The organism is Kitasatospora sp. NPDC088264, from assembly GCF_040685715.1.
Lineage (GTDB): Bacteria > Actinomycetota > Actinomycetes > Streptomycetales > Streptomycetaceae > Kitasatospora.
Genome location: NZ_JBFBIR010000046.1, coordinates 1 through 57,671, shown reverse-complemented (window position 1 = coordinate 57,671; position 57,671 = coordinate 1). Strand labels below are relative to the sequence as shown.

Below are 57,671 nucleotides of genomic sequence, written 5' to 3'. Positions count from 1 at the left end.
ACCCGCAGGCCCCCGAGGTGACGCTGGACGACAAGCCGGCACCGGTGACGGCGAACGCACGGGCGTTCCGGGTGCTGGTGCGCAACGAGTTGTTCCGCCGGGTCGAGCTGTGCGCGCTGGAGCACTACGAGGAGCTCGCCGAGCTGGACGGCTCGTACGGCTGGGACGCGGACCGCTGGGCGGACGCCATGGACGGGTACTGGGAGGAGTACGACGACCTCGGCACCGGCCCGAACGCGCGCGGCCCCAAGATGCTGATCATCGAGGAGGAGGACTCCGCCTGGAAGGTCCGGCAGATCTTCGACGACCCGGAGGGCGACCACGACTGGGGCATCAGCGCCGAGGTCGACCTGTACGGCTCGGACGAGGAGGGCCGGGCGGTGCTGCGGGTCACCGCGGTGGACCGGCTGGGCGGCTGACGGACCGTCAACCCCGGCTTCGAAGTCGCCGGCCCCCGGAGCGGGGGGGGGCCGGCGAGGCGTCACATCCAGACGAACGGCGCGCCCGCCGCGTAGGAGAGCGCGCGGGTCGCCTCCTCCAGGGTCTGCTCGGCGCTGGGCGCCGGGCCCGACGATGTCGCGGCCGGGGTGGACGGGGCGCCGGGGCCGGGCGTGCGGGCCTCGCTGAGCCGGGAGCCGGTCACCGTCACGTAGTGCCCGACCGCCTCGACCCGCGGCTCGGCCGACTTGGGCGCGCCGGACGACGGCGAGGGGGCGGTGTTGGCGTCCGGAAGGATGAAGGCGAGTGCGCCGGGCTTGCCGCGCAGGGTGTCGGCGGCCCGGGTGGCGGCGGCCTGGTCGCCGAAGCGCAGGACGGTGACGCTGCTGAGCACCGGGCGGTCGACGCCGGAGAAGCTGACGATCAGGTAGGCATGGCAGCCGCTGTCCCGGAACAGCTCCTGGGTGCGGTCCTGCAGGACCTCGGCGCAGTTCTCGCCCTGCCGGATGGCGCCACGCCGGGCCTTGTACCCGGCGGCCTCGACCGGCCGCTGGGCGGGGAAGAGGCTGTCGGCATTGAGGCCCTCGGAGTCGGTGTGCGGCGGCGGGGTGCCGACCACCGGGGGCGTCCTGGCCGCATCCTTGGTGGACGGGCCGAGCCCGGGTATGTAGTCGCCGGGCATCGGGCGGGTGATGATCCATCCGCCGGCGGCCACCACTCCCACCACGACGACCCAGCCCACCGCCCGGCGGGCCGTCAACCGCCTGCCCCTGCCGCCGCCCCGACCACCGATCAGGTCCGTGCCCGCGCCGGCGGGGGCCCCGCCGGTCCGCCGCACTGCCTGGCCGTTCTGGCCCTCTCCCGGAGTCGGGGTGCGCTCCCCCTGCGTGGTCATGGCGCAGATTCTAAGCAACCGTCGGGTGGCGTGGATCACTGGGTGGGCGGTTGCCGGTCACCGCCGCGCGCGGGCGTCCGCGACCGTCCGGCACGCGTACCGACGACCGCCCCGCGCCGGCCTCCCCGGCCCTTCGCCGCGACCACCGCCTACCGGCCGGTAACCTCCGATTCGTACCGGCGTCAAGCTCGTGACCAGCGGCGACACCGTGAGCTTCGACACTGTGGCAAGTGGCACATCCTTCCGCCGATCTTCTGGCGGGTTCCCTCTGGCGCCATTCGAGCGCCACCAGGCAGGATCGGCCCCATGGATCTGCTCGATACCCTCACCGCCAAGGGCCTGCGCGGCGAAGTCCCGACCCGCGAGGAGGCGCTGGCCGTCCTCGCCACCACCGACGACGAGCTGCTGGACGTCGTCGCCGCGGCCGGCAAGGTCCGCCGGAGGTGGTTCGGCCGGCGCGTGAAGCTCAACTACCTGGTGAACCTCAAGAGCGGGCTCTGCCCGGAGGACTGCAACTACTGCTCGCAGCGGCTGGGCTCCAAGGCCGAGATCCTCAAGTACACCTGGCTCAAGCCCGACCAGGCCGCCGAGGCGGCCCGGGCCGGGGTGGCCGGCGGCGCCAAGCGGGTCTGCCTGGTCGCCAGCGGCCGCGGCCCGACGGACCGTGACATCGACCGGGTCACCGACACCATGGCCGCCATCCAGGAGGCCGACCCCGAGGTCGAGATCTGCGTCTGCCTCGGCCTGCTCTCCGACAACCAGGCGGAGCGGCTGAAGGCGGCCGGCGCCGACGCCTACAACCACAACCTCAACACCTCCGAGAACACCTACGGCGACATCACCACCACCCACACCTACGCGGACCGGGTGGACACCGTGAAGAAGGCGCACGGCGCGGGCCTGTCCGCCTGCTCCGGCCTGATCGCCGGCATGGGCGAGAGCGACGAGGACCTGGTCGACGTGGTGTTCGCGCTGCGCGAGCTCGGCTCGGACTCCGTCCCGGTCAACTTCCTGATCCCGTTCGAGGGCACGCCGCTCGCCAAGGAGTGGAACCTCACCCCGCAGCGCTGCCTGCGCATCCTGGCGATGGTCCGCTTCGTCAACCCGGACACCGAGGTGCGGATCGCCGGCGGCCGCGAGGTGCACCTGCGCTCGATGCAGCCGCTCGGCCTGCACCTCGCCAACTCCATCTTCCTCGGTGACTACCTGACCAGCGAAGGCCAGGCCGGGCAGACCGACCTCGACATGATCAAGGACGCCGGGTTCGAGGTCGAGGGCGCCGGCGAGGCCACCCTGCCCCGCCACCGCGCGGACGTCGCGGCGGCCTCCTCCGCCGCGTCGGCTTGCGGCACCGCCGCGTCGGCCTGCGGCAGCGGCGGCGGCTGCGGCCCGTGCGGCGGGCACGCGCACGCCCCGGCCTCGGAGGACACCCCTGCGTCGGCCGCGGAGGACACCGACGCCTCGGACGGGGAGCTGCGCAGCGACCTCGTCAAGGTCCGGCTGCGCGGCGCCGGCACCGAACTCGCGCCCAATGCCTGATAGTTCTGGAGACTGACGCATCATGCCCCAGCTGTCCGCGGACACGCTGCTCGCCCTCGACCGCGCCCACGTCTGGCACCCGTACGGGCCGATGCCCGGCACCGCCACCCCGTACGTGGTCGAATCCGCCTCGGGGGTCCGGCTGCGCCTCGCCGAGCCCGTCGCGGACGGGCGGCGCGAGCTCGTCGACGGGATGTCGTCCTGGTGGGCGGCCATCCACGGCTACCGGCACCCGGTGCTGGACGAGGCCGTGCGCGAGCAGCTGGGGCGGATGAGCCACGTCATGTTCGGCGGGCTCACCCACGAGCCCGCCGTCCGACTGGCTGCGACACTGGTCGAGATCACGCCCGAACCGCTACAACACGTCTTCCTCGCCGACTCGGGCTCGGTGGCCGTCGAGGTCGCGATGAAGATGTGCCTCCAGTACTGGCAGTCCACCGGCCGCCCGGCCAAGCGCCGGCTGCTGACCTGGCGCGGCGGGTACCACGGCGACACCTTCCACCCGATGTCCGTCTGCGATCCGGACGGCGGCATGCACCACCTGTGGGGCGGGGTGCTGCCCGGGCAGCTGTTCGCCCCGCAGCCGCCGGCCGGGTTCGACGCCCCGCTCGACGCCGGGTACGCGGCCGAGTTCGAGGAGTTGATGGCCCGGCACGCCGACGAGCTGGCCGCCGTCATCGTCGAACCGGTGGTGCAGGGCGCCGGCGGGATGCAGTTCCACTCCCCCGCCTACCTGCGGATGCTGCGCGAACTCTGCGACCGGTACGGGGTGCTGCTCGTCTTCGACGAGATCGCCACCGGATTCGGCCGCAGCGGCGCGCTGTTCGCCGCCGACCACGCGGGCGTCTCGCCGGACGTGATGTGCCTGGGCAAGGCGCTCACCGGCGGCTACCTGACCCTCGCCGCCGCGCTGTGCACCGGCGAGATCGCCGACGGCATCAGCCGCGGCGAGATGCCGGTGCTCGCGCACGGGCCGACCTTCATGGGCAACCCGCTGGCCTGCGCGGCCGCCAACGCCTCGCTGGAGCTGCTGCTGGGCCAGGACTGGACGGTCGGGGTCAAGCGCATCGAGGCCGGACTGGCCGACGGGCTCGCGACCGCCGCCGACCTCCCGGGCGTCCGGGACGTCCGGGTCCAGGGCGCCATCGGCGTCGTCCAGTTGGACCACCCGGTGAACGTCCCGGCGGCCACCGAGGCGGCCGCCCGGGCCGGCGTCTGGCTGCGGCCCTTCCGGGACCTGATCTACACCATGCCCCCCTACGTGACGGAGGACGAGGACGTGGCACGCATCGCCGACGCCGTGACCGCTGCGGCGGTGGCCGGATGAGCGCCCGCATCCTGTTCGTGACGGGCACCAACACGGACGTCGGCAAGACCGTCGCCACCGCAGCCCTCGCCTCGACGGCGCTGCGCGGCGGGCAGAAGGTCGCCGTGCTCAAGCCCGGGCAGACCGGCGTCGCGCCGGGCGAGCCCGGGGACGCGGCCGAAGTCCGGCGCCTGGCAGGCGATCTGACGATCCGCGAACTCGTCCGCTACCCGGAGCCGCTGGCGCCCGACACCGCCGCCCGGCGGGCCGGGATGCCCTTCCTCTCCCCCGCCGAGGTAGCCACCGCCGTCGCCGAACTGGCCGCCGCGCACGACCTGGTCCTGGTCGAGGGCGCGGGCGGGCTGCTCGTCCGCTACGACGACGAGGGCCGCACCCTCGCCGACCAGGCCCGGGCCGTCCTGGACGCCGGGCTGCCGGCCGAGGTCCTGCTCGTCGCCTCCGCCGGGCTGGGCACGCTGAACATCGTCGCGCTCTCGGCGGAGGCCCTGACTTCGCGTCAACTCCCCCTCGCGGGCGTGGTCGTCGGCTCCTGGCCCTCCTCCCCCGGGCTCGCCGAACGGTGCAACCTCGCCGACCTGCCGCGCTCGGCCGGCGCCCCGCTGCTCGGCGCCCTGCCGGAACGCGCCGCAGCCGCCGCGGACTTCGCCGCCCTCGCGCTCGCCTCGCTGGCCCCGGAGCTGGGCGGCAGCTGGGACGCGAAGCACTTCGCGCACACCCATCGGCCCGAACAGGCCCCGCTTCGCTCGAAGGGGTGATTCCGGCGCCCGAACCCTGGGTTCGGACGCTACGGGCTCAATACCGTTCCTCCCATGACAGACGGGATGACGGTAGACGAGTCTCTTCGGGCCCTGGCCGCCCTGGAGGCTGCGTGGAAGGACGACGACGAGGCGCTGTCCGCCCTCGCCGCGGGCGGTGCGGACGAGCGGTCGCTCCCGGCGCTGGTCGCCGCGTACGGCGAGCACGCGATGGACACCCTGATGGCCCTGGCCTTCGGCCTGCGGTCCACCATGAGCGACGAGGAGATCGCCGAACTCTCCGACGCGGTGAGCTCCAACATCGGCGCCCGGATGAGCGCCCTGCTCACCCAGGCCCTGAAGACCTGGGGCGCCCTCGCGCCCCCGGACGACCTGGCGGTGACCAAGGCCATCGCCCGCGCGGTGATCGACTCCATGCGCGCCGTGACCGAGGACCCGAGCCAGACCGAGGTCCTCCCCCTGCTGGCCACCTTCCGCACCTACGCCCTCAACGGCGCCTGACACCGGAACCTCGGCGCGGGCTTCGAGACCTCTCGAAGCCCGCGCCGTCATGTCTGCACCCTCATCCACCCTGCGGCAAGCGCGAATCCCCCCGTCGAGGAGGCGAAGAGGATAAGGACGAACACCAAGGCACTCGCCTCCGTGGGAACACGCTCAGGAATCGCGAGGAAAACCACACCCGCGAGCGCGAAGCTCCCGATGGCGATGGCGCCGGAGGCGATTACGGTCGCATTCCCCTGCGGAGGACGACGACCAGTCGCTCGATGACGTCCGGCCGGGCGGCTCCGAGGTCGATCAGGATGACTCCGGTGGCTTTGGCCGAGCGCCAGTCGATGCCGAGGGAGGGCAGTTTGACCTCGGCGGCGCTCAGGACGGCCTGGAGGTCGTCGAGGATGTCGGCCGCGGCGCGACGGTCCTCGGCCGTGACCTTGTCGATCATGCTGCTCATGGGGCATCGCACTCTTCGCTGTTCGTGATCCAACGCGCTTCGGTGTCCCACTCCACGCCACCTCCGACGGGCCGGAGGAAGGCCAGCCCGTGCTGCCACCCCATGAAGACGGCCCAGCACCCGGAGCGGACGTCGTAGACCCGCTCGCCGACAACGGCCGGCCGGTAGGGCTCGGACGGGCGAAGCCCTCCCGGCGACCATGCCGTTCACGCTGCTGACCAGCACGGACAAGAAGTGGATGGCCTACCTCGAAACCATCCAACGGGGCTACGTCGAGCGCGAGGACGAGGACAAGATCCGTTCCCTCGCAAGGACTTACCATTGGCTCCAGGCCCAAGCCCTCTCATGCGAGGACTCGTTGGCCCTCATCCACGCCCGTCTCAAGGAGTTCCACGCCATGTTCCCCATCGCGACGGTCAAGCCCACCTCCTGGCTGAAGTCCTCGTATAGCAACGGTGGCGGCGAATGCGTCGAGGTCGCACCCGGACTCCCCGGCATCCTCCCCGTCCGCGACAGCAAGGACCCCGAGGGCCCTCAGCTCGCCTTCGGCGCCGACGCCTGGCGGTCCTTCGTCACCGGAGTCAAGTCCGGCGACTTCGGCACCGTCTGAGATCCAGGCCGCCGGGTGGCGTTGTCGTTGCGCAGGTGGAAGGCCCGGCCGCCGGGCCGGCCGGTTCCGCGAGGTGTCTACCCCTTCTCTTCGAACTCTGCTCGATATACCGTACATAACGCTTGTTACGTACCGGGCAGGTCAGCGTAGCGAAGCACCTTGCATCCACCACCCTCACCTGGAGAGTCTGCTGTGACCGAACCCGCCGAGACCATCAAGTACCGCAAGAACGGCCTCACCCGCGGCGTCACGGACGAGCTCGCCGAGAACATGAAGCAGGGCTGGGCCGACACCGAGCGCCTCGCCCTGGAGCCGATCCCGCAGGCTGCGCACACCGCCCGCCGCCGCGCCGAGCTGTCCGCGGCCTTCCCCGGCGAGCTGCTGGTGATCCCGTCCGGCAACCCGAAGGTGCGGGCCAACGACACCGACTACCCGTTCCGCCCGTCCTCCGACTACGTCTACCTGACCGGCGACCAGTCCCAGGACGCCGTGCTGGTCCTGGAACCGACCGGCGACGCCGGCCACCGGGCCGCCGTCTACCTGCGCGACCGCTCCCGGACCGACAACGGCGAATTCTGGCTGGACAACCACGGCGAGCTGTGGGACGGCCGCCGCAACAGCCTGACCGAGAGCGAGCGCCTGCTCGGCCTGCCCTGCCGGGACGTCCGCACCGTCCACGCCGATCTGCGCGCGGCCACCGGCCCGGTGCGCGTGCTGCGCCGCCACGACGCGGGCGTGGAGCAGTCCCTCCAGGGCCGGGCCGTCGCCGAGCGGGACGCGGAGTTCGAGGTCTTCCTGTCCGGCCAGCGCCTGGTCAAGGACGAGTTCGAGATCGCCGAGCTGCGCTTCGCCTGCGAGGCCACCGCCCGCGGCTTCGAGGACGTGGTGCGCATCCTCGGCACCGACACCGAGACCCCCGAGCGGCTGATCGAGGGCACCTTCTTCGTCCGGGCCCGGATCGAGGGCAACGACATCGGCTACGGCAGCATCGCCGCGGCCGGCCCGCACGCCACCACCCTGCACTGGGTGCGCAACAACGGCCACGCCAAGCCCGGCGACCTCCTGCTACTCGACGCCGGCGTGGAGACCAACCGCCTGTACACCGCCGACGTCACCCGCACCCTCCCGGTCAGCGGCCGCTTCACCGACCTGCAACGCAAGGTCTACGACGCGGTGTTCGCAGCACAGGAGGCCGGCATCGCCGCGGTGAAGCCCGGCGCCGACTTCCGCGACTTCCACCACGCCGCCCAGCGCGAGCTCGCCGAACACCTCACCTCCTGGGGCCTGTTCGGCGACCTCACCGCCGACAAGGTGTACGAGCTGGGCCTGCACCGCCGCTTCACCCTGGCCGGCACCGGCCACATGCTCGGCATCGACGTCCACGACTGCGCCCACTCGCGCACCGAGGAGCACGTCGACGGCCCGCTGAAGCCGGGCATGGTGCTCACCGTCGAGCCGGGCATCTACTTCCAGCAGAACGACCTGACGGTGCCCGAGGAGTACCGCGGCACCGGCGTCCGGATCGAGGACGACATCCTGGTCACCGAGGACGGCAACGAGAACCTCTCGGCCGGCCTCCCCCGCACCTCCACCGAGGTCGAGGCCTGGCTCGCCGAACTGCGAGGCTGAGCCCCCGGAACGACAGCTGCGGCACCCGGGAACGCCCGGGTGCCGCACGTCGCAGTGCCGCGTGCAGAGCGTGAGGCGTCAGAGTGTCGGCAGCGGTTCGTCGAGCCCCGGCTCGCGCCCCTCGGTCAACCAGAAGACGTAGCCCCGCAGGTAGTCCTCCAGTCCGTCGTCCAGGTACGCCGCGTACCCGCGCAACGCCTCGGGGTCGTTGCGCCCGTCGGTGTCGGCCAGTTCGGCGGCGATCCACTCCCGGACGGCGTCCCGCCCGTGCCACCACGCCCGGACGGTCTCCGGCGTCCAGTAGTCGTCGCCGTCGCAGTTGAAGCCGCCGATCGGCTCCATCTGGGCGACCCCGACGAGGGCCGCCAGCTCCCGGAGTCCGCCCGGCTGGCGGTAGACGAACTCGCAGTGCTCCTCGCCGGAGAGGACGTGCGCGGGCAGGTAGAACGGCCCGTTGAGGCCGGTGTCCGTCATACCGGCGTAGAACGGTCCGGGCACGCCCAGCCGGCTCCGGTCCTCCCAGCGCCCGTCACCGACCCCGCCGCCGGAGAGCCGGACGGCCGACAGCGGGTCCCAGTAGGCGACTTCGTCCCAGGGCCCGTCGGCGGGGTAGTTCAGCAGGTCGCCGTGGAACCGCTCCAGCGACCTCTGGAGCCCGTCCTGGAAGGCCTCCTCGCCGTGGTCCGGCCGACGGAACCACCGCCTCGGCATTCGCATACGTCCCACGGTATCCGGCCGTCACGCGCCCTCCCGCCGCCGGGGCATGTCCCGGCGGGCTGAGGCTACTTCAGCTTCCCCAGCGCCGTCCCCACCCGCTGGACGGCGTCCACGGACGGGGGCGGGATCAGGCGGTCAGCGGCTTGACCCAGCGGCTCCACTGCGGTTCGGGACGGTATCCGGCGGCCGCCCAGGTGCGGTGGCCGAGGGCGTTGTCGTCCAGCACCATGGCGTCCGCGCGTCGGCCGCCGAGCGCGGCGAAGCGCTCCTCGGCTGCGGCGAGCAGGGCGGCGCCGATGCCCCGGCGGCGGTGGTCGGGGTCGACGGCGAGCCGGTAGAGGTGACAGCGCCAGCCGTCCCAGCCGGCGATCACGGTGCCGAGGACGGCGGCCGGGTCGCCCGCCGGGGTGGCGACGATCAGGCACTCCGGATCCCGGGCGAGCAGCGCGGCCACGCCCGGGGCGTCGTCCGTGATGCTGGCGCCCTTCGCCGCCCGGGCCCAGAGGGCGAGCAGGGCGGGGATGTCGTCGGGGGTGGCGGTGCGCAGGGCGATCCCGTCGGGGGCAGCGGTGCGCGGGGCGGTCTCGTCGGTCATGGCGGCCTGTCTAGCAGGCGGTTCCGCCCGGCGGCCGGGAATTCCGCAGCCTGGACGGACGGGCCGTCAGCCCAGCCGCCACACCGTGGTGGTCTTGACGGCGGTGTCCTCCAGGTCGGCGACGACCGGCACCTGGTAGGCGGCGAGCGCGGTGAACCGCTCCCGGGGCAGGTAGGCCCGGCCGGGGTCGCCGACGATGACGGTGGCGCCGCGCGCGGCGGCCCGTTCCAGGAAGGGCAGGAAACGGGCGGCCATGGCCCGTTCGTAGAAGACGTCGCCGGCGAGCACCACGTCGGCCGGGGCGCCGTCGCCGTCCACCAGGTCCACCAGCGCGGCCTCCACGCGCACGCCGTTGGCCTCGGCGTTGAGGCCGATGGCGGCCACCGCGTAGGCGTCGATCTCGGCGGCACGCACGGACGCGGCGCCGCTCAGCGCGGCCGCGACGCTGACCACCCCGCCCCCGGCGGCCACGTCGAGCACCGCCCGCCCGGCCACCAGCTCGGGGTGGTCCAGCACGTGGCGGGCGACGGCCACCCCGCCCGCCCAGGCGAACGCCCAGAACGGCGGCGGCAGTCCGACCTCCCCCCGCGCCCGCTCGGTGGTCTCCCACAGGGTGATCGCGTCCTCGGCCATGTGCAGGCCGACCTCGGGGACGAACGGGACGGGCTTCAGCTCAGTCTCGCGCCGGATGAAGGCGAGGTCGGCCTCCGACGGATCGGCCTCCGACTGGTGGGTCTCCGACTGGTGGGTCTCCGGCTGATCGGTCTCCGGCTTGAGAGTGCGCAGCTCACTCGGCATCTCCGCAGCATAGGGCCCGCACGGGGGTGCTCACGCCCGCCGCAGCTACTGGAGGCCGGCCGCGGAACAGGCGGCGGCGTAGTCCGGCGTGCAGATCTGGGCGACGGTGAAGAGGCCGTCGGCGACCACGGTGGCCTTGATGTTGTCCTTGGTGAGCGCGACCGGGGCGATCAGGCCGGCCGGCACCTTGTCGCTGCTGCCGCTGGTCACCGTGGTCGGCACGAGGGCACCGCCGATTTCCTGGCCGTAGGCCAGGTCGACGGCCAGTTGCGCGGCCACGTCGGCCTCCGACTTGAAGGGCTTGTAGACCGACATGGCCTGGGCGCCCGCCAGGATCCTTTGCACGCCGTCGAGTTGGAAGTCCTGGCCGGTCAGCGGGACACTCCGGCCCGACACCTCGGAACCGGACGCGCTGGAGTCGACCGCGCTGGGTGCGGCAGCGTTCGGATCAGCCGTGTTGGGGTCGGCCGCGTTCGGGTCAGCCGTGTTGGGGTCGGCCGCGTTGGGATCGGTGGGCGAGCCGTTGGTCGTGATCGTCTCGCCGCCGTCCGCCGTGCCGTCCACCGCCGCCGCGGCCTGGCCCCGCAGTTCGACGACCTTGCGGTTGTCGAAGGACACGTAGGCGTCGACCGGCCCCTGGGCGAGGCGGTCGTAGGCGACCACCTTGACGCCCGCGTCGTGCGCCTTCTGGATCGACGCCTGGATCGACTTGGCGTCCACCGCGTCCAGGATCAGCACCTTGGCGCCCTTCTTCACGGCGGCGTCGATCTGGGTCTGCTGGACGGCGGCGTCCTGGCCGGCGTCGTAGTAGTCGATCTGCGCGTCCGGCGCCAGTTCCTTGATCTTCTTCTCGATCAGCGGCCGGTCGAACTGCTCGTAGCGGGTCGTCCTGGTCTCCGGCAGCAGCAGGGCTATCCGCCCGGCTCCCCTCCCGGCCGCGGCCGGGAGGGGAGCCGGGCCGCCGCCGGAGCCGCCGCTGGACGACTGCGACGCGCTGTCGCAGGACGCCGCGCCCAGGCCGAGGGAAATCGCTGCGGTCACCGCGAGGACGCGGCGCAGCCCGATGCTCATGAGGATGCCTTTCCGATTGGTTGGGTCCACCCCTCTTTCGTTCGAGTCTGGGAACCTTCGGCCGCGACCACGATCCCGGTGCGCCGAATGGGTCTCAAGCTTCCGTCGGCGGGTGTCCGTCAAAAGGTGTCCGTCAAAAGGCGTCCGCGAGGCGGAGGCTGGCGGGACAGCAGGCAGCGGCCGGGGGCCGGCGGGACGGCGATAGACGCCGGAGGCGTAGGGCATCCCCCCGGACAGCCCTACGCCTCCGGCAGGCCCCAGGGCTGCGGGCCCCCGTCGGCCTCACCCCCGTTCGTCGACCACCCGCCGGATCTTCCCGACCGAGCGCTCCAGCGCGTACGGCTCCACCACCTCGACCGCGACCGTGACGCCCACCCCGTCCTTCACCCCCCGGACGATCGCCTCCCGCGCCGCAGCCCGCTGCTCGGCCGGGGCGTCCGGCCGCGCCTCGACCCGGACGGTCATGCGGTCCAGCCGTCCCTGCCGGGTGAGCCGCAGCTGGAAGTGCGGCGCGACGCCCGGGGTCCGCAGCAGGACCTCCTCGATCTGGGTCGGGAAGACGTTCACCCCGCGCAGGATGATCATGTCGTCGCTGCGGCCGGTGACCTTCTCCATCCGTCGGAAGGCCGGCCGCGCGGTGCCGGGCAGCAGCCGGCTGAGGTCGCGGGTGCGGTAGCGGATGACCGGCAGCGCCTCCTTGGTGAGCGAGGTGAAGACCAGTTCGCCGCTCGCACCGTCGGGCAGCACCTGGTCGGTGAACGGGTCCACGATCTCCGGGTAGAAGTGGTCCTCCCAGATGTGCAGCCCGTCCTTGGTCTCCACGCACTCCTGCGCGACGCCGGGGCCGACCACCTCGGAGAGGCCGTAGATGTCGACGGCGTGCAGGTCGAGCCGGTCCTCGATCTCGCGCCGCATCTCCTCCGTCCACGGCTCGGCACCGAAGATGCCGATGCGCAGCGAGGTGCTGCGCGGGTCGACGCCCTGCTTCTCGAACTCGTCGAGCAGGGTGAGCAGGTAGGAGGGGGTGACCATGATGATCTCGGGACGGAAGTCCTGGATCAGCTGCACCTGCCGGGCAGTCATGCCGCCGGAGGCCGGGATGACGGTGCAACCGGCCCGCTCGGCGCCGTAGTGCGCGCCCAGGCCGCCGGTGAACAGCCCGTAGCCGTACGCGATGTGCACCTTGTGCCCGGGCCTGCCGCCGGCCGCGCGGATCGACCGGGCGACCACGTCGGCCCACATCGAGAGGTCGTGCTCGGTGTAGCCGACGACGGTCGGGCGCCCGGTGGTGCCGCTGGAGGCGTGGAGCCGGCGGACCCGCTCCATCGGGACGGCGAACATGCCGAACGGGTAGCCCTCGCGCAGGTCGGCCTTGGTGGTGAAGGGGAAGCGGGCGAGGTCGGCCAGGGTGCGACAGTCCTCGGGGCCGACGCCGGCCGCGTCGAACTTGCGGCGGTACAGCTCGACGTTGTCGTACGCGTGGCGCAGGGTGGCCCGGAGACGGGTGAGCTGGTGGGCGCGCAGCTCGTCAACGCCCATCCGCTCGCCGGCGTCCAGCAGCGCGGGCGGGATCGGCTCACCCAGGCGCCGGGCGGGCACTTCGCCGCAGGCGGGCGCTTCACCGTAAACGGGCGCTTCGCCGTAGGCGGGCTCATCGCCGTACGGGCGCGGGGCGGGTGCGCTGCCGGTCATCGTCGCTCCTCCGCAGGTCGGCCAGGACGGGCGCACCGACCGATCGTTCGGTCAGGACGACCCCCACGCCAAGTAACCCAGCGCCCGCACCGACTGTCAAGGGGTCGCACACCGGATCCGGAATGTGAAGTTCCGACCACTTCGGGTGGAGATCGGACCCCCACCTTGGCTGTCCGATATGAAAATCATTACAGAAGTTTGACCCGTGCACGGCATCACCCGGCCCGACCGCGTGGTTCAGTAGTGCGGCTTCTCCCCCGCACCCCGGAGTGATCACCGTGCCCACGACTCCAGCCCTGGTCAGCGCGCTGCGCGAACTCGGCGACCGACCCGCCGTCGTCGCCGACGGGCGCGCGATCAGCGGCATCGGCCTGCTGCTCGGCGTCTCCCCGCCGGGCGGCCTGCCCCGGGCCCTCGCCCAGCGCGTCGCCGCCCACGCCGCGCTGCCGCCCTCCGCCGCCCGCACCGCCGAACAGCGGCTGCGGCACTGGGCGGGCGTCCTCGGCCCGCCGCCCATCCGGCACACCGTGCTCCACCCCGCCACCGACCTCGCCGTCGAACTGGCCCTCGCCACCCTGCTCGCCGGCGGGACCGTCCACTGCGGCGACCCCCGGCAGGACCCCGAGCGGCAGCTCGTCGACCTCGCCGCCAGCGCCACCACCCACCTCAGCCTGCCCTCCACCCTGCTGTGGCGACTCAGCCGCCGCCCCGACCTGGCCGACCACGACCTCGGCGCCCTGCGGCTCGTCCTGCACGTCGGCCCCGAACCCCGACAGGACGACGTGTACGCCGCCGTCGACGCGCTCGGCGCCGTCCTCGCCCACGTCCGCGCCCCGCACAGCCACGCCGAAGCCGCCGACCGGCGACTGCGTACCGCCGCCGACGCCGCCGACGCCATCGCCTGGAAGCACGCCATAGGCGTCACCGCCGAACAGGTCCAGGCCTTCGGGACCCACCTCGACCACGCCGTACTGTCCGCGCTGCTGCTGACCCTCCAGCAGAGCGGCGTCCTCACCGACCCCGGGCGCGGACACACCGAGGCCGAGATCCTCGCCGCCGCCCTCGTCACCCCCGCCCAGCGGCCCCGGGTCGGCCGCTGGCTCGACGCCCTCACCCGGCACGGCCTGATCACCCGGCACGGCGACGTCCACTACGGCCGACCCGAGCTCACCGCGGCCGAGGTCCGGGAGGCCTGGCGGCCCGCCGTCGAGGCCTGGAACGACGGACTCGGCCCGGTCTCCGCCCTGGACCGGATCCGGCGCGGCGCACTACGGCTGCCCCGGCTGATCACCGGCGAGGAGGCCCCCCGCCCGGCCGCCGCCCCGATCCGCTGGACGGCCGCCCGCGGCTACCTCGGCGCCGCCCTCGGCGCGCTGGTCCGCGGCATCGCCGAGACCCACGACGGGCCGCAGCCGCTGCGCATCCTCGAACTCGGCCAGGACGACGCCGACTCCACCGTCACCCGGGCCCTCGCCACCCGGCCCCGCCCCGGCGCCGACCACCACCAGCTGCCCGACGGCGGCCGATACGACCTCGTCGTCGCCACCGTGACCGGCCACCCGGACACCGTCGTCCCGGAGCTGGTCGACCAGCTCGCGCCCGGTGGGCAGCTGCTGCTGCTCGCGCCCACCGGCGAACAGCTCGACCTGCTGATCACGGGGGACGCCGAGGCCCGCACCGACTCCCCGACCTTCCCCGCCTCCCCTGTCCACCCTGCCGCTCCCGCCCACCCTGCCGCTCCCGCCTTCCCGGTGTCCGCCGCTGCCCCCGGCTTCCCCGCCTTCCCGGCGCTCCCCGCCGAGCGCTGGCGGGCCGCCCTCACCTCCGCCGGCTGCCCGACCGTCCTCGCGCTGCCCGAGGACGGGCACCCGATGGGACTGCTCGGGCAGCGGCTGTTCGCGGCGCGGATGCCCTGAGCCGCCGCTACCATCGGGCCATGCCCGACTCCCCCGTGGCGGCCGGCTCCGTGCTCAGCGCCCTGTCGGCCGGCTCCCGGCTGAGCCTCGGCTCGCTGTTCTCCGCCCGTTCCCGCTGGTCGGTACGGTCCCGGCGGCCCGGCGGCGGGCGGCCCGTGGCCGGGCCGTGAAGCCCGGGTCGTGCACCACCACCCGATGCGTACCATTTCGATACCGAAGCCGGGATGAGCTGCAAGGATTCTCGCCCAGCGGGCCCACCCCCGGGTAGGCTCCGCTTGTCCTCCGGCCCTGGCGCAGGCGGCCCCGCGCCGCCGTGCCGCGTTCCGGGGGTGGCACACCCCCGCGGGCCATTCGGTGGGCACCGCGCACTCGACACCGCGCGCCAGGGCAGTCGCGCGAACGGCGAAGGGCATCGCATTGGCGGATCGGCTCACCGGAGGAGACTCCTCGCTGCTGCGGCGGATCAACGCGGCGGTCACGCTTCGGGCGCTGCGGACCGGCCACTCCGTGACCCTCACCCAGCTCGTCGGCGAGACCGGGCTCTCCCGCCCGACCGTCGAGGGCGTCATCGAGGGTCTGGTCGAAACCGGGCTGGTCGCCGAGGTCGACCAGCCCAAGGAGGACGGCCAGCCCGGCACCGGCCGGCGCGGCCGACCGGCCCGCTGGTTCCGCTTCCGCGCCGAGGCCGGACACATCCTCGGCATCGAGGTCGGCGTGCACGACATCCACGTCATCCTCGCCGACCTCACCGGCGAGGTGGTGGGCAGTCACTTCAAGCCGGTCGACGAGACCCTGGACGCCGAGGACCGGCTCGCCGCCGTCCGCACCGCCGTCGCCGAGGTCCTGCGCAAGGCCGGCATCTCCCGCGACAACCTCTGGGCCGTCGGCATCGGCACCCCCGGCATCGTCGACCGCGACGGCACCATCCAACTCGGCACCGCTATGCCCGGCTGGACCGGCCTCGACCTCGGCGCCCGGCTGCGGCGCTCCTTCCGCTGCCCCGTCCTGATCGAGAACGACGCCAACCTCGCCGCCATCGCCGAACACTGGCAGGGCGCGGCGGTCGGCGCCGGTGACGTCGTCTTCGTCATGGCAGGCCTCAGCCCCGGCGCAGGCTCCCTCATCAACGGCAGGCTGCACCGCGGCTACGGCGGGGCGGCCGGCGAGATCGGCGCCCTCCACCTGCTCGGCCAGGAGGTCACCCCCGAGCGGCTCCTCTCCACCACCGGCAAGCCGCTCAACCCGCTCGACGAGGCCGCCGTCGCCCGCGTCCTGCGGCTCGCCAGGGAGGGCGACGAGGTCGCGAAGGTCGCCATGGACCGCTTCCTCACCCGCCTGGTCCAGGGCGTCGCCGCGCTCGTCCTCGCCATCGACCCGCAGCTCGTCGTGATCGGCGGCTGGGCGGCCGGCCTCGACGGCGTCCTGGAGCCGCTGCGCGAGCGCCTCGCCCAGTTCACCCTCCGCGCGCCCGAGGTGGCGCTCGCCGCGCTCGGCTCCGAGGTCGTGGCGATGGGCGCGCTCCGCGTCGCCCTCGACCACGTCGAGGACCAGCTGTTCGCCGTCGACCCGCCGACCACCGGCAACGGCCGCGCCTGACGGCCCCGGACCGCCCCGCCCTGGGTTGAACCCGGGGCGGCGGTCCGGACTCAGCTCCGCCCGGGCAGCGGTCCGGACCCAGCTCCGCCCGGACCACTCCGCCCACACAACTCAACCCACACAACGGCCGAGGCCCGGACGCCAGTTGGGCGTTCGGGCCTCGGTCTGAGGGTGTCGGAAAAGTGGTTCAGGAGGCGGTGCGGACCTCGGCCGCAGCGCCGACCGGGGTGACCTCGACCAGCCCGGTCGAGCCGAAGGTCAGCTTGCAGGTGTCGGCCCGGTAGGTGGCGACGGCGAGCGCCACCAGGCGGCCGGCCGACGCGTACTGGGTGGTCATCACCAGCACCGGCGAACCGGGCGGGCGCTCCAGCAGGGCGGCCTCGTCGGCCTCGGCGACACCCAGCTCGACCGCGCGGGACTCGCCGTCCACCTCCAGCCGCTCCAGCTGGCGCAGCACCGAGCGGGCCCGGTCGCTCTCGGCCCGGAAGCCGGGCAGGTGCGGCAGCGCGGCGGCCGGCACGTGCAGCGACTCGGTGGCCACCGCCCGGCCCTCCACCAGGCGAACCCGGCGGACGGTGTGCACGGTGGCGCCCTCGGCGATGCCGAGGCCCTTGGCCAGTTGCGCCGGGGCGGGGGCGGTGGTGCAGTCGACCGTCCGCCAGGCGTGGCTGCGGCCGACGCCGGGCCAGCCCTCCTCCTGCCGGTTGACCGGGACGCCGACCCGCGGGGCGGCGATCAGGGTGCCGATCCCCCGGCGACGCACCAGGCGACCCTCCAGCTCCAGCTGGTCGAGGGCCTGCCGCAGGGTCGCCCGGGCGACCCCGAAGCGGGCGGAGAGCTCGCGCTCGTTGGGCAGGACCTGGCCGGTGGAGAACTCCGAGTCGATGGCCCGCAGCAGCACCGTGCGCAGGTGCCAGTACTTCGGTTCCGGCACCGCCGAAAGCTGTCCAGTCGTCCCCACCGTGTCCTCCACCCTGCTTCGTCCACCCTGCGGTAAGGAGGGCGGATCCCGGGCCCGCTGTCCGCGGATGCGGCAGGTGGGAGAGCGGGCTTTTATCCGTCCTTCTTTATTAAAGGTCTTTGCAGTAAGCGACCCTAGGGGCATCGTCCGGAGATGGTCAAGACCAATGGCGCGGCTTGGTGCGACTGTCGCACACATTCATGCCGCGTTCACGTCATCCCGCGGCGGCGCGCGTCACGCTTCGGCGCAGGCCCCGGCACTCGGTAGGCTGCCCGGGTGATCGTGGTGACGAGTGTGAACGTGAACGGAATCCGGGCGGCGGCCAAGAAGGGCTTCGTCGAGTGGCTGGCCGGCACCGAGGCGGACGTGGTCTGCCTCCAGGAGGTGCGCTCCGAGCCGGAGCAACTGCCCGTCGAACTGCGCGACCTCGACGGCTGGCACGCGGTCTGGGCCCCCTCCGTCGCCAAGGGCCGGGCCGGCGTCGCCGTCCTGTCCCGCCAGGAGCCGCAGCGGACCGTCATCGGATTCGGGTCCGAGGAGTTCGACAACACGGGCAGGTACGTCGAGATCGACCTGCCGGGGCTGACCGTCGCCAGCCTCTACCTCCCCTCCGGCGAGGTCGGCACCGAACGCCAGGACGAGAAGGAACGCTTCATGGCGGAATTCCTCGTCCACCTCACCGCCCTCCGCACCCGCGCCGCCGCCGACGGCCGCGAGGTCGTCGTCTGCGGCGACTGGAACATCGCCCACCGCCCCGAAGACCTCAAGAACTGGAAGGCCAACCAGAAGTCCGCCGGCTTCCTCCCCGAAGAACGCGCCTGGCTCTCCCGCGTCTACGACGAAGCCGGCTACGTCGACGTCGTCCGCACCCTCCACCCCGACCGCACCGGCCCCTACTCCTGGTGGTCCTACCGCGGCCGCGCCTTCGACAACGACTCCGGCTGGCGCATCGACCTCCAGGTCGCCACCCCGGGCCTCGCCGCCCGCGCCACTGACGCCCGCGTCGAACGCGCCGCCACCCACACCGAACGCTGGAGCGACCACGCCCCCGTCACCGCGGCCTACGACCTCGGCGACAACTGACCCACACGCAGCCACAGTTGAGCAGAGCCCAGGGGCGGCCTCGACCGACGGCGCCTCCCCGGGTTCAGGGCCGCTCGCATCACCTGACGAGGCCTGCCAGCTCGCCCGGGCCGGTTTGACAAGTCGATTCGTTCACAGCCTCCCGCCACGGGCGTCTCGATCACTGCCTAGTACTCCAGCAGGACTTCTCCATTCCCACTGGCCAACGGCCTGGGAGTGGGGAGTGTAGCCGGGTGGGGGCGGATGTGGGGCAGTCTTGGCCGCCCCGTCCCGCCAACGGGTGACCCCTGCGCGTGTAGTGGCAACGCTGCGGGCAGTCAGCCCTCGTGAGCGATGCACCAACCAGCGTGTGGGCAAAAGAACTTGGCGATCTACTCCTGCGTATCGGCGGTCGTTTCTCCCGTGTGGAGCCCCGGCGCCGGATGCGGGACCACGTCCGCGGACTTATCGGCCCGGTAGGCCACAAGAACGGCTGGCAGCTGGCCGAATATGCCGGTCACGCCACGCCTGACGGCCTGCAGCACCTGCTGTCCCGCAGCCGCCGGGACGCGGACGAGGTTCGCGACGATCTGCAGGCCTACGTCGCCGAACATCTCGGTGCCGACGACGGCGTACTGATCATCGACGACACCGGCTTCGCGAAGAAGGGCCATCACCTCCGCAGGCGTACAGCGCCAGTACGCCGGCACCGCCGGGGCTTGTATTTCAATTACTGCTTGCTCTGGTGGAGTTGGTGCGAAGGTGGAGCATGACTGTGCGTCCGCCCGTCACGGTGTTACGGGCCAAGTTCGATCGGATCCTCCCGCACTTGGACGAGCGGTGCCGTCGGCTTTACCTCGCCAGTGAGGCTGCCGCCATCGGCCACGGCGGGATCGCCCTGGTGGCTGCCGCGTCCGGGGCCAGTGTCTCCACTGTCTCGCGTGGTGTCACCGAGTTGGCCGGAGACCCGCCGACGGCGAGGAGGGTTCGGGCTCCGGGAGCCGGCCGCAAGCCGTTGACGGTCACCGATCCCGGCCTGGTGCCGGCGCTCGAGGCGCTGATCGAACCGCACACCAGGGGTGATCCGGTCTCCCCGTTGCGATGGACCACCTTGTCACTACGGGCTCTGGCCTCGGCCCTCACGTCGCAGGGCCATCCGGTCAGTGCCTCGACCGTCGGGCGCCTGCTGCACGGCCTGGGCTACAGCCTGCAGGGCACCGTCAAGACCACCGAGGGCGCCGGCCATCCGGACCGTGACGCCCAGTTCGCCCACCTGAACGCCACGGCCACCGCCTTCCTCGACGACCGGCAGCCGGTGATCAGCGTCGACACCAAGGCCAAGGAATGGCTCGGCAGACGCGACCGGCCCGGCCGCACCTGGCGGCCCGGCAAGAATCCGATCAAGGTCGACTGCCACACCTTCACCACCAGCGACCGGCCCGTCGCCATCCCGTATGGAATCTACGACATCGCCACCAACACCGGTTGGGTCAACGTCGGGACCGACCACGACACCGCCGAGTTCGCGGTGGAGTCCATACGCCGCTGGTGGCAGAACCGCGGACGAGTGCACCACCCGAACGCCACCCGGCTGCTGATCACCGCCGACGCCGGCGGCTCCAACGATCCCCGCCGCTGGACCTGGAAGAAGCACCTGGCCGCCTTCGCCCTGGAGAGCGGCCTGGAGATCACGGTCCGCCACTTCCCGCCGGGCACGTCGAAGTGGAACAAGATCGAGCACCGGATGTTCTGCCACATCACCGCGAACTGGCGTGGCCGACCGCTGACCAGCTACGAGGTCGTCATCGAGACCATCGCCGCGACGACCACGCGGACCGGGCTGACCATCGGCGCCGAGCTGGACACCGGCAGCTACAGCCTGGGCTCGACAGTGACCCCCGCCGAGTTCCAGGCCCTGCCGATCACTGCCGATGCGTTCCACGGCGACTGGAACTACACGCTGGCCCCTGTCCCGCCCCGAACGTCACCCGCGCCGGCGCCCGCCCGGCGGATCGACCCCGCCCTGACCGAGATCCTCAGCAATCCGGCCCTGACCGGCATGCCACGGTCCGACTTCGACCGCCTGGTGGCAGTCTCCGAGCCGTACTGGGACGCACTCGCCGAGGCCGCCTTCCAGCGCCGCTTCCACCGTCCGCGCAGCTATCTCCACCCGCAGACCAGCAGCCTCGACCACTACCACCGGATCTTGGCAGCGCTCCTACGCCGCCGAGGAGCGCTCACCAGCACCCTCCTCGCCCAGCTGCTGGGCGTCACCCGCACCAACCTCTCCAACCAGTTCCAAGACGGCAACCGCCTCCTGGACCTCCACCGCGTCGCCGTCACACCACTGCCCGGGTCAGCCGCCCGAACCATCGAACAGCTTCGAGTTCGCTTACCTGACGCGGATCACCAGGAAGGTCGACCCTGACAGTTATTCAGAAACGCCTCCCCGGCCGCACCGAGAACTGCCAGATCGGCGTCTTCGCCGCCTACGCCACCAGCCGGGGGCACACCCTGGTCGACCGCGAGCTCTACCTGCCCAAGTCCTGGACTGACGACCGCGAACGCTGCCGGGCCGCCCGCGTGCCGGACGATCGCGTCCTCGCCACCAAGGGCGAGCTGGCCCGGATCATGATCCTTCGGGCCCTCGCCTCGCCCCTGCCCATCGGCTGGGTCACGGCGGATGCCACTTACGGCCAGGACTCCCGCTTCCGCTGCCTCCTCGAAGACGTGCAGATCTCCTACGTCGTGGCGGTGCCCAAGTCCCAGCAGGTCCACGGCCCGCGCATCGAGCACCTCATCGGCCAGGCCCCGACCGGGGCCTGGCAGCGGCTGTCGGCCGGAAGCGGCGCGGAGGGCGAGCGGTTCTACGACTGGGCCGCCGCTCGCCTGCCCGCCGTGTGGGAGTTCGACGGCGGCGAACCCACCCGCCAGCGGTGGATGCTGGCCCGCCGCAGCATCGCCAAGCCCGACGATCGCCTACTACCTCGTCTGCGCACCGCTGGCGGCCACCGTCGCGGGCCTGGTCCGTGTCGCCGGCTGCCGCTGGAAGATCGAGGAGTGCTTCCAGAGCGCGAAGAACGAATGCGGCCTGGACCAGTACGAGGTCCGACGCTACGTGGGCTGGTACCGGCACATCACACTCGCCATGCTCGCCCACGCGTTCCCGGCCACCACCGCCAGCCAGGAACGCGAAAAGGGGGCACCGAACGGGACACGCCCGACCTCGTGGACCTCACACCAGCCGAGATTCGCCGTCTGCTGGCAACTGAACCCCGCCACCGTGCTCCACACCGCAGCCACGCGATGAGATGGTCCCGCTGGCGCCGCAGACACCAAGCACGTGCTCGCCGCTGCCACTACACGCGCAGGGGTCACCCGTTGGCGGGACGGGGCGGCCAAGACTGCCCCACATCCGCCCCCACCCGGCCACACTCCCCACTCCCAGGCCGTTGACCAGTGGGAATGGGGAAGTCCGGCTGGAGTACTAATAGGCCCGACCGCGGCCCTTCCTCAAGGCCACCCAACGGCTGCAAGACTTCCACAAGTTGCTTGCAGAGATCCGTCATTGTGGGTGGACAGACCCTGCCATGACCGGGCGGTGACCCGGCTGCAGGCAGAATGGGGGCAAGGTCGTGAACAGTCCACTCAGAGAGTGCATCCCGGCCGCGCAGGGGAACGCGCGCTGGGCAACGATGGCGGAGTGCAAGCGGGTGCTGGTTGTCGTCCACACCTTGGTCTACACGCAGCGGCTTCGGGACACCTTCGCGCTCCTCGGTTCGGACTTGAGGATCCAGGTCGTCTTCACAGTGGCGCCTCACGCCTTCAACGAGGGTGTGACCGGCTACCTGTCGGCGCTGGGGGGCGCGGTACTGCCGTGGGAGGTGGCGACGACCGTCGAGTTCGACCTGGTGCTGGCTGCTGGTTCCCAGGGCATCGACCAGTTGCGAGGACCGGTGGTCAGACTTCCGCACGGTGCCGGGCACCAGAAGCTTTCTCCCGTCGGCGAAGACGGCCAGCGGAGCATCTCAGGTCTGGGACAGGAGTTCCTCACCTGGCAAGGAGAGCTCACCTGCACCTCCTACGCTCTCGCGCATCAGGACGACCTGACAGAGCTTTCGGCATCATGCCCCGATGCACTCCGGGTGGCGGAGGTTGTCGGCGACGTCGACCACGACCGGCTGGCGGCCAGCATCCCCTACCGCTCCGAGTATCGACAGGCTCTCGGACTACGAGACAACGAGCGATTCGTCCTCGTCTGCTCCACATGGGGCACCGGCTCGGTGTTCGGTCAGCCGGACAACCTGCTACCTCGCCTCGCCACCGAGCTTCCCCCCAGCCGCTTTCGGACGGCAATGCTCGTCCACCCGAACGTTTGGGCAGGACACGGGGGTTGGCAGGTCCGATCCTGGGTTGCCGGCACGACACAGGGCGCGGTCACGCTGATCGCGCCAGAAGCGGACTGGCGCCCGCTCCTGGCCGCGGCAGACTTCGTTATCGGTGACCACGGGTCTCTGACGCTCTACGCCACCATGACCACAGCCCCCATCGTGCTCGCCCGCTTCCCCTTCCGGGAAGTCAACCTGCGGTCACCCGGGGCAGTCCTGGCCCGGACCGCACCTTCGCTGTCATTGACGCATCCGCTCGACCGGCAGCTCGACTATGCCGAGAGACAGTACCGGCGGGACGAGTACGCACTGATCGCGGCCCGCATCTCCTCCGAGCCCGGGCGGTTCAGCTGCAACATGCGAAGGCTGCTCTACCGTGTTCTGGAGCTGGGTGAACCCGCACACGAACCCGAAGGAGGGCGCGTTGCCCTTCCGTACCCGCTTTCGGGGGTGTCACAGTGGCAGTGACTGTGCAGGTCAGACTGACCAGAGAGACGCGCAGGAACCACACAGCCTCATGGATGGCGCAGGTCGCATCGACTGCCGACTCAGCCCGGCTGGTTCGGCTCACAGCAACTGCACAGGAACGTCAGGCCGACGCCATCCGGTCGCTGGCGGACGAGCATCTCTCCATCGGGCTCACCACTCGCTGCGACGAGAGACTGCAGCCACACGCTGACGTACTGCACGAGCATCGGCTGTGGGGCCGTCGCGATGCCGAGCTGAGGGCGGCCGACACAATCTGGCGCTTTCCGGGATGCGCGGTAGCGGCTGTGGGTTACCTCGACGGACTTGTCGTCGCGACCAGGACAGGCAAGTCTGTACAAGTGTCACGGGTCGGCGGCCACGGTTGCGAAGCTGCCGTGATCGGCTCTCTGATGCATGCCTGGCTAGCCACCGGCAGGGCCGCGGCTGACCTCCTTACTGTGGCGCCAGCCCAGGACGACTATGCCGGCGGGAGGGCGTCGATCCTGCCAGCCAGACGGCTGGTGTCCAACGCATCCAGTGACTGGTAGATCGCGAGGGACTGCCCGTAGCGCATCAGTGCATCGGCCGGGCACCCTCTCTGTTCCGCAAGTTCCCCCATCAGTTCCAAAACACGCGCTTCCCAATGCCGGGAACCAAGCTGCTGGAACTCGCTGAGCGCGTTGTCCAAGCATTCCTCGGCAGAGGAGTGCTGGTGGGATACGGCATGAGCCCGGCCGAGCCAAGCCATCGCCCTGGCGGCCTCGTATCGGTCAGGGAGCGCAAGGAGTTGTTGGTGCGCCTGCCTCAGCAGGCGCACCGCATCACCATGTCGGCCCTCGGCCAGCCTCACTTCTCCGAGCGAGAACCGGGCAAGCGCCGCGCCCCGCACGTAGCCAAGCGACTCCCTCAGTTCCAACGCGTGACTGAACGACTCGGCCGCACGGTCCAGTTGGCCGACGGCCTGATGGGCATGGCCCAAGCCGTGGTGGGCGTCGGCTTCGGATCGCGGATCACCGACTATCCGAGTGAGCGTCAGTGCATCGCTGAACCACTCGGCAGCATCGGTTGACCGGTTTGCGTTCCGAAGTCCATGGCCGCCGGAGGTGAGCATCCGAAGCTCCCCCAGCCGATCGCCAGCGCGACGGGCCGCAGCGAGCCCGATCTCATATGCCTCGATCCACAGGCTGTGGGGGCGAAGTCGAAGAAAGAGGGGCCACATCGCGTCGGCAAGTTGCCACACTGTCCGGTCGGCTCCAGCCGCCGCCCCACTGCGCAGCATCGCCATCAGGTGGCCGCGCTCCACGTCGAGCCACGCCAGAGCCTGGAACTCATCGGCAAAGTCAGGCAGCCCGGCAGGCGGTTCATGGTAGTCGCGAGCGAGGTTTCGGTGACTGGGACTGATCAGTGCCTCGGCCTGTGTCGTCGCTGCGAGGTACCACTCGAGGACGCGACGGAAGGCCGCCTGAGTGAGCTCGACCGGATCCTTCTCCAGCGCCCATGTGCGAGCGTGCAGACGAACCAGGTCATGGAAGCAGTATCGGCCGTTGCCCAGGTCTTCAAGCAGGTGAACTTCCGCGAGAGCATCGAGCAGTCGATCGGCGTCTCCGACCCGGACGCCGGCCACCGCCCCAGCCGTAGCTGGTGTGATGTCGGGGAGCGGCAGCAACCCGAGAAGCCGGTACAGACGGGCGGGCTCTTCGGCGAGTACGCGGCAAGATGCGTCCAGAACGCCCCTTACAGCTGTCTCACCGTCGATCCGTAGCGCGTCCAGCCGATCACTCTCACGTGCGAGTGCATCGGCGGTGACTGCAAGGGCCTGGTGCGGCCTGGCGGCCACGCGAGCCCCGGCCAAACAGACGGCCAACGGCAGGCCCGCACATCGGGCGATCACCTGGTCAGCGGCAGCCTGTTCGGCAGCTACCCTGTCGGCGCCGATTCGGGCTGAGAGGATCGCTGCGGCTGACTCACGATCGAGCAGGCCCACAGGGTGGAAACTGGCACCATCGATGCCGAGGCCGGTCAGACGGGCCCGGCTGGTGACGACTGCCAGGGAAGAGCCTGATCCAGGGAGCAGTGGGCGAACTTGTGCAGCGCTGAGAGCGCTGTCGAGGAGAAGAGCGATGTGGCGCTGCGAGGCCGTGGAGCGCCACAGAGCGACGATCTCCGCGACTGGCAAGGGAACGGAGGCCACCCCAAGCGCGCGCAGGAATCCGCCAAGGACCTCGGTCAACTCAGCCGGTCCGTCAGGGGCATGGGCCCGAAGGTCTGCATAGAGAAGGCCGTCGGGGAATCGTGAGCTCAGTCCGCGCATCCAGCTTGTCGCCAGCGCGCTCTTGCCGACTCCTGCGGGCCCGGACAGCACGATCGTCAGCCCTCCGTCCCCGGGCGCATCTCCGAGGAAGGCGTCAAGCCCCTCCATCTCTCGGGTGCGCCCCAGGAGGCGCACAGGGGCGGGTGGAAGCTGTTGAGGAATTGGAAGCTGCGCGGGCGCAAGAATCTGGAAGTGCACGCCCCCATGGATGTCTCGTGCTTGTACGACACCGCCAGCGACATCGGCCGAGCCCGAGATCGTATTGCGGAGTTCGCTCTGTGAACCCGTCCGGCCACGGCTGCTGTCCGCCAGCCATCGCGCCAATTCCATGGCCAGTTCAGGGCTCTGCGCCGATCGTTCGACCAGCAGCAAGGCAAGCGCTGCCAGCGCCGATTCGCGATCGGGCCCGGTGAGTCCGCGCAGCCACAGTTCCGCGAGACCGCCTGAGCCGCCGGCAGTGACGTGCAGCCAGGACCCGATGGCTGCCAACGACGACGGCGTAGCCCTGTGCAGTGCCGATTCGACCATGTCCGTGTTCAGTGGTCCCATTTCGCCCCCGGCTCTTACCACATAGCACGCAAACCTACGAAGAGTATGCGAGAGCGCGCCAGTTTGCGAAACCTGCCGTGGTATAGCCGGTCGGCCAAGCACGTGCGATGCTCTCTTCCGGTGAAGGCTGGGGACCGACCAGCGGGGGTATCCGGATGGAATTCCATCTCCTTGGAACAGTCGAGCTGTCAGCCCAGGGACGGGCGGTGAAGCTTGAGTCCGACAAGGTACGATGCCTGGCGGCGGCGCTCGCGGTCGACACTGGCCGACCGGTCTCACTGGATTCATTGATCGCAAAGCTGTGGGACGACGACCCTCCTGCCAAGGCCCGCGCGACCACTCACTCCTACCTGTCACGCTTCCGCACAGCGCTGCGCCTCGCACAGCCCATTGATGTCGACACCCCGCTGGCAGCCATCAGCCGCAAGGCGCACACCTACACCTTGAACACCGATCCACAGCGGGTCGACTGGCTGCGCTACCTCCAACTTGCCCGTCGCGCGAGATCGCTGGCCGAGGCCGGAGACGACCGCGAAGCACTCGCTGTGTTCGGTCACGCGGAGGACTCGTGGCAGGGGGAGCCACTGGCCGGACTTCCTGGCCAATGGGCGCACGCCACCAGAAAGATCATGCACGACCAGTGGCTGGCCACCACGCTTGTTCGCTTCGAGGTAGAACTGAGGCTCGGGCGCTTCATCGACCTCGTCCCCGAGCTGGCCGCGTTGGCCGAGCAGCGCCCGACAGACGAACGTGTTGTCGGCCACTTGATTACCGCACTGTACGGCTGTGGCCGGCAGGCCGAGGCGCTCGGCGTCTTTCAGCGAACCCGGCGCGAACTGCGCAGCCAGCTCGGCACAGAGCCGGGCGAACAACTCAGCCTCCTCCAGCAGCGTGTACTCCGCCGCATCCCCGTGAGTGAAATCCTGATCCGTCCGAGGAAGGCCCTTCACCGCGGGACCGCCCGCGAGCGCACCGGAGCACACCGCAGCTATCTGCCCGTATTTCCTAAACTGGTTGGCCGGCACCACGAGCTGCAAGGGATCCTCTCGATCACCGGACAGGACCCTTCCTGCGGCGCCATCGCCGTCATCTCCGGCATGGCCGGTGCCGGCAAGTCGTGCCTAGCACTCACCGCAGCGCACCTGTCGCGGGACCGATTCCCGGAGGGGCAGTTCTACGTCGACCTGCGGGCGAACGGTGGCGCACAACAGCCACTCGAACCCGAGGTGGTCGCAACGAAGCTCCTTCGGCAGGCAGGCTTTGCGGCCATTGCCATTCCATCGGATCGCGATGAGCTCCTGTCCCGCTGCCGCGAACTGCTCGGCGAACTCCAAGCGGTGGTCGTCCTCGACGATGCGCACGGCCCTGAGCAGGTCCGCCCGCTGCTCCCTGGAAGCCCCGCTTCTCTGATCCTCATCACCAGCCGCCATCGACTCGCCGAGCTCCCGTGCCGCCCGGTCTTCCTTGATGCCCTGTCGGTCGACGCCGCAGTCGAGCTCTTCACTCGGCTGGTCGGTCATGAGCGCGCGAGCAACAGAAATGAAGTAGAGGCCATCGTCAGTCGCTGTGAGCGCCTTCCGCTCGCCATCGAGCTAGTTGCCAGCCGGCTGAGAGCTCACCCCTCGTGGTTGCTCCCCCACATCATCCATCGGCTCTCCCGCAAAAGCGGTCGGCTGGATGAGCTCCGCCACGGCCTTGACAGCGTGGCCATTGCCTTCGACGTGTCCTACCAATCGTTGCCCGATGCACAGCAGGAAGCCTTTCGTCTGCTCGGCCTGCATCCCGGACCCGACCTCGGTCCGGGTCTAGCCGCCGCGCTGGTCGACCGGCCGCCGGGTGAGACGGATCGGATTCTCGAGAACCTGCACAGCCTGCACATGATCCAGGAGCACTCACCCGAAAGGTACACGCTGCATGATCTCCTGCGTGAGTACGCAGTCGATCTTGCTTCAGCCGAGGAACGTCGCCAGTCAGTTCAACGGCTCGTCAATTATGCTTTACAGGCGGCAGATCGAGCCGATCGGCTCGTAAGTCCGCGGAGACTCCGTCTGCCGCTGCCGAACCAGCCCAGGCGCTCAGCTACAGCCACCACGCCCGCAGAGCTCGACTGGCCTGACGATAAGACGATCAGAGCTTGGCTGAGTATCGAGCTACCAGGCCTGGCAGCCGTCGAACAGCACGCTCGGACCTCCGGCATGCCGGAGGAAGCCGCATGGCTCGCCCACGTCCTTGCCGGACATCTTGAATCCGAAGGACTGTGGCGCGAAGCCAGCGAGATGCACTGCGCCGCAGCCGACCACTGGCGCACTCATGGAGTGTTTCTGTCCGAAGCGCATGCCCTTTTGGCGCTTGCCTCGATCCAGATCCGAACTGCCCAGTACCCCCACGCCGCACAGGCAGCCGAGCGCGCCCTCGACATAGCGCGGACGGAGGGCGATACCAGATGCACCGCGGAGGCAATGGAGAGACTCGCGGCGATTCACTGGCATCAGAGCGACCTCACGACAGCACTGTCAATCCAACGTGAAGTCATCGAGATTCATCGGGCCTCACAAGACCAGTGGAACCACGCCCGCTGCCTAAACAATATCGGCGCGATACTCCTGCATCTCGGGGACAGCACGGCGGCGCTCGAAATCCTCACCGAAGCCCATCCCCTGGCAAATCATCTCAATGACACACGGCTTGAGCTACAAATTCTCAGTAATCTCGGAGCGATTCATCTCAGCACCAGAAATCCAAGCCCGGCTCGGATCGCCTTTGAGAGGATCCTATCCATCGGCGAGGGTGTTCTTTCGCCAGATGACCTTGCGACTGTCCGAGTAAACCTTGCAGCCTCTCTTCCCCTTCCGGGGGATTCCGCCCGCGCCGCTGAGCTCTACGAGTCCGCCCTACGCACCTTTCGCGAGTCGGGCAACCGCCGAACCGAGGCTGATGCGATGAACGGGCTCGGGACCGTCCATCGCCGGTCGGAGCAGTTTGACGCTGCGATCGAGCAGTACTCCCGCGCTCTCGAACTCGCCCGATCCATCGGTGCTCAACGAGAGCAGGCCGCGGCCTTGCGCGGACTCGGCCAGACTGCGCACTCAGTCGCCGACACCTCAGCAGCGCGCAACCACCTCAATCAGGCCGCAGCCCTGGCTCGACAGATCGGGGCTGTGGAAGAGGAAGCCTCCGCCTGCGAGACATTGGCTGAATTACATCTACGCTCTGGACGCCACAGCGAAGCTCGCACAGCCGCCGAACGCGCCATCGAGCTACTTGAATCCATCAATGCGCCAGAATCGATCGAACTCGGAAGGATCTTGACAGTACTTGATCAATTTACCGATAGTAATTCGCCCATCTAGAGGCAGCTGCGCCCAACCCTCACCCAATGTGCGATTTGATCGAGCGGCGTTCCCCCTGGTGTACTAATCCCAAAGCGCCCGCTACTCGCATCATTGGACTGCCCTACGTGAAGCTCATACTTCTGCACTCTGCAGCTTTCGCATCCCTGGCCCTTGCCGCTTCGTTCGCATTCGGATCAACCAGCGAACCTGCGGATCCCACTCGGCCGACAACGACCGTCCAGGCCTGGATGCCGATCTGGGCGACCCAAAGCTTGTAGACCGTCGGGTTGGGCCACACACGTTCATGGCCCAACCCGACGAAGCACATGCCGCCGCTTGGGCGAACCGGCTGACCGCACCTTCATTCGCACACTGACCGCGAGTCGGCCCTACCGACGGACCGTCATCGCCGGGCCGCCATGGTCACGACTGCGGCGGTACCCGCCCCAAAGGGTCCTGCCCTGCCGGAGGGCTGTTGCAGTCGCGTCGGACGGCAGTCAACAGCTCAACGCCAGGATAGGGCCGGTTGAAGCTCGAGGCGGACCCTCTCCCTCGGAGCCGCGGGCCCCGGACCGGTCTCGGATCCTGGGCAGTGGTGGAGTTGTGCGGTTTGCCTTCGAGCGGGTGGCAGTTGCCCGTACCGTGTCAACTGCGGTCAGGCTGGACGACAGGGGTGTGGCACGGTGGAGCCGATTTCGATGGTCTTGCTGGCAGCGTTGGCCGGTGGCGCCGGTGGCGAGGCCGGCAAGCAGGTCTGGGCTGGGCTGAGCGCGCTGGTTCGCCGCCCGTTCCAACGTACCGACGGCGTGCCTGCGGTCTCCTCGGGGGAGGCAGAGCTGGCAGCGCTCGAGCAGGCACCCGATCCAGAGCACGCGGGCGCGCTCAGCACCGCTTTGGCCGTACGAGCCGCACTGGACTCTCAGTTCCGTACCGGCCTGCAGCAGTGGCACGAGCAGGCCAGAGTAGTCCGCACCGGCGACGGCGAGGTGACCAGTACCATCAGCGGCGGCACCTTCCACGCCCCGGTACTACAGGGTCGGGACTTCTCCGGTATCTCCTTCCCCACCGCATCTCCACCACCTCACCCCGCCTCAGGCACCGGTACAACAGCCTCTGACGACTAATACGCCAACCGGACTTCGATGTTTTTTTTCCTGGTCAGAAGGCTGCACGGTGAGTTTAGTGGGCTGGTGCCCGCCAGGGGCGGTCTTCTTGGGACCGCCCCTCGATCATGTCCAGCCGGAAGACCAAGAAACCGCTCCAAGTTTCTGGAATTCTGCCGCTACCTGCGCTCGCTACACCCGGCGGACTTGCGCATCGCGATCGTCTGTGAGAATTGTGAGGATCATGGGGTGCCGCAGAGGACCGGAGCCTGACCCGTGCACCAGCAGTGCTCGTAGATCCGGCCGTTCTTGGCGAGGTTCACCTGCCGGTAGAACCGGTCACCACAGCAGTCGCAGTGCACCACGCCAAGCCAGGGCGAGGCCTCGTTGGAGCGTTCCTTGGTGACCGACCGCTCGTCCATCGCCGCCCGGACCGCGGCTCACTCCTCCTCCGTGAACAGGGGCTTGGCCATCCGGATGGGCAGGCCCTTCCAGTCACAGGCGATCTTGCGCGCCTTCGCGGAGCGGCCGGTCGGCTTGAGACCCGTCGCCGCCGGCGAACGCAGGATCTTGCCCACGCTGGTCGGGTTCCAGTGGTTCGACGGCGGCGTCTTGCGCTTGCTCGTGTACGTGTCGCCCTGGTTCTTGTACGCGTGGGTCGATGGTGTGTCGAAGCCGACGACTTCGAGCGCCGCGGCGATCATCCGCTGGCTCCGCCCTTCCAGGAGGAGCTTGCCCATGTACCGCACGGCCTCGGAGGTCATCAGGTCCGGCTCCAGGGTGCGGCCGCCGCCGGGACGGTCCACGATCCGGTACCCGTATGGCAGCTGCCCGCCCGCCCAGCGACCTGTCTTCCACAGGTGCTTGTGGGCCAGCCGTCAAGCGGGTCTTGATCCGCTTGAGCTCCATTTCCGAAGATCGACGCCAGCATCAGGAACACCTTCGCCAGCTCGTTCCCGAACGACGACTCTCGGCAGTCGAAGGTGATGCCGTCGTCGGTGACCACCAGGACCTTGCGGTTCTCCTCCGCCCAGTGCGCCACGTCCGCGCAGTCCTTCGCGGATCGGAACGCCCGGTCGGCCTCGGCCCACACCATCGCGTCCCACTCGCCCTGCCGCTCGGTCAGCCACGGACCCAGATCCGGGCGCTTCCACGGCGTGATCTCGGCGGAGACGTCCAGGGCCTCGAACGACCCGACGATCTCCCACTCCTTCGACACCGCGTGCCGGGTCGCGGACTCCGCCTGCACCAGGTGAGAGATCTTGCCCTCGTCCCCGTGCGTGTCCGACACACGCGAACCCACCGTCTCCCGAACCGGCGCCAACGCCGCCATGCTGCTCACAGGAGGTCCCCTACCGCCCAGGCCAGCAGGCACCCTCGAACACCCCACACTCGAACGGGTAGACCTTTTTCGAAAAAGCATCTACCTGCTGGCGCATCGACCTCCAGGTCGCCACCCCCGGCCTCGCTGCCAAGGCAGTCGAGGCCTACGTCGAGCGGGCTGCCACCCACACCGAGCGCTGGTCCGACCACGCGCCCGTCACCGCCGTGTTCGACGTGATGTCGGCGGCGGTTGAACCGTGACCCACTTTGGACGGTTGACTTCTGACTCTCGCGTCGTCGGTGGTTTTGTTCAGTCGTTGTCGGTGGTGGCGGGGGCGCGGCCGAGTTCGCGGCCTCGCATGCGGTAGGACTCGCCCTTGAGGGAGTGGACCTCGGCGTGGTGGACGAGCCAGTCGATCATCGCGGCGGCGACGGTCTCGTCACCGAAGGTCTCTCCCCAACGTCCGAAGGGCTTGTTCGAGGTGACGATCACGCTCGCGCGTTCGTATCTGTTCGAGATCAGCTGGAAGAACAGGTTCGCGGCCTCGGCCTCAAACGGGATATACCCCACCTCGTCCACCTATGCGGATATCCGCATAGCTGGACCTATGCCGAGACCGCGACTATGCCGAACGGGGTGTCAGCGTGGCTGGCCGCAACCGGTGAGGGGAATGCTCGTTCCGCATAGTCGTGGGGTCCTGCTGACGAATGGCTGCCCGGCTTCTGACACACTGGTGCCATGACAATGCAGCGAAAGGACCATGCCGCGTAGGCGTCCTTCGGACCTGCGCTCGGACCGCCGAAGCTTCCCGGTTGAGCGTGGGCGATATTCGAAGGTCGGTCAGGTTTCTGGCTCGGCGCAGGCCGAGATCATCCGCTTGGAGCGAAGTCGCTTCGCGCCCGGTGACGTGGGCAAGGCTCTGGCTGCGTGGAGTGAGCTGGCGCATACTCCACGGCAGCGTTCGCCTGACGTTCGCACGGGATGTGGTGTACCGTCCTGCTGTCCGCCGGAGCCGGACGAGTGGCGGGAGCTCCTGGAGATCGTCATGCATGCCTTGCCTTCGAAGTCCGCGCGCGAGCTCGCCCGTATCGTCGGACGTTTGGACAGCAGAATTCTCGATCATCCGGCCTTGAGACACACCGTTTCACCGCGCGGTCGATGGTGGCACTTCAGCCGGTGGCCGTGGGAGGACTGACAGCGGGCGTCGGGCTTTCATCCTGGGGTGCAGCTGATCGGTGTCACAGGCGGTCGAGGAACGCGAGGACCTTGTCGGTGGGCCGGTAGCGGCCCGGCCGGGCGGTGACCGGTGCGGTGAGGGCCAGCGCCTGTTCCTTGATGGTCATGTCGGCGTGGACGTAGGCGTCAGTGGAGCGAACGCCGGCGTGGCCGAGCCAGAGCGCGATGACCGTGGTGTCGACGCCGGCCTGCAGCAGCGACATTGCGCAACTGTGCCGCAGGACGTGCGGGTGGATGCTCTTGTCCAGCAGGGACGGGCAGGCTCGTGCCGCGGTCTTGGTGTGGATGCTCAGGCGTTGGGCGACGGCGTCGCGGCTGAGGCGCCGTCCGGCGCGGGTGCAGAACAGGGGGTCGCTGCGGCGTCCGGCGCGCTCGTTCAGCCAGGCACCCAGCAGATTCTGGACGGGACGGTCGAGGGGAACCGTGCGTTGTTTGCGTCCCTTGCCCTCGCAGCGGACGGCGGCGCCCTCGCCCAGGGTGATGTCGTCGCAGTTCAGGCTGGTGAGTTCGGAGACGCGCAGGCCGGTCTGGACGGCCAGGGCCAGCCTGGCCTTGTCCCGTCGTCCTTCCCACCGTTTCGGATCCGGTGCCGCCAGCAGCGCGTCGACCTCGCTGGCGGTCAGGAACGTGACGGTCCTCTTGTCGAACCGCTTCGGTGGGATGTCCAGGACCCGCTGGATGAGCAGGGCGTGTTCGGGATGCTGCAGGGCGGCGTAGGAGAACAGGGAGCGGATCGCGGTCAGGCGGACGTTGCGGGTTCGGGTACTGTTGCCGCGCTCGTCCTCCAGATGGTTGAGGAACGCGGAGATCACGTCCGCGTTCAGGTCGTTCCAGTCCAACTTCGCTGGAGCGGTCCCGGTCCGCTGGCGGACGAAGCCGATCAGGAGGCGGAGCGCGTCGCGGTAGGCGGCGATGGTGCGGGGGCTGGCCTGGCGCTGGCGGGCGAGGCGTTCGGTGAAGAATGCCTGCAAGGTGGGTGCGATCAGGGTCATGGGCGGGCCGCCTTCCGGACTCCGTCGCGGCGGGCGGCGGCCAGGGCGAGCAGTTCCGGGGCGGCCGACAGGTACCAGTAGGTGCAGGCTGGTTCGCGGTGTCCCAGATAGGTCGACAGTGACGGGATCTTCGCCTGGATATTGCTCTCGGTGCGATACCAGTGCAGGAGAGTTCGAACGGCGAAGGTGTGTCGCAGCTCGTGCAGCCGAGGTCTGTGCGGGGCGTCGAGGCCGACGCCGGCGGTGTCGACCAGGTCCCGGAACACCGGATGCACGCAGGCGTAGATCAGCCGCTTCGCGGTGAGGGAGATGAAGAACGCGGGGTCCTTGACCCTGGGCATCAGGTCTTCGCGCAGCCTGTCGTACTCGCGCAGTGCGTCCGTGGTGCTGTCCTGCAGCGGGATCAGTCTGGACTTGCCGAACTTGGACTCGCGGATGTGCAGCACACCCTCGGTCCAGTCGATGTCGTTGCGGTCCAGCTTGATTGCCTCGCCAATGCGCAGGCCGGACGCGGCCAGCAGCCCGATCAGCGTGTGATAGGTGGCCGCCCGCAGCGGCTGCGGGATCGTCTCTTTGGCCGCCGTCATGATCGCTGCGATGTCGGCGTCGGAGTAGAGGAAGATCTGCCCCCGGCGCCGATTGTAGGGCACCAGTCCCAGTGGCGGCACCTCGGTCGCCGGGTCAATGCCGCTCAGGTAGCGGGCGAACCCGCGGACGGTGGTAATCCGTCGAGGGCTGACAGTGATGATGTTCACGAGCGCCTTCCGGGCGGGGTCTGACCCAAGGGCTGACTGACCTCGGGTCCTCAACCGGATCTGTCGGCCCCGTCCGGGAGTCGCTCGTGTGCATCCACCGGCCCGGCTTGCGTGACTTCATAAGAGCCTGGCCAGAGGCCCCATCACTGTCCTGTCCGCCCGCCGGGCCGGTGGCTGCCGCCCTGACCGGTCAATGGAGAGGACGGCGATGTCCACCATCGCACAGCAGGCCCGTGAGATCACGGGCGGCGTCGACACGCACAAGGACACCCACACCGCAGCGGCCATCGACTCGGCCGGACGGCCCTTGGGCGCCGAGCAGTTCGAGGCCACCGCGGCCGGATACCGCAAGCTCCTGGCCTGGCTCCGCTCGTTCGGCACCCTGGTGCTGGTCGGGGTGGAGGGCACCGGCGCCTACGGGGCCGGGCCGGCCCGACACCTGCGCGAGCAGGACGTGAGCGTGGTCGAGATCGACCGGCCGGACCGCAAGGCCCGCCGGTGGCAGGGCAAGTCCGACCCGGTCGATGCCGAAGCGGTGGCCCGCGCCGCACTCGCCGGGCGCCGCACCGGCACGCCCAAGCGCCGTGACGGCCGGGTGGAGGCCTTGCGGAGTCTGCGCGTCGCTCGCCGCAGCGCGATACGTCAACGCTCCGACGTGGTGAGGCAGATGAAGACCCTGATCATCACTGCCCCGGAGGAACTGCGTTCCCTCCTGCGGGACCTGGGCGACCGACAGCTGATCACCACCTGTGCGGCCTCCCGGCCGGACCGGAGGCAGGCCGGCGAGCCGGTCGTCGCGGCCAGGCTGGCGCTGCGGACCCTGTCCCGCCGCTACCAGCGGCTCAGTGAGGAGGTCGATGAGCTCGACGACATCATCGCCCCGCTCGTAGCCGAGATCGCCCCCGCCCTGCTCGCCCTGAACGGCGTCGGTGCGGACGTCGCCGGGCAACTGCTGGTCACCGCCGGCGAGAACCCCGAACGCCTGCGCTCGGAGGCCGCCTTCGCCATGCTCTGCGGCGCTGCCCCGCTACCGGCCTCCTCCGGCCGCACCCACCGGCACCGCCTCAACCGGGGCGGCGACCGAGGAGCCAACTCCGCGCTCTACCAGATCGTGATCTGCCGCCTGCGCTGGGACCAGCGCACCAAGGACTACATGGCCCGCCGCACTGCCGACGGCCTGTCGAAGAAGGAGATCATGCGCTGCCTCAAGCGATACATCGCCCGCGAGATCTACCGCGTGATCACCACGGCAGAGCAAGCACCCCTGACCCCCGACAAGCTCACCACCGCTGCTTGACATCCATAAGAGCATCCGTCGTGATCACCTCGGGCTCGCGGGTCCGCATCCAGTCCAGCGCGGCGGCGACGGTCACGGTCTGTTCGCCGCGGTCGTCCATGAAACTCACGAAGTCCGGCAGCAGATAGGCCGCTTCGGCCATCTGGTGCCCCAGCGAACGGCGAAGCCGCAGGTAGTCGTCGACCGCTTGGCGAAGATCGGTCATGCCGCCTCCGTCCCGGGCCAGGGCTGTGCGACCGCGCGTAGTGCGATGAAGTCGACCTTCGCGTAGAGCGCGGTCGTGGCCAGGTCCTGATGCCGGAGCACCTGTCCGATCGCCGTGAGCCCGGCGCCGTGGCGGAGCATGTCGGCGGCCAGGGCATGACGCAGTCGGTGCGGCCCGACCTTGAGAGTGCCGGCCCGCCGGCACGCTCGTTCCACGACGTCGCCCACCAGGTCCGCCCGGATCGGACCGTGCGGAGCCTTGCAGGTCAGGAAGACATGGCGGGCATCCAGGCGAGGTCCTGGGCCGGTCAAGTATGCGACCAGGGCCTCGCCGACGTCGGCCGGGAGCGGGAGCCGGTCCTCACGGCGTCCCTTGCCGCGGACGACGATCTCGCCGCAGCGCCAGTCGATGTCGTCCAGCAGCAGCCGGGCCACCTCGATCGAGCGCAGTCCGAGCCTGGCCACCAGCATCAGGATCGCGTAGTCGCGGAGGCCGACCGTCCCTTGGCGGGGAGTATGGTCCAGCAGTCGCTGAACGTCGCCGGCTGCCATTGTCGGTGGCACGGAGGCGAAGCGCCAGCCGCCCACTGGAGGCACCGCGCCGCCGAGCTTCATCGGGGTGACGCCTTGCAGGTGAAGGAACCGCATCAGCGAGCGCAGTTCGGCCACCCGTCCCTTCGCCGAGCCCGCCGAGACCCTGGCGCACTCCCGCAGCAGGAACGCGTTCAGGTCCGCCCCGGTCAGGCTGTCCGGCGTGAACTGGCCGTCGGTCACCGCCTGTTCGGCCAGGAAGCACCGGGCAGTGTTCCCGTAGCGCAGCATCGTCGACGCCGACAGGCCACGCTCGGTTTCCATCCAGCACCGGTAGCGCTCCAGCAGAACCTCCGCCGGCGACGGTGGCACCTGTGGCGCGGGCACCACCCCGGCCTCACGCAGGAACGTCAGCATCGGGACCATGCCGCGCGGCCCGGCCACCCGGCGACGACCCGACTTCCGCAGGTCGGCAAGGTGCTGGTTCAGTCGCCCCTCGTCCAGATCGGCAACATCGAGGCCCTGCCCCGAAAGCCACAGACCGACCTGCCCCAGATCCTTGAGCATGTTCCTGGCGGTCAAGGTCGTGTACCCGCGCTCCGCCAGCCAAGCCTGGTAGCCCTCGACCTGCGCGGTCAGGACACCCGCCTTCCGACGCGTACTCCCGAACGGCATCGCCACCCCCTCGCGGGAGCACCCTGCCCCTCGCTCACGAGGCTTCCCGGCACGGAAACTATGCAGAGCCATGAACAGCAGAAACCCCACGAAAGAGCGGAACAGCGCACACAGCTTCGGCATAGTCGCGGTCTCGGCATAGGTCGATCACGATCAGCGGGTAGCGGCCGAGCTTGACCAGTTCGTCCTGGAGCCGGCCAGCGTGGTGGGCGGCGGCCAGGCGGTCGACCCACTGGGCGGCGGTGGCGAACGCGACCCGGTGGCCGGCCTGGCAGGCCCGGATCGCCAGCCCGGTCGCGATGTGGGTCTTGCCCGTGCCGGGCGGCCCCAGGAAAATCGCGTTCTCCTTCGCCGCGATGAAATCCAGTGTTCCCAGGTGAGCGAGCTGCTGGCGCGTCATCCCGCGCAGATGGGCGAGGTCGAGTTCCTCGATGGTCTTGATCGCGGGGAAACGGGCGGCGCGGATGCGGCCCTCGCCGCCGTGACTGTCGCGGGCCGAGACCTCGCGCTGCAGACAGGCGACGAGGTATTCGAGGTGGCTCCAGGACTCGGCCTGCGCGCGTTCGGCGAGCCGCTCGGCGGCGTCCAGCAACGCGGGTGCCTTCATCGAGCGGGCGAGGAAGGTCAGGTCGGCGATGGTCTGCCGGGTGGTGCGGGCGGCGGGAACGCCTGCTTTCGCCGTGTCGGTGTTCGAGGGTTGGGCAGCGGTGCGGGCCATCATGTGTCCTCCTTCCCGGCGCCGCCCTCGATGAGGGTGAACATACGGTCATAGGTGCCCAGTTCGCGTTGCTCGACCTCGATGCCGAGGCTGTCCGGGGCCAGCACCGCGGCCCGGGCAGTGGCCGCGCGGGCGGCCTGCTGGTGGATCACCTCGCCGCGCATGAGGTCCGCTGCGGCGGCGTGGTCGGGATCGGTCAGGCTCTGGTGTCTGGCCCAGCAGCGCGCATGGCGGGCCACGGTCTCGTCGCCGCAGGTGACGGTGATCTCCTCGTTGTCGGCGTGGACCATCACCGTCCGGCCGATCGCGCGAGGGTGGACGGAGTAGTCGTTGGTGTCGACGCGGATGTAGTGATCGCGGCCGATACGGACGCGAAGCGGCCACCAGTGCGGCGGGTCGACCGGCGGGATGGTGAGCATCGCGGTGCGGTCCGCCTCCCACCGGTCCGCGGGGCGGGCATCGATCGAGCGGTGATGACGCCGGTTGGCGATCTGCAGCCAGGCCGTGAGCTGGCGGTTGAAGTCGCCCGGGCCGGTGAAGGTGCGGCCCGGCACGAAGCTGGTCTCCAGGTAGCCGTTGGCCCGCTCGACCAGGCCCTTCGCTTCCGGGTCACGGGGCCGGCAGAGGTGCACCCGGGTGGCGAGCAGGCCGGCGAACGCGGCGAACTCGCTGGTCAGCCTGCCCTTGCCCACGCCGGTTTCGTTGTCCCAGACCAGCGTCTTGGGGACGGCTCCCCAAGTGGAGAGCAGGCGCCAGTGGCCGTCGATGAGATCGCCGGTGGTTCGCGAGGGCAGCATCCGGGCGGTGATCACGCGCGAGTAGCCGGAGACGATCACGAGCACCGGTGGGCGGCCCGACTGGCCGTAGCCGAGCGGGATGTCGACCGGCGGGAACCACAGGTCGCACTGGGCGAGCTCACCGGGCTGGTAGACGGTCCGCGAGACCGGGTCGACCGGAAGATAGGCGGGACGCAGTTCGCGCACGCGCTCCTTGAGGATGGTCATCCCGCGCTCCCAGCCGATGCGCTCGGCGATCACGGTGGCGGGCATCGTCGGGGTCTGCTTGAGCAACTCGCGGATCGCGGGTTCCACGGCGTCCATCGCCGAGCCCTTCAGCGGCCGCTGGTAGACCGGCGGCCGGTCGGTGGACAGGGCCCGTTTCACCGTGTTCTTCGAGATACCCAGGTGCCGGGCGATCCCCCGGATCGACATGTGCTCGGCCCGGTGCAGCCGGCGGATCTCAGCCCAGTCCTCCACGGAAATCACCCTCTCCTCCTGACCCTCAATGAAGATCAGGATGATCAGACGATCGCGAGGTGGGTCACCGTTGATCCGCCGTTCAGCGGTCAGCTTTCACCCGTCGCCGACACGTGAACAACTGACCTACGAGCAAGACCGTTTGACCGCTCTGAAGGTGGCCGCGGTGTGCAGCACGCCGCACACCGCGGCCACCTCCCAACAGCAGCCGAGCTGCCGACAAGGATCTGAAATCGGCCCCGCGCGTGCGGGGATGATCCCCGGCGCGGGTCGGGGTGGGGAGCGAGCTTCTTGTAGGCCCCGCGATCGCGGGGATGGCCCAACCGGTGTGACGGGGGCGAGGCATGCGGCATTCCCCGGGCAGGACGCGCCGCCGTAGGCGGACGGGGCGGTAGGTGCGGGTGTGGGGCTGGAGTTGGCGGGTGGTCGCTCGTGGCGTGTGATCGTGCGGGGGCGAACGGCGGGCGGGTTTGATTCGGGCTTCGGGGTGGTGTAGTTCGTTCACCCGGCGAGTCGAAACGGGCGGGTGCCGGGGCCGTATCTGCTGTTCATTGCTTGTTTATTGCCAGGAGCCAGAGTCATTCCTGATCTTCCTGACTCGGGCGGCCGGACGGTGCCCGGCAGGCAACTCTGGAGAACGTACATCATGCCGCGCACGCTACTTGGAGCCCTGGTCGCCGCCGCTCCGGCGACCGCCGGGCTCTCGCTCGTCACACCGGCCCGGGCCTCCGCCGCCGCCATGGGGTGGGACGTGTCGGCGGAATCAGCGCGCCGATCGTGCGTACACAGACCCGGGTTCGGCGGCCGGCGGCGCCTTCTCGGAATCGACTTCGTGAAGCCGCCGATCGACGAGGTCGGAAAGAGCGCCGAAGTTCGCGGAAAACCGGCCGAATCGCGTGAGGGCGTGTCCGAATCGCCGCGACACCTCACCATGAGCGAGTACACCATCAGCGCCTTCCGGTGAGACGAGGGCTTCCCGTCGCGTCGCAGCCGAGGCGGAGCACCGACGCCAGGCCGATCGGGCCGACCCGCGCGCGTGAAGGGCCGTGAACCGGCCCCGGAAGCCGTCCGCCGATTCCCTGAGTCGAACCGGAGACTCCGCTTCCCGCCGTCCGTCGGACCGGCATTCTCCGAACGGCCACGACGTTCCCGTACGTCAACACAGATAAGGCGACCGGCCCTCACCCCGGTCGTACCACCGGTCGACCGGGTTGCCTCCCCCACAGGCCTGTCCCGACCGACCGCGCCAGTGTGTTCGCATCCTGTTACCCCCACGAAGAAGGAGGGTTTCCAACATGACCGAGATTTCCACGCTTGCCGTCGTACGCTGCCTCGGCGGCTTTTCACTGGACTTGGGGGGACTCCCGGTCAGACGCTGGCGGGCCGGCAAAGCGCGCACACTGTTCCTTTACCTCCTCATCAACCGGGGCCGCACGGTCGACCGCGACGAACTGCACGCCGCGCTGTGGCCCGACCGCACCCGGTCGGCGGGCTCCAGTTCCCTCAAGGTCGCCAAGCACGCGGTGCACCAGATACTCAGCGGGCAGCAGGCCGCGGAGGAGCAGCCGGCCGCGGAGATCGTCTGCAGCGAGTACGGGTACTCCCTCAAACTCCACGACGCCTGGCTGGACTTCGAGGAACTGGAGCGGCTGTGCAACGAAGGGCACCGGGCGGCGGCCCGAAGTGATCCGCGCGCGGCCGCGGAGTACTACCGCAGCGCGCTGGATCTCCACACCGGGGACTTCCTGCCCGGTGAGACCGCCGACTGGGCCAGGGAGCAGCGGGACTGGGTGCGGTCCCTCGCGCTGGGAGCGGCGGACTTCCTCCTCCAGGAGGCACTGGACCGGGGCGAGCTGCCGAAGGTCATCGACATGTGCCGCCGCGCGCTGGACATCGACCCGTACCAGGAGGACGTCTACCGGACCCTGATCCAAGTGCACGGCGATCTGGGCCAGTTAGCGCAGGCCAGGTCCTGGTACAAGCTGTGCCGGGCCCGGATGTCGGACGGTCTGGACATCGATGTCAGCCCTGACACCCAGCGGCTCCTGGACCGGGTTCTGCGCACCCAGGACGCGCCCGCCCGCACTGCGGACCAGACCTCCGGCCCAGGCGTAACCAATGCATAACCAATGCATAACCCACGCATAACCAGCGCATAACCAGCGCATAACCGCCCTGTCTAGACTCCGAAAACCGCGACCGGTCAAGGAGATTGGTGTAACCGTGCTGGAGACGAACCAGGGTTCCGTTCTTTCGGTGGAGAATCCCGGTGTTGGTGCCCCAGCCGATGCCGGGCCCCTGATCGTCGGCATCGGGGGCACCGTGCGCTCCGGTTCCTCGACGGAACGGGCGGTCCGGGCGGTACTCGCGGCCTCCGCGGCGGCGGGGGCCCGGACCCTGCTGCTGGGTGCCGAGGAACTTCAACTGCCGCTCTACGCCCCGGGGGAGTCACTGCGCACCCCGGCGGCCCGGCGGCTGGTCGAGGCCGTCGCCCTCGCCGACGGCCTGGTGATCGGCACGCCCGCGTACCACGGGGGCGTTTCCGGTCTGGTGAAGAACGCCCTCGACTACCTGGAGGACCTGCGTGAGGACGCGCGTCCCTATCTGCACGGCCGCGCCGTCGGCTGTGTCGTCACCGCACGCGGGACGCAGGCTGCTTCGACGCTGGCGGGGCTGCGCTCCGTCGTGCACGCCCTGAGGGGCTGGCCCACTCCCCTGGGCGTGGCCATCAACACGGAGAGCGTCACCCTGGCGTCCGACGACAGCGCCGGCGGCAGCACCGGCGACCCGCATCTCACCGCGCAACTGGCCACCGTCGGACGGCAAGTGGTCGAGTTCGCCCGGATGCGCACGCCGGCCGGCTGAGCGTCCGGGGGCCTACCTCCGACCGCTGCCGCCCCCGTACGTCCGCCGTCACGATCCCCGCCCACCCCTTTGGTTCCGGCTGCCCTGACACCGGATCCTTCGCATCCGCATTCCCACGTCCGACCGTGATTCCGAATGGAGCGCGCCATGGAAGACACCGCGAAGTCCACCGCGAAGTCCACAGAGCCGGAGGAGACCGCCGAGGCTCTCGCCCTCGAAGCGGAAGCCCCCGAGGTGCAGGCCCCCGAGGTGGAAACCGCCGGGACGGAAACCCCCCAGGCGGAAACCCCCCAGGCGGAGACCGCCGGGACGGAATCCGCCGAGGGCACCGAACTGGACGCGCTGGACGAGCTGGACGACGTCGACTTCGACCTCGACGAGGTCGAGAACAAGATCGCGCCGCTCGCCCTCGCCACCACCGAGCCCTCGCGATGGTGACGCGGGCGGCCGAGGTGAGCCGCGTATCCACCGACTCCGTCCTGGTCGACGTGAACACCGGCCCGGCCGCCTCGTACACGGGGCTGCGGGCGGGCATCGACGCCCTGCGTGCCGAGGGCGCCGACTTCACCGGCCTCGCGGCCGGGCACCCGTCCGAATGGGCGGAGCTCTTTCCCGCCGAGACCGCGCCCGGCACCGCGCCGCTGGAGGAGATCGCGCTCGCGCCCTCCGAGCGGCGGCTGCACCGGGAGAGCGAGCAGGTCTACCGCGTGCTGACGGTGGCCGCGACCGCCCTCTGCACGGGCACCGCGCAGTTGGGCAGGCCCCTGCTGCTCAGCGGGATGGGCGGCACCGACCTGTCCTCGCTGCGCGGTTTCATGCGGGCCTTCGAGCACGCGCAGCTCGTCGAGGGCGCCGAACTGCTGCTGGACGCACCGACGTCCGTGCGCGAGCCGGTCGGCCGGTACGCCGACTACCGCGGGGAGCGGGTGCGCTGTCTGCGCCGCATGGGGCTGCGGGTCACCGAGGGCGACCTGGCCGTGGACCTGGGTACGGCTCCCGACGCCGGATTCGAGCCGGTGTCCGAGGAGGGCGAACTCTTCCTGCGGGCAAGGGACTCCGAGGGCTCCGCCGTGGACCGGGTGGCCGCCGCGCTGGCCTACTGCCGCCGGGCGTTCTTCTCCACGAACTGGGAGGGCATGGCGGTCGTCGCCGACGAGGCGATCGGGCTGCTCGCCGGCATCCCCGAGTCGGGCATACCCGGGCTGCTCGCCGAGGCGGAGCGCGAGGAGGAGCTCGTCCACGCCATCGAGTTCGAGACGGCGATCCTGCGCGGCACCGCCGACGTACGCGGTTTCCTGCTCAAGGTGCTCGGCATCCAGGCGGGCTTCCGCGGGGACCAGGACACGGCCCTCGCCTGCTTCCGGGCCATCCGGGAGGACGCCGCCGGCCTCTCCCCGGAGCTGCGTGCCCAGTCGCACCTGTACTCCGCGCTCACCCTGTCCAAGCGCAAGAACCGGCTGGCGGAGGCCGTCGCCGAGGTGGAGCAGGGCTTCGAGGTCGTCGGGGAACGTCCGGGCGAGGCCGAGAGCGTACGCCGCGAGCGCGGCTGGCTGCACAACCTGCGCGGGCTGACCCTGTTCGCGGAGCGGCGCCTCGGGGCGGCCTTCGAGCACGAGAAGCAGGCGCTGGCCTGCATGGCGGGTCTGACCGACGCCAGTGCCGCGCATCTGCGGATCAACCTGTACTCGAACATCAGCGTGCTCCAGGAGAAGGCGGGCAAGCACGCCTCGGCCCTGGCGACCTGGGAGAAGTTCAAGCAGGCCGCCGGCTCGTCGAACGCGGGCTTCCGCAAGCACCACGCGTACCGCAGCGCCGGGCTGCGGCTGCTCGTCGGCGAGCGGGACGCCGCCCTGGCGGACCTGGACACCACGCTGGAGAACGCGGCCGAGCTCGGTGACCGCTTCCACGAGACCGAGGTGCGTCTCGAACTGGGCATGCTGCACGCCTCCGGCGGTGACGCGAGGACGGGCGCCGAGCAGTACGAGCGTGCCGAGTCCGCGGCGCGGCTGCTGGGCGACCCGTACCGCATCGCGCTGGCCCAGGCGGGTCGGGTGATGACGACCGGCTCCGTGGCCGCGGCCGGGTCGGTGGCGGCCATGGCGCCGCTGAGCCTCACCCGTCCCGGTGCGGCGGACGCCCTCGCCAAGGCCGTCGCCGACGGCGGTGACCTGCAAGGGCTGCTGCCCAAGCCGCGGACCAAGCTCAACCGCCCGTTCGACCTGATCAACTTTCAGGACTGAGGCCATGACCGACCATGCGACCCAGGGGGAGACGGGACAGCGGGCCAGGTGGCAGCTCTACGATCGGCTGCTGCTGCGGCGGGCGGGCTTCGGCATCGGCCTGCTGACCGCTCTCGGTGACGGACCGGCGGGTGCCGCGGCCGCGGAGTACCGGGAGGTGGTGGCGCGGTTCGAGCGGAGCCGCGCCCGGCTCCAGGAGGCGATCGCCAAGTCCGTCACCGGCGCCGACCGCGAGCGGGACCGGGCCGGACTGCGCGAACTGTCGAAGCTGCGCGGCCGGGTGGGCCGCCGGCTGCCGGTGGAGCCCGACCCGCGCGGCGGCGACGTGGCATCGGCGGTCGACGGCTACCGCGCGGCGCACTCCGCTCAGCAGCAGGCGGGCGAGCGGCTGACCGCCGCGCTGGGTGAGGAGGTGCTGCGGCGGCCGGAGCGGGTCCGCGACCTGCTCCGCGACGAGCGGGTGTGCGACGCCCTGCTCCAGCTGTCGCCGTCCTTCCACACCGAGGCGGTGCGCTGGGTCGACGGCTGGCAGCAGCAGGACAGCGCGACGGGCCGCAACCGCGCCAAGGACCGGTCCTTCTACCGCCGGGTCTACCTGTACGGCCAGCGGCTCGGCGCGAAGAACGAGACGACCAGCTTCTTCGGTCCGCTGGTGCACGGCCGGGTCGACCGTGGGGCCCAGGGCACCGTCCTCGGCCCCGAGACGGCCTGCGGCTACCACGTCCTGGAGGCGCAGACCGCGTTCTGGGCGGTGTGCGAGCTGGCCAAGCTCATCGGTACGGACCCGCAGGTGCGGGACCGCCCGCCCGTGGCCTGGATGCCGTCCTGCCGCAGGACACCGGGCAGGACACCGGGCAGGACACCGAGCGGGACACCGGGCGGGACACCGGGGTCGGGCGAGGTGCCGGGGACGGCGTCGGGGACGATCCAGTCCGCCGACGGCCGCCGGATCACCCTGTCCGGGGTGCGGTGGCAGCTCGCCGAGGCCGTCGACGGGCGGCGTTCCCCCGTCGAACTGGCGGCGCTGGCGGGGCTCGACCTCGCGGAGACGCGCCGGGTCCTGGACCGGCTGCGGCAGGCCGGGGCCGTCCGGCTCTGGCCCGAGCCGCCGTCCACGGCGGCGCGGCCGCTGGACTGGCTGGTCTCCTGGGCCGACCGCTACGCGGAGGGCACCGCCTGGCCGGTGCGGCTGCGGGAACTGCGCGACCTGGGCGACGCCTACGCGGCGGCCGACGGCCACCGCGCCCGGGCGGCCGCGCTGGAGCGCGTCGAGGAGTGCTTCACCCGGCTCACCGAAGTCGACGCACGTCGCGCCGGCGGCCGGATGTACGCGGACCGGCTGGTGGTGTCCCTGGACGCCAAGGGCGACCAGAGCCCGGTGGTGGTCGGTGGCGACGTGGCCGGGCGCTGGGAGTCCGAGCTCAGCCCGGTGCTGGACGTGGCCGCCCGCTACGGCGAGCTCCAGCAGCACGCGGCGGCCGAGCTGTGCGCGGGGATCCTGCGCGAGGCGGGCGGCGGCGCCATGCCGTACGACGAGCTGATCCGCCGGATGCGCGCCTCGGTCGAGGCGGGCGGTCTGGACCGGCTCGCCGGGCCACTGATCGGGTTCAAGCGGGACTACGCGGCACTGGTGGAATCCGCCGTGCGGGGCCAGGAGGCCCGGCTCTCCCCCGCCGAGCTCGCGGGGTTCGCGCCCGAGCCCGGCCGGCCCCGTTTCGTCAGCCCTGACCTGATGCTGGAGAGCCGGGAGGACGGCGGCGGACTGCTGGTGCTGGGCGAGCTGCACCCGTACGTCTTCGCCTGGGGTTCACAGGGGCTGTTCAGCGACGAACAGGACCGGATGCTGGGCGACTTCGCGGCGGGTCTCGAACCGTGGGGCGGCCCCGAGCGGCTGGCCACGGTGATCCGCCGCAGGCGCCACAAGGGCCTGGTGGCCGACTGGTTCCCGGGCCGCTTCATCGAGATCACCTCGGTGGCCACCGACGACCGGGAGCGGACCGTGCCGCTGACCGATCTGAGCGTCGTCCTGGTGGACGGCACGCCCCGGCTGCGCACCCCGGACGGGGAACTGACCCTGTACGCCGGCGAGGACGACCACGTGCACCTGCGGGCCTTCGCCGCACCCGGAGTGGGGCTGCCGCTGGTGCGGATCGGGGACTTCGCGCCGAGGATCGTGGTCGGGGACCTGCTCGTGCAGCGGGCGCGCTGGTGGTTCGACCGGGCCGACCTCGGGGTCGACGCGGCGCGCGACCCCGCCGCCGCCTTCCTCGCCGTCCAGTCGCTGCGGGCCCGGCACGGAGTGCCCCGGTTCTGCTTCGCCTCCCTCGCGCACGAGCCGAAACCGGTCGGAATCGACCTGGACAGTCCGCTGGCCGTCGACGCCCTGGTGGCGATGGTGCTGGCCGGTGACAGCGCGACGGTGTCGCTGGCCGAGATGAGGCCTGCGCCGGACGCGCTGTGGCTGCGCCACGGCGGGGCCCCCGTGACCTCGGAGTTCCGGATCGCCATGAAGAGGGCATCGTCATGACCCACCGATCCCACCGATCCGACCGATCCCACCGGTCCGACCGATCCGACCTGTCCGACCGATCCGACCTGTCGCCGCAGGAGTCGGCGCCGGCGCCGCGGCGGCACGGCTGGGAGCTGCTGCCCACGGTCGTCCTGCGCAGCGCCGGGTTCCCCTGGCAGATGGTCGAGCGACTGGCCTGCGAACGGACCCGTCTGCTCATCGAGGAGCTGTTCGCCCTGGAGGCCCGGTCGGGCGACGTGGCGTCACGGCTGCACCCGGCGGGGCGGCTGTCCCGGGGCCAGCAGGCGAAGTTGCGCGGTCTGCGGCCGCTGCCCGCGTCGGACAACCTGCCCGCCGACTGGCTGGCCGAGTGGAACGCCGCGGCGGAGCGGGTGAGCGCGGTGCGGGAGCGGCTCGCCGCCACCGTCGAGGCCGACACGGCGGCGGTCGACGAGGCGCTCGCCGCCGTCCGCACCGATCCGCGGGTCAACGACGCCATCGTCTGCTCATCGCCCGCCGTCCACCGCGATCTCGCACGGGGTGCGACCGGCGGCCGGATCCGGCGCCAACTCGCCTCCTACGCACAGCGGCTGGCGTCCAAGAGCGAGACGATGAGCTTCTTCGGGCCCATCAACTACGGCAGGCTCAGCCCTGGCTCCGACGCCGCCACGGCGCTGGACTGGGAGGGCCACACGGCGATCCGGGTCCGCCAGGCGCACACCGCGGCCCGGGTCAACGACGCCGTGCAGGACCTGCTGCTGGGCGACCCGGCGCTGGCCGAGCGGCTGGCACCGGTGCGCAAGACGATGACGGGGCCGCCCCGCGGTACGGGCGTCGGCGCGGCGCTGCTGCGGGAGGCCGACGGCGTACGGACGGTGGCCGGGATCGCGTCCGGGTGCGGCGCCGGTGCCCTGGAGGCGGTGGAGGCGTTCGCGGCCGCCGTGGCGAAGGGGACGCTGACGCACACCCTGTGTCCGCCGGCGACCGTGGTCGACCCGCTGCGCTGGACCCTGGAGCGCATCGACGCCTCGGACACCGAGACGGCCGCCCGCGCGGCCGGGGTGCGGGCCCTGCTGGTGAAGGTGCTCGAACTGCTCGACGGCTACCCGTCGGCGCCGCCCGAGCGGAAACTGACCGTCCAGGCCGAACTGGAGTCGCTGCTGCCCGTCACCGACCGCTCGGCGGAACGCGGACGCTTCTACAACGACCGGGTCATCATCCACGAGGCCGCCGTCGGCACGGCCGGGCTGGAGGTCCGTGGACCGCTGGCCCGCGACATGTGCGACGCCGTCGCGCCGGTGCTCGACCTGCTCGCCCACGAGGCCGAGGCGACCCGCGTACGCACCAACCGGGCGGTCGCGGCCCGGCTCGGAGCGGGAAGGATCCCGCTGCTGCGGGCGCTGCGGGAGTGCGCGGACCTCGCCATCGAGCCGGGTGGAGAGCTCGGCGCCGAGCTGAGCCGGGTGGTCGAGGCCGAAGGCGCGGACCGGGCCGAACTCGACGTGGCGGGGCTGCTCGCCGCACCGCCACCGCCTGCCGCCCCGGTGCTGTGCTCCATCGACGTCCTGATCGCGGCGCCCGACCTGGCCGGGTACGAGCCGGGGGTGACCCCGCTCGTGCTCGGCGACATCCACGACGCGGCGCTGCTCACCCCGTGGGCGCTGCAGTTCCATCCGGACGCCGCGGCGCTGCTCGCCGAGCGGGACGCCGGGGTGCGCAGGGCCCTGGGCGACCAGCTGGCCGTCAACGTGATCTCCCGTCGTACGACCGGGCTGCCGCCGCTGGAGTTCCCCGGTGTGGTGCTCGAACTGGGCGGCAGGGCCGGCGCGGACCGGGAGCGGATCGGCCTGGACCAGCTGTGGCTGGAGAGCGACGGCGAACGGGTCGTCCTGCGCGGCGAAACCCACCCCGGCCGGAGCCTGCTGTTCCACAACGGCGAGCTCGACACCGCCGTGCACACCGCGCTGGCACTGCCCCGGATCCGCCGCCCGGTGCTGCCGGACCTGCCGCACGTGCCGCGGCTGCGCTGGGGCAACGTGGTGTTCTCGCGGCGCCGCTGGGCGCTGCCGAGCGCGGCGCTGCTGGAGGCGCACGGCAGCCGGCAGGAGGCCGAGCGGCTGCTCGCCTCGGCCCGGCTGCTCCGGGAACGGGGCCTGCCCGACCGCTTCTTCGCGAAGTCACCGGCCGAACGCAAACCGGTGTACGTGGACACCGCGAGCCCCGAACTCCTCAAGGGCATGGCCCGGCTGGCGGGCACGGCGGAACAGCTCCTGCTGTCCGAGACGCTGCCCGCACCCGAGGACGCCTGGCTGCGGGACGGGGAGTTGCGCTTCGCCTCCGAGCTGCGCTGTGTGTATCTGCGGGGCGGTGGTGAGCGGTGACGCGCCGGGTGGTGCTCCCTCCCCTGTTCGATCCGAGTCTGGAACCGGAACTCGGGCCGGACGACGAACTGATCGACGTGAACGCGCACTTCGTCGCACGCCTCGCGGGCACCGGGGCACTCGCCGCGCTGGCCGACGACTACGCCCTCGGCAGGCGCGGCGGGAGCGACCCCGCGGAGGACCGGACCAGGGCGCTGTTCGCGCGGGCCGCCGCACGGGTCACCGCGCTGGTCACCGCGCGGGGCAGCCATGGCGCGGGCCGGCTGCGCGCCATGGGCATGGCGCTGCGGCTGGCGGGCGAGGCCGATCCGGCCCTGCGGCTGGCCGCGGACGACGTGGAACTCGTCGACGGCACCACCGAGTGCGGCGCCGATGTGGTGCTGGCCGCGCAGCGGACCGAGTTGCTGGGGCCCGAGGCGCGGTGGACGCGCGCGGCGGCCCCGGACGGGCGGGTGCACCTGGTGATCGAGACCGACCAGCAACTCCCTGCGGCCGCGGTGCTCCTGGAGGCGCTCGGCCCCGGAAGGGTCGTGCTGTGCGGGCGTTTCGCCACCGCGCACCGGGAGGCGCTGCGCGCGCTCGCCCCGTTCTCGGCGGCGGCGGGCTTCGACGACTGGGCTCCGGCCTGGCGGCTGGGCAAGGAGTGGTCGGGGGACGACACGCCGGTCCGCTGGGTCCGCCGCGCGGCCGACTGGCAGGCCGGCGCCCCCTGGGCGGGCTGGCTGACCCCGGACGAGGCGGCGGCGCTGCCCGCCGGGGCGTGGCGCGAGTGCCGGGGCGCGGCGCTGACCGTGGCACGGCTGGCGTCCTGGGCCGAGGTGACGGGGGCGGACGGCAGCCGTACCGATCTGCGGGCCGTCCTGGACGCTGCGGACGCGGTGGACGGGGCCCTGCTCCGGGTCGAACTGCTCGTCGGGGCGCCCGGGGTGGGTGCCGAGGAGACCGGCGCCGCGGCGCGGAGCCTGCTGTCCGGGCCGGGACCCCGGCTCGCGGGGCTCAGCCCGTTCCGACTGCCGACGGCCGGTGGCGGTGCGGCACCGCAGGCCTGGGACGGCGTGCCGCTGATCCGGCACCCGGCCCCGGGGCACGATCTGCCCCGCTGGGACCGGTTCAGCGGGCCCGGGACGCTCGACGAAGCGGCGCGCGCCGCGGCGATCGGCGCACTCAACGCCGAACTCGGTGCCGTGGCCGATCTGTTCCCCGGCCGGTTCGCCTGCTGCGTGCTCGCCGCACCGGACGGGACCGCGGTGTGGGAGCCGTCGGCCGCCGTCGTGGCCGGGGAGGGGCCCGGCCCGGACGGCCAGGGCCCGGGTTCGTTCGTGGTGAACCTGCGGACGGGCAGCGCGTTCCGGCTGCATCCGAAGCTGACGCCGGTCGTGGAGCGGCTCTCGTCCGGCGACACCGCCGTCCTGGACCGGATCAGCGACGGTGCCCGAAGGAAACTGACCGACCGGCTGGTCCAGGCCGGTGTGATGCGGAGGAGCCAGTGAGCCGACAGTGGCGCATCGGGCGGGAGTTCATCCTGCGCCATGCGGGAATGCCGTTCGACTGGCTGGAGGAGCTGGGCGCGCCCCACTCCCTGCTGGAACTCGCGGACGAGCTGCTCGACCGCGAGCGGACCGTCCTGGAGCTGGTGGAGGCGCAGTTCAGCGGGCCCCGCGCCGAGTCGCTGCGCTCCGACGTGCTGCGCGGACGGGCGCGGCAGCTGCCGGCGTCCGGCGGGGCGCAGTGGAGCCGGGCGGTGAGCGCCTGGGCCGACGCCTGGGAACGCTACGCGCTCGCCTGCCGGCAGGCCGACGACGAGGCCGGCAAGCGGCTGCGGGACCTGCTGGCGGATCCGGGGGTCTCCGAGGCCGTGTTCCTGTCCAACCCGGACGCGTACCGCAACATGCTGCTCCCGCTGCTGGCGTACGAAGGTCCGCTGACCTCGCGCTGGCGCCGGGTGCGCCGGCAGATGTTCACGTACGTGCAGCGGTTCTGCGCGAAGAACGAGACGGTGAGCTTCTTCGGGCCCATGGCGTACGGCACGGTGGGCGAGGGTGAGGGCGCCGTACTGCGCGACGACGTGCCCCGCGTCCGCCGGGTGTTCTTCTCGCACTGGGCGGCGCGTGCGCTGGCCACGGCGATCGCCCGGGACCCCAAGATCCTTCCGCATCTCGCGTTCCACTCCACCGGACGTGGTGACGCGGCGCGGGAGCCGCTGCTGCCGCTCGTGGCCCCGGACGGAACGGTGTTCCGCGACGTGGTGCGCGCCGCCGGGCAGCCGGCCCGCGACGTGGCCAGGACGCTGATGCGGCTGGTGGCCGAGGAGGCCGTCACCATCGGCCTCGGCGGCGGCGACTACGACCTGGAGCCCCTCGCGACCCTGCGGGACCAGCTCTCCGCGCTGCCCGCCTCGCCGGCCCGCGAGCTGTGGCTCGACCGGACAGCCGAACTCTCCTCCCTCATCGGCGAGTTGGCGGAGGTGCCGCTGGAGCGCAAGGCGGCCGCCGTCGCCGCCCTGGAGGAGCGGTTCACCAAGTTCACGGGCAGGCCGGCCAGGCGGGGCGCTGGTGCGGCGTACGCCGACCGCGCCGTGTTCTTCGAGGAGTGCGCGTCGCCCTTCGCGCTGACCCTCGGAGCCGGGCTGGTCGGCGACTGGGAGCGGCAGCTCGCCCCCGTGATGGAGGTGTGTGCCGCGCACGGGCAAGCCGCCCAGCGCGCGGCGGCGGCCGCGGTGCGCGACGCCTTCACGGACGGCACCGCGGGAGGGGCGGGCGCCGAAGGCCGCGACGGATCCGGGCCACCGGCGGCCACGGAGTTGGACCTCCTCACGTACGCGACCCGAGCGGCCGCGAGCCGGTCCGACTCGACCAGCACCTTCCAGGCAGCCCACGCACCCGTCTACCCCGGCGCCGACTGGCGGGCCGAGGTCGAGCGGCTGACCGAGGAGGCCGGGGCGCTGGACGGCGACCGGTACGCGGTCATCGACCTGTGCCCCGCGGCGCCGGACGCCTCCGGGCTCGGCGCCGCCGCCCCGCTCGTCCTCTCCCGCGCCCACCACCACCTGCTGGTGCGCAGTTGGCTGGGCACGATGCACCCGGATCCGGACCGGCTCGGCGCGGACGCCGCCGCCTGGACGGCGGCGCAGGACGGCGCGGTCGTCGGCCTCGACTTCGGGCGCCGCAACAAGGGCTACTACCGCTTCCCCGGCCGTGAGGTCGCGATGCGCCCGCTGACCTGGACCGACCACGATCAGCCGGAGCTGCTGAAGCCGGAGGACCTCACTGTCCGCATCGGGCCGCACGACGTCACCCTGCACGATCCGGACGGCAAGGCGGTCAGCGCGTACGTCCCGCTGAGCGACTTCGTCAAGTACGCCCCGATCGCCGCCCTCTCGCATCCGCAGGTGCTCCACCCCACCTTCACCACCGAGGACGCGCAGCCCGAAGTGGCCCTGGGGTCGGTCGTCCTGCAGCGGTCCCGGTGGCAGGTGCCCACCGCGGCGCTCGCGGCACCGGAACCCGAAGCGCGGTTCCTCGCGCTGCGCAGGCTGGCCCGGGAGACCGGAACGCGGTTCGTCTTCTGCCGCAGCGCCCATGAGCGCAAGCCGTACCTGATCGACCTGGCCTCACCGCTCGCGGCCGACCTGGTCAGCCATGTGGCGCGCGGCGCCGAGCAGTTGGGCGTGGAGCGGATGGCGCCGGGGCCGGACGAGCTGTGGCTGCGCGACGGCGAGGGCCGGCGCTACACCAGCGAGCTGCGGATGCAGATCATCGGCAGCAGCGGCAGCAGGAACAGCGACGGGAGCAGCACGCGATGACGCACACCACGCTCTTCGCCGAGCACTCGCTGCGGATGCGGGCCGACGTGCTCCCGGACGGCGCCGGCTCCACCGAGCGGACCTCGGTGCGCGGAATGAGCGTCGAACGGCACCTCGACCGGGGCGTCACCGAGCACCGCTTCGCCGACGGCGACGACCTGCTGGCCTCGGGCGCCGCCGGAGCGGGCCCGGAGGCCGCCGACGCGCTGCGCGAGGTGCAGGAACGGCCGCTGTTCGAACTGACCCCCGAGCTGCGCGCCGAGCTCGCCGGGATCGCCGCCGAGACCGGCGCGGAGCTGACCCTGGGTGTGGCCCAGCAGCACGTCGCCGCCGGCAGCGCGGACCGCGTCGCCACCACGGAGCGGATCGTCACGACCCTGGAGACCAGGCTGACCGGCGACGACGGCACCGTCCACTCCCGGTCGCTGCTGTGCGCCCCCGCGGGCTCCGCCCCGGACGGGCTGAGGGACGCGGCCGTGCGGACGGCCGACGCGGTGCGCGAACGCCTCGCACTGCCGCTCGCCACCGAACTCCCGGACGGCGCCGACCTCGTGCTGCTGCCCGGTCTCGCCGGGGCGTTCTTCCACGAGATCGTCGGGCACCCGATGGAAGCCGACGTGGTCGCGTCCGGAACGAGCTACCTCGGGGCACGCGCCGGGCGGCGGGTCGCACCCGCGTGGCTGTCGGTGGTCGACGGCGGTGCGCACGACGGGCCGGGCTACCGCAGTCCGTTCGACGACGAGGGCACCCCGTGCCGCGCCCTGCGGCTGATCGACCGGGGCACGGTGGGGCGGCCGATGACCGACCGGGCGCTCGCCGCCCTGCTCGGCGGCGGCCCCGGCACGGGCCACGGGCGCAAACAGAGCTACCGGCATCCGGCGATCCCCCGGATGACCCACACCGTGGCCCTGATCGAGCCCGCGGCCGAGCCGGAGCCGCCCTCGGGCGACTGGATCGCCCCGTACGGGCTGCGGCTGGACATGATGAACATCGCCTCGGGCGCCTTCGTCTTCCACGCCCCGTTCTCCCTGCTGCACCGCGCCGACGGCAGCACCGCCCGGCTGGGCCCGCTGACGGTGACCGGTGACGGAGCGCGGGTGCTCGCGGGCCTGCGGCCCTACGAGCACCGGGTCGCCGCCTACCTGCGGGCCACCGGAGGCTGCGGGAAGCTGGGGCAGTACCCGGTGCCGGTGTCGTTCGCCAACGCCGGATTCCGGCTGCCGGCCGGACTCGTCGGGCTGCGGGCGGTGGCCCGTGGCTGAGACCAGGACACGTGCCTCCGGAATCGTCACGCCCACCCGCGGCGCGGCGCGGCTGACCGTCTCGCTCGACACCCTGCGCCTCGAACGGGACGCGAAGGGCCGGGTCACCGGCTCCCGCCGGGTCGCCGGGTCGCCGGACCAGGACGCGGGCAAGGAGACCGGGCTGCTGCTCACCGAGGCGGCCGAACGGACGGCGTCGGCCGTCGCCGGACTCCAGAGCGCGGTGGCGCAGGTCCACGAGTGGCGTGACGGCGACGGCCTGCCGGTGTCGAGGCGGGCCGAGCTGCTGGCCCGCGTCGAGACCCCCGGCGGTCCGGTGCTGCTCGGCACCAGCGGCCAGGGGGATCCGGCCGGGCTCGTGGAGGCGCTGCCCTGGGGCGAACTCGGGGCGCTCTCGGAGCCGTTCGTGCCGGCCGACCCGCCGGACGACTGGCGCGAGCGGCCACTGCTGCTGCGGCCCTCCGCGGCGGCGGTGCTGGTGGCCGGTGCGGCCTTCTCGCTGACCTCGCGCGGGGGTCGCGCGACCGCTGCCCGGCTGGCGGGGCGGCGCATACTGCCGCAGCTGACCCTGACCGATCTGCCGTCGGCGCCGCCCGAGTCGGGGCTGGACGACCGGGGCGACCCGGCGGCGGCCACCGTCCTGGTCGACGGCGGCCGGATCTGCCCGCCGCCCCCGCTCGCCGAGGGCATCGCGCTCGGCCGGGCCGTGTGGGACCACGACACCGGCGGGTTCGGCCCGCCGCCGCTGGCCCGGCTCGAACTCGGCGGGCCCCGGGCCGAGGTGCCCCCGGACGCGGTGGAACTCGTCTGGTGCGTGGAGGGCCTCCAGCGTTACCACGGCGACGGCACCGTCCGGCTCCAGTGCCTGGCCAGGGTCGCGGACCGGCCCGGCGGCTGGTTCCGCCTCGCCCTACGGGGCAAGCCCGTCCACCTGCTGCGCCAGGCCCGCGGCCTGGCCGGCCCGCCCATGGCTGTCCACAGCGACAGCGACGTGACCACCCGCTCGCTGGTACTCGCCGGCGCGGCCGAAATGGAAGGTGCAGGACATGCCGTCGTCACCGTCATCACCCCCTGACTTCACGCTCATCGGCGGAGGGATCGTCGGCGCCTGCCTCGCCGAGGAGTTGAGCGACAGCGGGGCGTCGGTCCGGGTGCTCGACTCCGGTGCCGAACCCGGGCACGCGACCAACCGCGCGGCGGGGGTGGCGGTTCCCTCGCTGCGCTACCTCACCGACCGGGAGTTCTACGACTGGCTGCGGACCGCCAAGCGGGACCTGGACGCCGACGTCGCCCGGCTGGAGCCGGAGTACGGCGCGTTCAGCGTGGCCAGGCCCATCCTGCGCGCCCTGCGCGAGACGGACGTGGAGGCCCACGGCGACGTGCTGAGCGGGCTCGGCGTCGGCGACTGGGTGGAGGGCGGCGCCCTCGCGCAGGCCGCGCCCGGGCTCAAGCTGCCGACCAGCAGGCGCTACCTCCTCGACCCGGACGGGCTGATGATCGACGGCCGCCGCTACCTGGACGCCGTACGGCGCCGGTGCCTGGCCCGGGGCGTCGACTGGCGGCAGGGCGTCACGGTCCGGGAGGTGCGCGAGGAGGGCGCGGCCGTCTCGGTGGTGACCTCCGACGGGACGCTCCGCGCGGACCGGGTGGTGATCACGGCCGGTGCCTGGAGTTCGGGCAAGGGCCTGGCCGAGGCGACCGGAGTCCGGCCGCAGCGCGGGCAGATGGCGGTGCTGCGGACCGACGAGGAGCTGAACTGCATCCTGTCCTCCGCCTACTACCTCGCGCCCGGGGTCGGTGACGACGTGATCGTCGGTGCGACGGAGGAGGACACGGGGTTCGCCGAGCACGTGACCACCCAGGGCATCGCGCACCTGCTGCGGTTCGCCACGACCGTCATGCCGGGGCTCGCGGACTCGGTGCCCGTGGAGCTCCGTGCCGGACTGCGCCCGGTGTCCGGCACCGGACGGCCGCTGGCGGGCGCGCTGCCCGGCCACGAGCGGATCTTCCTGTCGGCCGGCCACGCCGGGCACGGGCTGCTCTCGGCGCGCGCCACCGGCAAGGGCATGGCCGCCGGCCTGGTCGGCGACGACTGGGAGGCCCTGCCGTACAGCATGTGCCCCTCGCACGCCCTGGACGGTGCCTCCTGATGCGCATCGACCACGTGATCCTCGGCGCGCGGACCATCGAGCCGCTGCGCGAACTGCTGTGGGACCAGTACGGGTTCGGCATCACCGACGGCAGTCCCAACCCGGACGGCACGGCGAGCTGGGTGGTGCCCTTCGACACGCCCGACGTGCAGTACCTGGAACTGCTCGTCACCCACGACGAACGGCGGCTGGCGGGCGAGGACTTCGGCCGGCTGTTCCTGGAACGGACCGCGGACGGGCCGGACTTCCTCAACTGGGCGGCACTGACCGACGACATCGAGTCCACCGCGCGCGAGGTGGAGACGGTCACCGGAGCGGATCCGGACCTCTTCCGCGGCGAGTCGGTCCGGGCCGACGGCCTGAGCGTGCCGTGGGCGGAGGCGGCGTTCGACCTGTCGTGGCGCAGCCGGGTACTGCCGTTCTTCCTGAGCTACGGCGACCCGCAGGCGCGCGCGGCACGGGTGCCGGGCGATCTCGAGGCGGCCGGGCACCGGGTGTGCCCGACGTCGCTGCGGCTCCTGGAGACAGGCCCGGCGCCGGAGCGGGACTGGGCGGACCGGTGGCCCGGACTCGCCGCGCTCGACGTCCTCGTCGACCCCGCGGCGGGCCCCCGCATCTCGGCGGTGCACATCGACACCGCCGAGGGCGAGACGGTGGTGCGGCTTCCGTGACCCCCGCACGCCCCGCACCCGCGGGGGCACCGGCTGATCGCCGAGGCGCTGGAGCCGGTCCGGGTCCGTCAGGCCCCGGGAGCCGGGGACTGACCAAGGGGC

48 protein-coding genes and 4 pseudogenes (1 of these 52 running past the window's edge) are annotated in these 57,671 nt (G+C 71.4%); 33 read left to right on the top strand and 19 right to left on the bottom strand.

All coding sequences use genetic code 11. The features are described 5' to 3' along the window. Positions 1-419 carry the 3' portion of a DUF3516 domain-containing protein gene (locus AB0O82_RS28080; protein ID WP_363586708.1) on the top strand. 2,092 nt of this gene lie to the left of the window's left edge, so the window shows 419 of its 2,511 coding nt (coding positions 2,093-2,511); its start codon lies off the left edge, out of view; the stop codon is at positions 417-419. 62 nt (positions 420-481) lie between these two features. Here the strand turns inward: AB0O82_RS28080 and AB0O82_RS28075 are convergent, their stop codons facing one another. Beyond that, positions 482-1,333 carry a hypothetical protein gene (locus AB0O82_RS28075; RefSeq protein ID WP_363586707.1) on the bottom strand — a complete coding sequence of 284 codons (852 nt, stop codon included), beginning with the start codon at positions 1,331-1,333 and terminating at the stop codon, positions 482-484. Between the two features lie 306 nt (positions 1,334-1,639). Between AB0O82_RS28075 and bioB the strand changes: the two genes are divergently transcribed. From bioB to AB0O82_RS28055, 4 genes are read left to right on the top strand one after another with little or no spacing between them, the layout of a single operon-like run. Continuing rightward, positions 1,640-2,872: a biotin synthase BioB gene (gene bioB, locus AB0O82_RS28070; protein ID WP_363586706.1), complete on the top strand. Its 1,233-nt coding sequence runs from the start codon at positions 1,640-1,642 to the stop codon at positions 2,870-2,872. A 22-nt stretch (positions 2,873-2,894) separates the two neighbouring features. Continuing rightward, positions 2,895-4,199: an adenosylmethionine--8-amino-7-oxononanoate transaminase gene (locus AB0O82_RS28065; protein WP_363586705.1), complete on the top strand. Its 1,305-nt coding sequence runs from the start codon at positions 2,895-2,897 to the stop codon at positions 4,197-4,199. Further along, positions 4,196-4,954 carry a dethiobiotin synthase gene (gene bioD, locus AB0O82_RS28060; protein ID WP_363586704.1) on the top strand — a complete coding sequence of 253 codons (759 nt, stop codon included), beginning with the start codon at positions 4,196-4,198 and terminating at the stop codon, positions 4,952-4,954. Before AB0O82_RS28065 ends, bioD begins: the two co-directional genes overlap by 4 nt. A 54-nt stretch (positions 4,955-5,008) precedes the next feature. Beyond that, positions 5,009-5,455: a hypothetical protein gene (locus AB0O82_RS28055; protein WP_363586703.1), complete on the top strand. Its 447-nt coding sequence runs from the start codon at positions 5,009-5,011 to the stop codon at positions 5,453-5,455. Between the two features lie 220 nt (positions 5,456-5,675). Here AB0O82_RS28055 and AB0O82_RS28050 read toward each other — a convergent pair whose 3' ends face one another. Beyond that, on the bottom strand, positions 5,676-5,903 hold the full coding sequence (locus AB0O82_RS28050; protein WP_363586702.1) for a hypothetical protein: 228 nt from the start codon (positions 5,901-5,903) through the stop codon (positions 5,676-5,678). Positions 5,904-6,096: 193 nt separating this feature from the next. On the opposite strand from AB0O82_RS28050, the pseudogene AB0O82_RS28045 reads away from it, so the two are divergent. The 3 genes and pseudogenes from AB0O82_RS28045 to AB0O82_RS28035 all read left to right on the top strand — a co-directional run. Next, positions 6,097-6,264: pseudogene (locus tag AB0O82_RS28045) on the top strand (hypothetical protein); the annotation flags it as partial. 36 nt (positions 6,265-6,300) lie between these two features. Then, positions 6,301-6,513: a DUF397 domain-containing protein gene (locus tag AB0O82_RS28040; protein WP_363586720.1), complete on the top strand. Its 213-nt coding sequence runs from the start codon at positions 6,301-6,303 to the stop codon at positions 6,511-6,513. A 192-nt stretch (positions 6,514-6,705) separates the two neighbouring features. Beyond that, positions 6,706-8,142, top strand: coding sequence for an aminopeptidase P family protein (locus AB0O82_RS28035; protein ID WP_363586701.1), 1,437 nt, complete (start codon positions 6,706-6,708; stop codon positions 8,140-8,142). A gap of 78 nt (positions 8,143-8,220) precedes the next feature. On the opposite strand, the gene AB0O82_RS28030 is transcribed toward AB0O82_RS28035, so the two are convergent. From AB0O82_RS28030 to paaK, 5 genes are all read right to left on the bottom strand, one after another. After that, the gene (locus AB0O82_RS28030; protein WP_363586700.1) at positions 8,221-8,859 is read right to left on the bottom strand and encodes a hypothetical protein; all 639 of its coding nucleotides are present in this window, start codon (positions 8,857-8,859) and stop codon (positions 8,221-8,223) included. A gap of 127 nt (positions 8,860-8,986) precedes the next feature. Next, positions 8,987-9,454: a GNAT family N-acetyltransferase gene (locus AB0O82_RS28025; protein ID WP_363586699.1), complete on the bottom strand. Its 468-nt coding sequence runs from the start codon at positions 9,452-9,454 to the stop codon at positions 8,987-8,989. Between the two features lie 66 nt (positions 9,455-9,520). After that, a complete protein-coding gene (locus AB0O82_RS28020) occupies positions 9,521-10,252 on the bottom strand; it encodes a 50S ribosomal protein L11 methyltransferase (RefSeq protein ID WP_363586698.1) in 732 nt (243 codons plus the stop codon). 45 nt (positions 10,253-10,297) lie between these two features. Beyond that, positions 10,298-11,323: a substrate-binding domain-containing protein gene (locus AB0O82_RS28015; RefSeq protein ID WP_363586697.1), complete on the bottom strand. Its 1,026-nt coding sequence runs from the start codon at positions 11,321-11,323 to the stop codon at positions 10,298-10,300. Between the two features lie 282 nt (positions 11,324-11,605). Beyond that, on the bottom strand, positions 11,606-12,862 hold the full coding sequence (gene paaK / locus AB0O82_RS28010) for a phenylacetate--CoA ligase PaaK (RefSeq protein WP_363586719.1): 1,257 nt from the start codon (positions 12,860-12,862) through the stop codon (positions 11,606-11,608). Positions 12,863-13,293: 431 nt separating this feature from the next. Between paaK and AB0O82_RS28005 the strand changes: the two genes are divergently transcribed. The 3 genes from AB0O82_RS28005 (at position 13,294) to AB0O82_RS27995 (ending at position 16,527) form a co-directional block, all read left to right on the top strand. Next, positions 13,294-14,931, top strand: coding sequence for a hypothetical protein (locus tag AB0O82_RS28005; protein ID WP_363586696.1), 1,638 nt, complete (start codon positions 13,294-13,296; stop codon positions 14,929-14,931). A gap of 20 nt (positions 14,932-14,951) precedes the next feature. Continuing rightward, on the top strand, positions 14,952-15,101 hold the full coding sequence (locus tag AB0O82_RS28000) for a hypothetical protein (RefSeq protein WP_363586695.1): 150 nt from the start codon (positions 14,952-14,954) through the stop codon (positions 15,099-15,101). Between the two features lie 247 nt (positions 15,102-15,348). Next, a complete protein-coding gene (locus AB0O82_RS27995; protein ID WP_363586694.1) occupies positions 15,349-16,527 on the top strand; it encodes an ROK family protein in 1,179 nt (392 codons plus the stop codon). Positions 16,528-16,714: 187 nt separating this feature from the next. On the opposite strand, the gene AB0O82_RS27990 is transcribed toward AB0O82_RS27995, so the two are convergent. Further along, positions 16,715-17,488 carry a GntR family transcriptional regulator gene (locus tag AB0O82_RS27990; protein WP_363586693.1) on the bottom strand — a complete coding sequence of 258 codons (774 nt, stop codon included), beginning with the start codon at positions 17,486-17,488 and terminating at the stop codon, positions 16,715-16,717. Between the two features lie 276 nt (positions 17,489-17,764). Between AB0O82_RS27990 and AB0O82_RS27985 the strand changes: the two genes are divergently transcribed. The 5 genes and pseudogenes from AB0O82_RS27985 (at position 17,765) to AB0O82_RS27965 (ending at position 23,406) form a co-directional block, all read left to right on the top strand. Beyond that, entirely contained in the window at positions 17,765-18,571 is an 807-nt protein-coding gene (locus tag AB0O82_RS27985; RefSeq protein ID WP_363586692.1) for an exodeoxyribonuclease III, read from the top strand. Between the two features lie 347 nt (positions 18,572-18,918). Further along, positions 18,919-19,267: pseudogene (locus tag AB0O82_RS27980) on the top strand (transposase); the annotation flags it as partial. 52 nt (positions 19,268-19,319) lie between these two features. Continuing rightward, positions 19,320-20,950 (top strand): annotated as a pseudogene (locus AB0O82_RS27975) (ISAzo13 family transposase). A 24-nt stretch (positions 20,951-20,974) separates the two neighbouring features. Beyond that, positions 20,975-22,006: a transposase gene (locus tag AB0O82_RS27970; protein ID WP_363586718.1), complete on the top strand. Its 1,032-nt coding sequence runs from the start codon at positions 20,975-20,977 to the stop codon at positions 22,004-22,006. Positions 22,007-22,185: 179 nt separating this feature from the next. Further along, complete coding sequence (locus tag AB0O82_RS27965) at positions 22,186-23,406, top strand: hypothetical protein (RefSeq protein ID WP_363586691.1); 1,221 nt, start codon at positions 22,186-22,188, stop codon at positions 23,404-23,406. A 478-nt stretch (positions 23,407-23,884) separates the two neighbouring features. On the opposite strand, the gene AB0O82_RS27960 is transcribed toward AB0O82_RS27965, so the two are convergent. Continuing rightward, entirely contained in the window at positions 23,885-26,266 is a 2,382-nt protein-coding gene (locus AB0O82_RS27960; protein ID WP_363586690.1) for a tetratricopeptide repeat protein, read from the bottom strand. A 155-nt stretch (positions 26,267-26,421) separates the two neighbouring features. Here AB0O82_RS27960 and AB0O82_RS27955 point away from each other — a divergent pair, with 155 nt between their 5' ends. The 3 genes and pseudogenes from AB0O82_RS27955 to AB0O82_RS27945 all read left to right on the top strand — a co-directional run. Then, on the top strand, positions 26,422-29,616 hold the full coding sequence (locus AB0O82_RS27955; RefSeq protein WP_363586689.1) for a tetratricopeptide repeat protein: 3,195 nt from the start codon (positions 26,422-26,424) through the stop codon (positions 29,614-29,616). Between the two features lie 680 nt (positions 29,617-30,296). Further along, positions 30,297-30,722, top strand: a complete 426-nt coding sequence (locus tag AB0O82_RS27950; protein ID WP_363586688.1) for a hypothetical protein — start codon at positions 30,297-30,299, stop codon at positions 30,720-30,722. Positions 30,723-30,848: 126 nt separating this feature from the next. Next, positions 30,849-30,935, top strand: a pseudogene (locus tag AB0O82_RS27945) (transposase); the annotation flags it as partial. 8 nt (positions 30,936-30,943) lie between these two features. On the opposite strand, the gene AB0O82_RS27940 reads toward AB0O82_RS27945, so the two are convergent. From AB0O82_RS27940 to AB0O82_RS27915, 6 genes are all read right to left on the bottom strand, one after another. After that, positions 30,944-31,123, bottom strand: coding sequence for a hypothetical protein (locus tag AB0O82_RS27940; protein ID WP_363586721.1), 180 nt, complete (start codon positions 31,121-31,123; stop codon positions 30,944-30,946). An 18-nt stretch (positions 31,124-31,141) separates the two neighbouring features. After that, positions 31,142-31,465 (bottom strand): recombinase family protein, encoded by a 324-nt coding sequence (locus AB0O82_RS27935; RefSeq protein ID WP_363586687.1) that lies wholly within the window; start codon positions 31,463-31,465, stop codon positions 31,142-31,144. Beyond that, on the bottom strand, positions 31,465-32,034 hold the full coding sequence (locus AB0O82_RS27930) for a recombinase family protein (RefSeq protein WP_363586717.1): 570 nt from the start codon (positions 32,032-32,034) through the stop codon (positions 31,465-31,467). The genes AB0O82_RS27935 and AB0O82_RS27930 overlap by 1 nt, the downstream gene beginning before the upstream one ends. A gap of 300 nt (positions 32,035-32,334) precedes the next feature. Next, entirely contained in the window at positions 32,335-32,595 is a 261-nt protein-coding gene (locus AB0O82_RS27925) for an ATP-binding protein (protein WP_363586686.1), read from the bottom strand. 668 nt (positions 32,596-33,263) lie between these two features. Then, on the bottom strand, positions 33,264-34,253 hold the full coding sequence (locus AB0O82_RS27920) for a tyrosine-type recombinase/integrase (protein WP_363586685.1): 990 nt from the start codon (positions 34,251-34,253) through the stop codon (positions 33,264-33,266). Then, entirely contained in the window at positions 34,250-35,008 is a 759-nt protein-coding gene (locus tag AB0O82_RS27915; RefSeq protein WP_363586684.1) for a tyrosine-type recombinase/integrase, read from the bottom strand. The genes AB0O82_RS27920 and AB0O82_RS27915 overlap by 4 nt, the downstream gene beginning before the upstream one ends. A gap of 208 nt (positions 35,009-35,216) precedes the next feature. Between AB0O82_RS27915 and AB0O82_RS27910 the strand changes: the two genes are divergently transcribed. After that, entirely contained in the window at positions 35,217-36,305 is a 1,089-nt protein-coding gene (locus tag AB0O82_RS27910) for an IS110 family transposase (RefSeq protein ID WP_363586683.1), read from the top strand. Here AB0O82_RS27910 and AB0O82_RS27905 read toward each other — a convergent pair. The 4 genes from AB0O82_RS27905 to istA are packed head-to-tail and all read right to left on the bottom strand — an operon-like array spanning position 36,289 to position 39,689. Beyond that, positions 36,289-36,510 carry a hypothetical protein gene (locus AB0O82_RS27905; protein ID WP_363586682.1) on the bottom strand — a complete coding sequence of 74 codons (222 nt, stop codon included), beginning with the start codon at positions 36,508-36,510 and terminating at the stop codon, positions 36,289-36,291. The genes AB0O82_RS27910 and AB0O82_RS27905 overlap by 17 nt on opposite strands. Next, positions 36,507-37,715, bottom strand: a complete 1,209-nt coding sequence (locus AB0O82_RS27900) for a site-specific integrase (RefSeq protein ID WP_363586681.1) — start codon at positions 37,713-37,715, stop codon at positions 36,507-36,509. Before AB0O82_RS27900 ends, AB0O82_RS27905 begins: the two co-directional genes overlap by 4 nt. Before the next feature lie 58 nt (positions 37,716-37,773). Continuing rightward, entirely contained in the window at positions 37,774-38,436 is a 663-nt protein-coding gene (locus AB0O82_RS27895; protein WP_363586680.1) for an ATP-binding protein, read from the bottom strand. Continuing rightward, the gene (gene istA / locus AB0O82_RS27890) at positions 38,433-39,689 is read right to left on the bottom strand and encodes an IS21 family transposase (protein WP_363586679.1); all 1,257 of its coding nucleotides are present in this window, start codon (positions 39,687-39,689) and stop codon (positions 38,433-38,435) included. The genes AB0O82_RS27895 and istA overlap by 4 nt, the downstream gene beginning before the upstream one ends. Positions 39,690-40,335: 646 nt before the next feature. On the opposite strand from istA, the gene AB0O82_RS27885 reads away from it, so the two are divergent. From AB0O82_RS27885 to AB0O82_RS27825, 13 genes are all read left to right on the top strand, one after another. Next, a complete protein-coding gene (locus tag AB0O82_RS27885) occupies positions 40,336-40,653 on the top strand; it encodes a hypothetical protein (protein ID WP_363586678.1) in 318 nt (105 codons plus the stop codon). A gap of 331 nt (positions 40,654-40,984) precedes the next feature. Beyond that, positions 40,985-41,815 carry a BTAD domain-containing putative transcriptional regulator gene (locus tag AB0O82_RS27880; protein WP_363586677.1) on the top strand — a complete coding sequence of 277 codons (831 nt, stop codon included), beginning with the start codon at positions 40,985-40,987 and terminating at the stop codon, positions 41,813-41,815. Between the two features lie 130 nt (positions 41,816-41,945). Beyond that, a complete protein-coding gene (locus AB0O82_RS27875; protein WP_363586716.1) occupies positions 41,946-42,554 on the top strand; it encodes an NAD(P)H-dependent oxidoreductase in 609 nt (202 codons plus the stop codon). 147 nt (positions 42,555-42,701) lie between these two features. After that, entirely contained in the window at positions 42,702-42,992 is a 291-nt protein-coding gene (locus tag AB0O82_RS27870) for an ammosamide/lymphostin RiPP family protein (RefSeq protein ID WP_363586676.1), read from the top strand. A gap of 14 nt (positions 42,993-43,006) precedes the next feature. Continuing rightward, positions 43,007-44,794: a hypothetical protein gene (locus AB0O82_RS27865; RefSeq protein ID WP_363586675.1), complete on the top strand. Its 1,788-nt coding sequence runs from the start codon at positions 43,007-43,009 to the stop codon at positions 44,792-44,794. A gap of 4 nt (positions 44,795-44,798) precedes the next feature. Next, positions 44,799-47,321, top strand: coding sequence for a lantibiotic dehydratase (locus tag AB0O82_RS27860; RefSeq protein ID WP_363586674.1), 2,523 nt, complete (start codon positions 44,799-44,801; stop codon positions 47,319-47,321). After that, a complete protein-coding gene (locus AB0O82_RS27855) occupies positions 47,318-49,684 on the top strand; it encodes a lantibiotic dehydratase (protein WP_363586673.1) in 2,367 nt (788 codons plus the stop codon). Before AB0O82_RS27860 ends, AB0O82_RS27855 begins: the two co-directional genes overlap by 4 nt. An 8-nt stretch (positions 49,685-49,692) precedes the next feature. Further along, positions 49,693-51,174 (top strand): hypothetical protein, encoded by a 1,482-nt coding sequence (locus tag AB0O82_RS27850; RefSeq protein ID WP_363586672.1) that lies wholly within the window; start codon positions 49,693-49,695, stop codon positions 51,172-51,174. Further along, a complete protein-coding gene (locus AB0O82_RS27845; protein ID WP_363586671.1) occupies positions 51,171-53,486 on the top strand; it encodes a lantibiotic dehydratase in 2,316 nt (771 codons plus the stop codon). The genes AB0O82_RS27850 and AB0O82_RS27845 overlap by 4 nt, the downstream gene beginning before the upstream one ends. Continuing rightward, a complete protein-coding gene (locus tag AB0O82_RS27840) occupies positions 53,483-54,748 on the top strand; it encodes a metallopeptidase TldD-related protein (protein WP_363586670.1) in 1,266 nt (421 codons plus the stop codon). Before AB0O82_RS27845 ends, AB0O82_RS27840 begins: the two co-directional genes overlap by 4 nt. Continuing rightward, positions 54,741-55,823 carry a hypothetical protein gene (locus tag AB0O82_RS27835; protein ID WP_363586669.1) on the top strand — a complete coding sequence of 361 codons (1,083 nt, stop codon included), beginning with the start codon at positions 54,741-54,743 and terminating at the stop codon, positions 55,821-55,823. Before AB0O82_RS27840 ends, AB0O82_RS27835 begins: the two co-directional genes overlap by 8 nt. Further along, on the top strand, positions 55,795-56,898 hold the full coding sequence (locus tag AB0O82_RS27830) for an FAD-dependent oxidoreductase (protein WP_363586668.1): 1,104 nt from the start codon (positions 55,795-55,797) through the stop codon (positions 56,896-56,898). Before AB0O82_RS27835 ends, AB0O82_RS27830 begins: the two co-directional genes overlap by 29 nt. Further along, entirely contained in the window at positions 56,898-57,569 is a 672-nt protein-coding gene (locus AB0O82_RS27825; RefSeq protein WP_363586667.1) for a VOC family protein, read from the top strand. Before AB0O82_RS27830 ends, AB0O82_RS27825 begins: the two co-directional genes overlap by 1 nt. Positions 57,570-57,671 lie beyond the last annotated feature (102 nt).

Coding starts and splice junctions, on each gene's coding strand:
- AB0O82_RS28030 (WP_363586700.1), bottom strand. CDS start 8,859: ATGCGAATGCCGAGGCGGTGGTTCCGTCGGCCGGACCACGGCGAGGAG.
- AB0O82_RS27910 (WP_363586683.1), top strand. CDS start 35,217: ATGTCCACCATCGCACAGCAGGCCCGTGAGATCACGGGCGGCGTCGAC.
- AB0O82_RS27900 (WP_363586681.1), bottom strand. CDS start 37,715: ATGCCGTTCGGGAGTACGCGTCGGAAGGCGGGTGTCCTGACCGCGCAG.
- AB0O82_RS28000 (WP_363586695.1), top strand. CDS start 14,952: ATGCCCGACTCCCCCGTGGCGGCCGGCTCCGTGCTCAGCGCCCTGTCG.
- paaK (WP_363586719.1), bottom strand. CDS start 12,862: ATGGGCGTTGACGAGCTGCGCGCCCACCAGCTCACCCGTCTCCGGGCC.
- AB0O82_RS28040 (WP_363586720.1), top strand. CDS start 6,301: ATGTTCCCCATCGCGACGGTCAAGCCCACCTCCTGGCTGAAGTCCTCG.
- AB0O82_RS28075 (WP_363586707.1), bottom strand. CDS start 1,333: ATGACCACGCAGGGGGAGCGCACCCCGACTCCGGGAGAGGGCCAGAAC.
- bioB (WP_363586706.1), top strand. CDS start 1,640: ATGGATCTGCTCGATACCCTCACCGCCAAGGGCCTGCGCGGCGAAGTC.
- AB0O82_RS27920 (WP_363586685.1), bottom strand. CDS start 34,253: ATGACCCTGATCGCACCCACCTTGCAGGCATTCTTCACCGAACGCCTC.
- AB0O82_RS27960 (WP_363586690.1), bottom strand. CDS start 26,266: ATGGGACCACTGAACACGGACATGGTCGAATCGGCACTGCACAGGGCT.
- AB0O82_RS27880 (WP_363586677.1), top strand. CDS start 40,985: ATGACCGAGATTTCCACGCTTGCCGTCGTACGCTGCCTCGGCGGCTTT.
- bioD (WP_363586704.1), top strand. CDS start 4,196: ATGAGCGCCCGCATCCTGTTCGTGACGGGCACCAACACGGACGTCGGC.
- AB0O82_RS27955 (WP_363586689.1), top strand. CDS start 26,422: ATGGAATTCCATCTCCTTGGAACAGTCGAGCTGTCAGCCCAGGGACGG.
- AB0O82_RS28050 (WP_363586702.1), bottom strand. CDS start 5,903: ATGAGCAGCATGATCGACAAGGTCACGGCCGAGGACCGTCGCGCCGCG.
- AB0O82_RS28055 (WP_363586703.1), top strand. CDS start 5,009: ATGACAGACGGGATGACGGTAGACGAGTCTCTTCGGGCCCTGGCCGCC.
- AB0O82_RS27855 (WP_363586673.1), top strand. CDS start 47,318: ATGACCCACCGATCCCACCGATCCGACCGATCCCACCGGTCCGACCGA.
- AB0O82_RS27840 (WP_363586670.1), top strand. CDS start 53,483: ATGACGCACACCACGCTCTTCGCCGAGCACTCGCTGCGGATGCGGGCC.
- AB0O82_RS27895 (WP_363586680.1), bottom strand. CDS start 38,436: ATGATGGCCCGCACCGCTGCCCAACCCTCGAACACCGACACGGCGAAA.
- AB0O82_RS27870 (WP_363586676.1), top strand. CDS start 42,702: ATGGAAGACACCGCGAAGTCCACCGCGAAGTCCACAGAGCCGGAGGAG.
- AB0O82_RS27950 (WP_363586688.1), top strand. CDS start 30,297: ATGGTCTTGCTGGCAGCGTTGGCCGGTGGCGCCGGTGGCGAGGCCGGC.
- AB0O82_RS27825 (WP_363586667.1), top strand. CDS start 56,898: ATGCGCATCGACCACGTGATCCTCGGCGCGCGGACCATCGAGCCGCTG.
- AB0O82_RS27905 (WP_363586682.1), bottom strand. CDS start 36,510: ATGACCGATCTTCGCCAAGCGGTCGACGACTACCTGCGGCTTCGCCGT.
- AB0O82_RS28020 (WP_363586698.1), bottom strand. CDS start 10,252: ATGCCGAGTGAGCTGCGCACTCTCAAGCCGGAGACCGATCAGCCGGAG.
- AB0O82_RS28015 (WP_363586697.1), bottom strand. CDS start 11,323: ATGAGCATCGGGCTGCGCCGCGTCCTCGCGGTGACCGCAGCGATTTCC.
- AB0O82_RS27935 (WP_363586687.1), bottom strand. CDS start 31,465: ATGACCTCCGAGGCCGTGCGGTACATGGGCAAGCTCCTCCTGGAAGGG.
- AB0O82_RS28025 (WP_363586699.1), bottom strand. CDS start 9,454: ATGACCGACGAGACCGCCCCGCGCACCGCTGCCCCCGACGGGATCGCC.
- AB0O82_RS27940 (WP_363586721.1), bottom strand. CDS start 31,123: ATGGACGAGCGGTCGGTCACCAAGGAACGCTCCAACGAGGCCTCGCCC.
- AB0O82_RS27830 (WP_363586668.1), top strand. CDS start 55,795: ATGCCGTCGTCACCGTCATCACCCCCTGACTTCACGCTCATCGGCGGA.
- AB0O82_RS27885 (WP_363586678.1), top strand. CDS start 40,336: ATGCCGCGCACGCTACTTGGAGCCCTGGTCGCCGCCGCTCCGGCGACC.
- AB0O82_RS27860 (WP_363586674.1), top strand. CDS start 44,799: ATGACCGACCATGCGACCCAGGGGGAGACGGGACAGCGGGCCAGGTGG.
- AB0O82_RS27930 (WP_363586717.1), bottom strand. CDS start 32,034: ATGGCGGCGTTGGCGCCGGTTCGGGAGACGGTGGGTTCGCGTGTGTCG.
- AB0O82_RS28065 (WP_363586705.1), top strand. CDS start 2,895: ATGCCCCAGCTGTCCGCGGACACGCTGCTCGCCCTCGACCGCGCCCAC.